General features: G+C 48.8%; 41 protein-coding genes and 1 tRNA gene (2 of these 42 only partly in view). 27 read left to right on the top strand and 15 right to left on the bottom strand.

Annotated elements, in window-relative coordinates; all coding sequences use genetic code 11:
• Positions 1 to 68 carry the beginning of a hypothetical protein gene (locus ACJJIJ_RS14210; RefSeq protein WP_444903101.1) on the bottom strand. 115 nt of this gene lie to the left of the window's left edge, so only the first 68 of its 183 coding nucleotides appear in the window; the start codon lies at positions 66 to 68; its stop codon lies off the left edge, out of view.
• 83 nt (positions 69 to 151) lie between these two features.
• On the opposite strand from ACJJIJ_RS14210, the gene soxR reads away from it, so the two are divergent.
• A complete protein-coding gene (gene soxR / locus ACJJIJ_RS14205; RefSeq protein ID WP_444889479.1) occupies positions 152 to 640 on the top strand; it encodes a redox-sensitive transcriptional activator SoxR in 489 nt (162 codons plus the stop codon).
• 52 nt (positions 641 to 692) lie between these two features.
• Here the strand turns inward: soxR and ACJJIJ_RS14200 are convergent, their stop codons facing one another.
• The 9 genes from ACJJIJ_RS14200 to ACJJIJ_RS14160 all read right to left on the bottom strand — a co-directional run bounded on the left by ACJJIJ_RS14200 (position 693) and on the right by ACJJIJ_RS14160 (position 13364).
• Complete coding sequence (locus ACJJIJ_RS14200; RefSeq protein ID WP_444937685.1) at positions 693 to 1418, bottom strand: dienelactone hydrolase family protein; 726 nt, start codon at positions 1416 to 1418, stop codon at positions 693 to 695.
• A gap of 34 nt (positions 1419 to 1452) precedes the next feature.
• On the bottom strand, positions 1453 to 1866 hold the full coding sequence (locus ACJJIJ_RS14195; RefSeq protein WP_444937684.1) for a VOC family protein: 414 nt from the start codon (positions 1864 to 1866) through the stop codon (positions 1453 to 1455).
• Between the two features lie 274 nt (positions 1867 to 2140).
• Positions 2141 to 4903, bottom strand: coding sequence for a nitrate reductase (locus ACJJIJ_RS14190; protein ID WP_444937683.1), 2763 nt, complete (start codon positions 4901 to 4903; stop codon positions 2141 to 2143).
• Positions 4904 to 4915: 12 nt separating this feature from the next.
• Complete coding sequence (gene nirD, locus ACJJIJ_RS14185) at positions 4916 to 5344, bottom strand: nitrite reductase small subunit NirD (RefSeq protein ID WP_252083207.1); 429 nt, start codon at positions 5342 to 5344, stop codon at positions 4916 to 4918.
• 78 nt (positions 5345 to 5422) lie between these two features.
• Positions 5423 to 7960 (bottom strand): nitrite reductase large subunit NirB, encoded by a 2538-nt coding sequence (gene nirB / locus ACJJIJ_RS14180; protein ID WP_444937682.1) that lies wholly within the window; start codon positions 7958 to 7960, stop codon positions 5423 to 5425.
• Between the two features lie 332 nt (positions 7961 to 8292).
• A complete protein-coding gene (locus tag ACJJIJ_RS14175) occupies positions 8293 to 10071 on the bottom strand; it encodes a bifunctional protein-serine/threonine kinase/phosphatase (protein ID WP_444937681.1) in 1779 nt (592 codons plus the stop codon).
• Positions 10061 to 11524, bottom strand: a complete 1464-nt coding sequence (locus tag ACJJIJ_RS14170) for a NarK family nitrate/nitrite MFS transporter (RefSeq protein WP_252083204.1) — start codon at positions 11522 to 11524, stop codon at positions 10061 to 10063. Before ACJJIJ_RS14170 ends, ACJJIJ_RS14175 begins: the two co-directional genes overlap by 11 nt.
• Positions 11525 to 11704: 180 nt before the next feature.
• Positions 11705 to 12769, bottom strand: coding sequence for a CmpA/NrtA family ABC transporter substrate-binding protein (locus ACJJIJ_RS14165; RefSeq protein WP_444937680.1), 1065 nt, complete (start codon positions 12767 to 12769; stop codon positions 11705 to 11707).
• A gap of 7 nt (positions 12770 to 12776) precedes the next feature.
• Positions 12777 to 13364 carry an ANTAR domain-containing response regulator gene (locus ACJJIJ_RS14160; protein ID WP_252083202.1) on the bottom strand — a complete coding sequence of 196 codons (588 nt, stop codon included), beginning with the start codon at positions 13362 to 13364 and terminating at the stop codon, positions 12777 to 12779.
• A 706-nt stretch (positions 13365 to 14070) separates the two neighbouring features.
• Here ACJJIJ_RS14160 and ACJJIJ_RS14155 point away from each other — a divergent pair.
• The 4 genes from ACJJIJ_RS14155 (at position 14071) to ACJJIJ_RS14140 (ending at position 19252) form a co-directional block, all read left to right on the top strand.
• The gene (locus ACJJIJ_RS14155) at positions 14071 to 15621 is read left to right on the top strand and encodes a Re/Si-specific NAD(P)(+) transhydrogenase subunit alpha (RefSeq protein WP_435583623.1); all 1551 of its coding nucleotides are present in this window, start codon (positions 14071 to 14073) and stop codon (positions 15619 to 15621) included.
• A gap of 15 nt (positions 15622 to 15636) precedes the next feature.
• Entirely contained in the window at positions 15637 to 17028 is a 1392-nt protein-coding gene (pntB, locus tag ACJJIJ_RS14150) for a Re/Si-specific NAD(P)(+) transhydrogenase subunit beta (protein WP_252083200.1), read from the top strand.
• A gap of 210 nt (positions 17029 to 17238) precedes the next feature.
• Positions 17239 to 18870 (top strand): S41 family peptidase, encoded by a 1632-nt coding sequence (locus ACJJIJ_RS14145; RefSeq protein WP_252083199.1) that lies wholly within the window; start codon positions 17239 to 17241, stop codon positions 18868 to 18870.
• A 1-nt stretch (position 18871) separates the two neighbouring features.
• Positions 18872 to 19252, top strand: a complete 381-nt coding sequence (locus ACJJIJ_RS14140; RefSeq protein WP_252083198.1) for a hypothetical protein — start codon at positions 18872 to 18874, stop codon at positions 19250 to 19252.
• 44 nt (positions 19253 to 19296) lie between these two features.
• On the opposite strand, the gene yhbY is transcribed toward ACJJIJ_RS14140, so the two are convergent.
• Positions 19297 to 19599, bottom strand: coding sequence for a ribosome assembly RNA-binding protein YhbY (gene yhbY / locus ACJJIJ_RS14135; protein WP_252083197.1), 303 nt, complete (start codon positions 19597 to 19599; stop codon positions 19297 to 19299).
• Positions 19600 to 19742: 143 nt separating this feature from the next.
• Here yhbY and rlmE point away from each other — a divergent pair, with 143 nt between their 5' ends.
• The 18 genes from rlmE (at position 19743) to ACJJIJ_RS14045 (ending at position 43445) form a co-directional block, all read left to right on the top strand.
• A complete protein-coding gene (gene rlmE, locus ACJJIJ_RS14130; RefSeq protein ID WP_252083196.1) occupies positions 19743 to 20366 on the top strand; it encodes a 23S rRNA (uridine(2552)-2'-O)-methyltransferase RlmE in 624 nt (207 codons plus the stop codon).
• 175 nt (positions 20367 to 20541) lie between these two features.
• The gene (ftsH, locus tag ACJJIJ_RS14125; protein WP_252083195.1) at positions 20542 to 22470 is read left to right on the top strand and encodes an ATP-dependent zinc metalloprotease FtsH; all 1929 of its coding nucleotides are present in this window, start codon (positions 20542 to 20544) and stop codon (positions 22468 to 22470) included.
• Between the two features lie 64 nt (positions 22471 to 22534).
• Positions 22535 to 23413 carry a dihydropteroate synthase gene (folP, locus tag ACJJIJ_RS14120; RefSeq protein WP_444937679.1) on the top strand — a complete coding sequence of 293 codons (879 nt, stop codon included), beginning with the start codon at positions 22535 to 22537 and terminating at the stop codon, positions 23411 to 23413.
• 93 nt (positions 23414 to 23506) lie between these two features.
• Positions 23507 to 24859: a phosphoglucosamine mutase gene (gene glmM / locus ACJJIJ_RS14115; protein ID WP_444937678.1), complete on the top strand. Its 1353-nt coding sequence runs from the start codon at positions 23507 to 23509 to the stop codon at positions 24857 to 24859.
• Positions 24860 to 24985: 126 nt separating this feature from the next.
• On the top strand, positions 24986 to 25720 hold the full coding sequence (gene tpiA / locus ACJJIJ_RS14110) for a triose-phosphate isomerase (RefSeq protein WP_444937677.1): 735 nt from the start codon (positions 24986 to 24988) through the stop codon (positions 25718 to 25720).
• A gap of 68 nt (positions 25721 to 25788) precedes the next feature.
• On the top strand, positions 25789 to 26226 hold the full coding sequence (gene secG, locus ACJJIJ_RS14105) for a preprotein translocase subunit SecG (RefSeq protein ID WP_444937676.1): 438 nt from the start codon (positions 25789 to 25791) through the stop codon (positions 26224 to 26226).
• Positions 26227 to 26237: 11 nt separating this feature from the next.
• Positions 26238 to 26323 (top strand) — tRNA-Leu (locus ACJJIJ_RS14100).
• Between the two features lie 217 nt (positions 26324 to 26540).
• Positions 26541 to 26690, top strand: coding sequence for an Arm DNA-binding domain-containing protein (locus ACJJIJ_RS14095; RefSeq protein ID WP_444939583.1), 150 nt, complete (start codon positions 26541 to 26543; stop codon positions 26688 to 26690).
• 709 nt (positions 26691 to 27399) lie between these two features.
• Positions 27400 to 28005 (top strand): DUF1819 family protein, encoded by a 606-nt coding sequence (locus ACJJIJ_RS14090; protein ID WP_444937675.1) that lies wholly within the window; start codon positions 27400 to 27402, stop codon positions 28003 to 28005.
• A gap of 34 nt (positions 28006 to 28039) precedes the next feature.
• On the top strand, positions 28040 to 28621 hold the full coding sequence (locus ACJJIJ_RS14085; RefSeq protein ID WP_444937674.1) for a DUF1788 domain-containing protein: 582 nt from the start codon (positions 28040 to 28042) through the stop codon (positions 28619 to 28621).
• 23 nt (positions 28622 to 28644) lie between these two features.
• Positions 28645 to 32346 (top strand): BREX system P-loop protein BrxC, encoded by a 3702-nt coding sequence (gene brxC / locus ACJJIJ_RS14080; protein WP_444937673.1) that lies wholly within the window; start codon positions 28645 to 28647, stop codon positions 32344 to 32346.
• Positions 32347 to 32466: 120 nt separating this feature from the next.
• Positions 32467 to 33111, top strand: coding sequence for a hypothetical protein (locus ACJJIJ_RS14075; RefSeq protein ID WP_444937672.1), 645 nt, complete (start codon positions 32467 to 32469; stop codon positions 33109 to 33111).
• Positions 33108 to 33824 (top strand): hypothetical protein, encoded by a 717-nt coding sequence (locus ACJJIJ_RS14070; RefSeq protein WP_444937671.1) that lies wholly within the window; start codon positions 33108 to 33110, stop codon positions 33822 to 33824. Before ACJJIJ_RS14075 ends, ACJJIJ_RS14070 begins: the two co-directional genes overlap by 4 nt.
• Positions 33825 to 33877: 53 nt before the next feature.
• Positions 33878 to 36550, top strand: a complete 2673-nt coding sequence (pglX, locus tag ACJJIJ_RS14065) for a BREX-1 system adenine-specific DNA-methyltransferase PglX (RefSeq protein WP_444937670.1) — start codon at positions 33878 to 33880, stop codon at positions 36548 to 36550.
• A 159-nt stretch (positions 36551 to 36709) separates the two neighbouring features.
• Positions 36710 to 37468 carry a hypothetical protein gene (locus tag ACJJIJ_RS14060; RefSeq protein ID WP_444937669.1) on the top strand — a complete coding sequence of 253 codons (759 nt, stop codon included), beginning with the start codon at positions 36710 to 36712 and terminating at the stop codon, positions 37466 to 37468.
• Positions 37465 to 40089 carry a BREX-1 system phosphatase PglZ type A gene (gene pglZ / locus ACJJIJ_RS14055; protein ID WP_444937668.1) on the top strand — a complete coding sequence of 875 codons (2625 nt, stop codon included), beginning with the start codon at positions 37465 to 37467 and terminating at the stop codon, positions 40087 to 40089. The genes ACJJIJ_RS14060 and pglZ overlap by 4 nt, the downstream gene beginning before the upstream one ends.
• Positions 40090 to 40140: 51 nt before the next feature.
• A complete protein-coding gene (gene brxL, locus ACJJIJ_RS14050) occupies positions 40141 to 42180 on the top strand; it encodes a protease Lon-related BREX system protein BrxL (protein WP_444937667.1) in 2040 nt (679 codons plus the stop codon).
• Positions 42181 to 42899: 719 nt separating this feature from the next.
• Positions 42900 to 43445, top strand: a complete 546-nt coding sequence (locus ACJJIJ_RS14045; protein ID WP_444937666.1) for a hypothetical protein — start codon at positions 42900 to 42902, stop codon at positions 43443 to 43445.
• Between the two features lie 666 nt (positions 43446 to 44111).
• On the opposite strand, the gene ACJJIJ_RS14040 is transcribed toward ACJJIJ_RS14045, so the two are convergent.
• Positions 44112 to 45467 carry a hypothetical protein gene (locus ACJJIJ_RS14040; protein ID WP_444937665.1) on the bottom strand — a complete coding sequence of 452 codons (1356 nt, stop codon included), beginning with the start codon at positions 45465 to 45467 and terminating at the stop codon, positions 44112 to 44114.
• Between the two features lie 903 nt (positions 45468 to 46370).
• On the opposite strand from ACJJIJ_RS14040, the gene cueO reads away from it, so the two are divergent.
• Positions 46371 to 47942 (top strand): multicopper oxidase CueO, encoded by a 1572-nt coding sequence (gene cueO / locus ACJJIJ_RS14035; protein WP_444937664.1) that lies wholly within the window; start codon positions 46371 to 46373, stop codon positions 47940 to 47942.
• 31 nt (positions 47943 to 47973) lie between these two features.
• On the opposite strand, the gene ACJJIJ_RS14030 is transcribed toward cueO, so the two are convergent.
• Together ACJJIJ_RS14030 and ACJJIJ_RS14025 are read right to left on the bottom strand one after the other, a co-directional pair.
• Positions 47974 to 49035 (bottom strand): FAD-dependent oxidoreductase, encoded by a 1062-nt coding sequence (locus ACJJIJ_RS14030; RefSeq protein ID WP_444937663.1) that lies wholly within the window; start codon positions 49033 to 49035, stop codon positions 47974 to 47976.
• A gap of 336 nt (positions 49036 to 49371) precedes the next feature.
• Positions 49372 to 49833 carry a helix-turn-helix domain-containing protein gene (locus ACJJIJ_RS14025; RefSeq protein WP_444910403.1) on the bottom strand — a complete coding sequence of 154 codons (462 nt, stop codon included), beginning with the start codon at positions 49831 to 49833 and terminating at the stop codon, positions 49372 to 49374.
• A 1235-nt stretch (positions 49834 to 51068) separates the two neighbouring features.
• Here ACJJIJ_RS14025 and ACJJIJ_RS14020 point away from each other — a divergent pair.
• Complete coding sequence (locus ACJJIJ_RS14020) at positions 51069 to 53459, top strand: chitinase (RefSeq protein ID WP_444937662.1); 2391 nt, start codon at positions 51069 to 51071, stop codon at positions 53457 to 53459.
• 159 nt (positions 53460 to 53618) lie between these two features.
• Here the strand turns inward: ACJJIJ_RS14020 and ACJJIJ_RS14015 are convergent, their stop codons facing one another.
• The gene (locus tag ACJJIJ_RS14015) at positions 53619 to 54014 is read right to left on the bottom strand and encodes a nuclear transport factor 2 family protein (protein WP_444887098.1); all 396 of its coding nucleotides are present in this window, start codon (positions 54012 to 54014) and stop codon (positions 53619 to 53621) included.
• Positions 54015 to 54940: 926 nt separating this feature from the next.
• Between ACJJIJ_RS14015 and ACJJIJ_RS14010 the strand changes: the two genes are divergently transcribed.
• Both ACJJIJ_RS14010 and ACJJIJ_RS14005 read left to right on the top strand, forming a co-directional pair.
• Entirely contained in the window at positions 54941 to 56326 is a 1386-nt protein-coding gene (locus tag ACJJIJ_RS14010; RefSeq protein ID WP_444937661.1) for an MFS transporter, read from the top strand.
• Between the two features lie 523 nt (positions 56327 to 56849).
• Positions 56850 to 57671 carry the 5' portion of an NnrS family protein gene (locus ACJJIJ_RS14005; protein WP_444937660.1) on the top strand. It continues 339 nt past the right edge of the window, so the window shows 822 of its 1161 coding nt (coding positions 1-822); the start codon lies at positions 56850 to 56852; the stop codon falls past the right edge of the window.

Genomic DNA, 57671 nt, shown 5'->3' with positions numbered 1-57671 from the left:
AGGGAAGTGGCAGTTGTAGCCGGTATTTCTGTGACTGGGTAGGTTTGTTTGCTGTTACGGTTCATCATGATTCTCCCTGGGCTTGCAATGGAATGCTGCGCAGTGTAAAACCTCAAGTAATATTGAGGTCAATAGTTGTCGGAGACATCTGATGTCTGATACCAGTGAAAAGAAAGAGTCGGTTTGTGGAAACAAGAAATGCCGCCGTGAGATGACCGTAGGTGAGGTTGCAGAGCGTAGTGATGTAGCGGTGAGTGCGCTGCATTTTTATGAAAGTAAAGGGCTGATCAGCAGCTGGCGCACCAGCGGCAATCAGCGGCGTTACTCGCGTGACGTATTGCGACGTGTGGCCATTATCAAGGTGGCACAGAGCACTGGTATTCCCCTCGCCGAAATTCGCGAGGCCCTGTCTAATCTTCCTGATGGGCGTACACCCACCGCGAAGGATTGGGCCAAGCTTTCCGCCGGTTGGCGTGAGGAACTGGACCAACGCATTCGCCAGCTGACCCAGCTGCGCGACCGTTTGGAAGGCTGTATCGGCTGCGGCTGTCTTTCCATGGAGAGCTGCCCGCTCCGCAATCCAGGGGACCAAGCTGCAGAGCAGGGGGCTGGGGCGCGCTATCTGGATATTGGCAAGTAGCGGAGTATTTTGACGGGGTGAACTATTCGGCCCCTGAGATATTTGATTGAAACTACTGGAAAATTTTCCGATAAAAATCCAGAGTGCCCAGACATGCGTCCTGCGCGGCTTCCTGGTTATAGGCCAGCGGCAGGCCAAATTTCTGCCCGCGCTCAGTTGCGGCAGGATTGGTGAAGCCGTGTAATACGCCGGGGTAGCTCACCAGGGTAAATTTGGCCTCGGCCTCCTGCATCTCCGCCACAAAAGCGCCGACCTGTTGCGGTGGGATCATGCTATCGGCACCACCGGTGTAAACCAATAATTCCGCTTGGACTCCCCCTTTTTTAGTATGAACCTCGCTGGCCAGGGCTCCGTGGTAGCTGACCACGCCGCGAAGTTCCACACCGAGGCGTGCCATGGTCAAGGCTACGCCACCACCAAAGCAATAGCCCTGAGCAGCGACTTGAGTTTCCTCGACAACTTTATGCTGTTGAAGCAGGGTGAGGGCGGTGCGGAAACATGCCTCGAGGGATACAGGATTCTCAAGTGCCTCATCGCGATACTGCAGGGCTTCAGCGGGATCATCGGTTTGCTTGCCACTACCAAACATATCCACCGCAAATGCACAGTAACCCTGCCCGGCGAGCCTTTCCGCCTGCTCGCGTACAAAGGCATTGTGACCCCACCATTCGTGAACCAGCATAACGCCGGGACGTTTTTTTTGAGTTGTGTCGTCCCAGGCGATATAGCCGCTATAGGACTTGCCATCTACCGCATATTCGATCACTTCGGTTTTCATCGTTGCATGTCTCTCTGGCGAATGATGGATACTGTTATTTCAATAATTTGGGGGGGCCTTTGAGTTCCACTAAATTTTGCTCGGGATCATAAATATAAATTGATGGGCCCATGCCTTCGGCACCGTAGCGCTGTTGTGGCGCGGAGGGTTCAATATTCTTCCCCTTCAAATAAGCAATGATTTTATCGGCTTCGAAAGGGTCTATACGCAAACAGAAATGATGTAAATTACGCCCCTCTATGCCTGGGGCTGTACCACCCTCGCGACCGATGCCTTGATCAACTGGAACCAGATCGATCAATGAGTGCCCTGCGCGCAACTGATAGAGACCCAATTCCTTATTCTCTCGCTCCATGGTGCAGCCGAGGACTCCTTCATAAAAATCGCGCATTGCAGCCAGGGATTTAACCCTCAGCACTACATGGTCAATATGTTGAATTTTGAACACTGGAATTCCCTATAATTGTGGCGGGCGCTAATCTGGCGAATAAAAAGTAATACAAATAACCGCCACCGCTGCTAAAAGCCAATAATGGCTGCGGTTGAAACCTTTGATCCAAATATCTGCGCCAGTGTATTAACGGCTCTAAGTGTAGGGGGTGTGAGGCTTTATGGGCCAGGTGGGGCGTGTATTGCGACTAGTGCTATGCCTTTGCGCGGAGTGCTGTTGAGAAAAACGCAATCCGCGCATTTGGATATGAATTTATCGAACAATATTGGTCTTAAGCGCTATAAGCCTTATCAAATTTCTCCCGCAGGTCTTTTGCCGATCTGACAATCTCTGTTTCCAGCACCGCCGCAACTGCCTGGTTCTGTGCATTTTGCTGCAGCTTCGTGCGCAGCAGCTGGGAAATCTCTGGCTTGCAGGAACCACAGCGGGTCCCGCAACCCAAGGCGTCACCCAGCGCATCAATGGAATTGACCCCCTGGTTGATTGCTTTTTCAATCTGTGGACGTGAAACCTGCATACAGGTGCATACTATGCGCTCACCTGGTGGAATTGCCTGGAGAAACTGGGCAGGGTTTTCAAGTAATTCCAGTTGTAGGTAGCGTTCCAGGCTGCGTCGATCAGGAAGTGTCTGCCAATCATTACTGGAAAAAATAAGCAGCTCTATTTGTTCGCTATAAGCGAGCCAACGCTGGCTATTTAAGGTCTCTATTTGCTGCCAGCGTATATCTGGATTTTTTTGTAGTAATTGGGCACCCAGTTGGCGACCATCCAAAGGGGCGCTGAGCGCCAACTCAAAGCGATATCCATTTTGACAGGGCACTCGATACCAGTGCAGTAGATTTTCTTCCACATGGGTTTGTAGCCAGCGCCAAAGGTTTTGTGCCAGTGGTTCCGGGCAAATAAGGGTGACAAAGCTCTTACAGGCGAGGGCTTGCAGCTGAACCGGTACCTGCTTAAATTCGGGCTGACCGGAAATTGGGTCTACTTCTGCTGCGGCAAGGGCGCTGACTTTAGACTCTTGGGCCAAGGTCTGGCTCCAATGAATAGGAGCGAATAGCTCACCGGGTTTTTGGCCACTGTTTAATACCGCACGTCCGCACATTCTACCCTGGGCACTGTGTAACTCTACCAACACGCCCTCGTCTATACCGTATTTACGCGCGTCTCTGGGGTTTATCTGAATTTCGGCAATCTCACTGTGATCCAGTAATTTCCGCGCGCGGCCAGTACGGGTCATGGTGTGCCATTGGTCACGTATGCGGCCGCTGTTTAGCCATAGGGGATAACTAGGGCTTATTTGTTGCTGGGGCGTACGCGGCTTGACAGCAATAAAATTGGCTCGACCAGTTTCAGTGAAAAATTTTCCATTGCCAAATAATCGTGCACTACCCTGGGGATTTTCCCGATTTACCGGCCACTGTACTGGTTCAAGCGCATCGTATTCATTTTGCTCAATATTATTAAAGAGTGAGATATCAAAGGCGCGACTGCCGTTATTTTCGAAACCTGACAATTGTGCATGTTCTCGAAAGATATCTGCGGGATGGGTAAAGTTAAACTGCTCGCGGAACCCTAGGCGGCTGGCCAAATCACAGATAGCCTGCCAGTCGTGACGCGCCTCTCCAGTGGGATCGATAAAAGTGCGCTGCCGGGAAATACGCCGCTCTGCATTGGTAACTGTGCCATTTTTTTCTCCCCAGCCGGTGGCCGGCAGTAGTACATCGGCACAGCGGGCGGTATCGGTATCGGCGATGCAATCGGAAACAATCACCAGTGGACATTTACGTAGTGCCTCAGTCACCCTCTCTGCTTCAGGCATACTCACCGCGGGATTAGTGGCCATAATCCAGATTGCTTTGATCTGTCCGGTCTCCACTGCATGGAACATATCCACCGCTTTTAGTCCGGGGGCCAGTGCCATATTGGGAGCATCCCAGAAGCGCCGCACCCGATCGATATCACTCTCTTTAAACTCCATATGGGCGGCGAGCATATTGGCCAGGCCGCCTACTTCACGCCCCCCCATCGCGTTGGGTTGGCCGGTAATAGAGAAAGGACCAGCTCCAATCTGGCCAATGCGACCTGTTGCCAGGTGGCAGTTAATGATTGCGTTGTTTTTGTCTGTGCCGCTACTGGATTGATTAACCCCTTGGGAGTAAAAGCTAAGTGTTTTTTCCGTTTCGGCAAACAAACGGAAGAAAGCCAATAGCTTTTCTGCAGGTACACCACAACTCAGTGCAGTTTGCTGTAGGGACCAATGCTGGGCCGCTTCCAGAGCCAGCTCAAAGCCTTGGGTATGATGCTGAATATAGTGGTGATTGAGGCGGTTGTGCTGGGCGAGGAAATTAAGCAGACCATTAAATAGTGCTGCGTCGCTGCCGGGATTTATCGCCAAGTGCAGATCGGCCATCTCGCTGGTAGCGCTAGCCCGCGGATCAACGACTACTATTTTGGCCTTGCCTGCCTGCATACGCTGGAACAGTATCGGGTGGGTCCAAGCGGCGTTAGAGCCTATTAAAACAATAAGGTCTGCCTCTTCCAGATCCTCATAACAACAGGGCACGGCATCTGCACCCAGGGCGCGCTTGTATCCTGCTACGGCTGAGGACATGCAAAGGCGAGAATTGGTATCAATATTGGCGCTGCCAATAAACCCCTTCATTAATTTATTAGCAACATAATAGTCTTCAGTAAGGAGTTGCCCAGAAAGGTAAAAAGCTACTGAATTCGGGCCGTGCTCGTGAATATTGCGGGCGAATTCATTGGCCACATAAGACATAGCGGTATCCCAGTCACAGGTTTCGCCATGCAAATGTGGGCGTAAGAGTCTTCCATGCTCACCGAGTGTCTCCCCAAGGGCTGAGCCCTTAACACACAAACGGCCAAAATTAGAGGGGTGTTGTTTATCACCTGTGACGGAAATTACAGAAGTACTTTGCCGCTTTTCCTTGTTAATAGTTACTCCACAGCCCACCCCACAATAGGGGCAGGTAGTGCAGGAACGCTGGGTGCTTAGGTATTCCTTTACTGCCATTATTATTCTTGCTTATTTATCACAACCGATATAAACGGTATTTCCATTAAATGCTAAAGGGTAAGTGGCAAGCTGGATATTACCGTCCTCCATACAAACGCCATCTTCAAGGCGAAAGTGATGTTTATAAAGTGGTGAGGCAATAGTTAATTCACCATCCAGTTCTGCGATTATTCCCCGTGAAATAATGCCAGCTTGTGCGATCGGGTCCCAGTTGTCAACGGCGTAAAGTTGTCGCTCTTGCCCCGGTAAAAAAAATAGGGCGATACCTTTCCTCTCAGGTTTTGCTAGATAGTCTGTTTTTTCTGAGGAGGTATCGCCCCAAAGGGCACACACCCCGGAGTTGCTGACTAAATCTGATCTTTGGCAGATCGGCAGCCAATGGGGGTGGGTTATGGCATTGGATGTATGTGAGCTTTGTCTGGCGCTGGCTTGGTGCATAACAATTTCCTTGCGGGATTAAGAGAAAAATCAGCAATTATAATTAAATTTTCATAAATTAAATGTATAGGATTGTCTCTATGCGGATTCAGCAGTTTCTATTATTTCTTCAATAGTTGCCGGACGGGGCTGGCCGCGTTCCTTGACGAAAATAATTTTTTCATCACTCTCATTGCTGTTAACAAACTGACGAAATCGTTTAAGTTTTTCCGGATCGTTGATTGCGGACTTCCATTCACACTGATAACTATCGACAACGCGTTCCATCTGGATTTCCAGCTCGGTACAGATTCCCAATTTGTCATCGATAATGACTTCACGTAGATAGTCGAGTCCGCCATCAAGGCTTTCCAGCCATACCGAGGTGCGCTGCAATTTATCGGCAGTACGCACATAGAACATTAGGAAACGATCGATATAGCGAATCAGGGTTTCATCATCCAGGTCGGTAGCGAATAGATCGGCGTGGCGCGGGCGCATGCCGCCATTGCCGGCAACAAACAAGTTCCAGCCTTTTTCTGTGGCGATAACGCCCACATCCTTGCTCTGCGCCTCGGCGCACTCGCGTGTACAGCCCGATACAGCCATCTTTATTTTGTGTGGGGAGCGAAGCCCCTTGTAACGGTTTTCTACACGCAGGGCCATGGAAACACTGTCCTGCACACCAAAGCGGCACCAAGTACTACCTACACAGGACTTTACCGTGCGCAGAGATTTGCCATAGGCATGGCCGGTTTCAAATCCCGCATCAATGAGTTCCCGCCAAATTTCCGGCAGTTGTTCCAGGCGTGCGCCAAACAAATCGATACGCTGGCCACCGGTAATTTTGGTGTAGAGGTTATAGCGTTTGGCAACATCGCCAATCACGATGAGTTTCTCTGGGGTGATTTCTCCACCGGGAATACGCGGTACTACAGAGTAGCTACCATTTTTCTGCATATTCGCCATAAACGTATCATTGGTATCCTGCAGGCCAACGTGGGCTTGCTCCAGGATATGTTCATTCCATAGGGAGGCGAAAATAGAGGCGGCGGTGGGTTTACACACTTCGCAGCCCTTGCCGCTACCATGCTTTTGAAGGAGATCATCGAAGGTTTTAATTTCCTCCACCTGAATAATGTGGAACAACTCTTGGCGACTATAGGGGAAGTGTGTACAGAGATGATTTTTGACCTCCATTCCCAGAGCGGCTAATTCACTATCGACGATATCCTTCAGCAATGCGGCACAACCACCACAACCCGTGGAGGCCTTGGTGGCATCCTTCACTTCAGCCAAGGTATGACAGCCGCCATGTACAACATCCAGAATTTGCCCTTTACTCACGTTATAACAGGAGCACACGGTAGCATTAGTGGGGAGAGCGGAAGCACCAAGGAGTGATTCCGCTCCGTCAGTTGAGGGAAGAATCAGTTGTTCCGGGTGCTCTGGCAGGTCGATATCATTGAGATGATATTGCAGAAGAGTATCGTAATCCCCAGTATCACCAACCAGTACAGCGCCGAGCAGTTTCTGGCCTGTAGCATCGGTTATCATACGCTTGTACACGCCGCTCTGCTCATCGACAAAAGTAATTGCTGCAGCGCCTTCGCTGCGGCCGTGAGCATCGCCAATAGAGCCAACCTGCACACCGAGAAGTTTTAATTTAGTGCTCATATCGGCACCATTAAAAAACGTCTCCATACCAATGAGCTGTGCGACGGTGGTGCGAGCCATACTGTAGCCTGGAGCCACCAGGCCAAAAATTTGCCCCTCATAGAGAGCGCACTCACCGATGGCAAAAATGTTGGGGTCTGATGTACGACAGCGGTTGTCGATGACAATACCTCCTCGCTCACCGACTTGCAGCCCTGAGGATTTTGCCAGCTCATCTTGAGGGCGAATTCCTGCAGAGAAGACGATCATATCGGTAATCAGTTCGTCCCCCCCTTTAAATTGCATACGCAAGCGGCCGTCAGCGTCTGTAATAAGTTCGGTAGCTCGGCTGGTATGTACAGTAACGCCAAGGGCCTCGATTTTTTTTCGCAGTAAATTGGAGCCGCCCTCATCAAGCTGAGTGGACATCAGTCCTGGAGCAAATTCCACCACATGGGCGTCAAGCCCCAGGGTTTTCAAGGCGTTTGCCGCTTCCAAACCGAGCAGGCCACCACCGACAACGACGCCACTTTGCGCGTTAGACGCAGCTGCGCGAATCGCATTCAAATCTTCGATGGTGCGGTAGACAAAGCAGCGCTCGTGTTGATGCCCTGGGATGGGGGGCACAAAAGGATAGGAGCCAGTAGCGAGGACCAACTGATCATATCTATGTAAGCTTCCAGTCTGGGTGGTAACAGTTTGCTTTTCGCGATCGATGGAAGCTATGGGATTGTTGAGCTCTAGCTCAAAACCCCATTGTCGATATTGCTCAATATGACCCATAGCCAAATCTTCCGCACTGCACCCAGCGAAGTATTCGGATAGATGTACTCGATCATAAGCAGGTCTGTTTTCCGCACAAAAGACTGTGACGATAAAACCGGTGCTTTCATTTTTTTCTGCCAGCTGCTCAAGAAAGTGGTGCCCGACCATGCCGTTACCAATCACAACCAGCTTTTGCTTTTTTGTCTTTTCCGTCATTGATATTCCTGCCATCTAGAAGCGATTCTCTTGGCAGGAGGGGCGGATGATATGACAAGGGCGCCTCCTCTTCTGCCGAAGAGTACAGGCGCCGTTGCCTCGAATTGGGGGATAATTTTGTTGGTCATTAAATACATTCAATCTTCATGCCAGTATTTATCCCAGGGATGGCGCCTATCCGCTCCTATTGTCCACAATTTTTGCGGTATGTTGGTGCAGAAAACCTTTTTTCTGCTCTGAATTGGTGCTTAGTTAAATTTTGTGGAATATTAAACGGAAAATGTCATCTTAAGTTACTGAGAGGCAAATGAGGGATTAACCAAGAGGGGGCTTTAGAAAACATACAGAAGGTGGGAAAGCAGTAGGATCAGCGCTATGAGCTGCCAGAATAAAATTGGATTTTTTTCCAGTAGAGGATGGTTCTGGGCAGGTTTGAAGGTTGGATTGGGATGCTGCAGGTCCTGGATAAATTCGGATAGGCTATCGTATCTTTGTTTAGGATTGGGGGCACAGGCTTTTTGCAAGGCACTATCTATCCAGTGGGGGATATCCTTGCGGTGCACATATGCATTTGTATAACGCAATTGTTGATAACTTTTGAGGTGATAGTGCAGATTGCCGAGGCGCTCAGGGTAGGGATATTTTCCTGTGAGTAATTCATAGGCAATTACTCCGAGAGAAAAAATATCCGAACGATGGCTGGCGCTATCGCCATAAAAGAATTCAGGAGCCGCATAATTCTTACTGCCTGGAGTATCAATTTCTGTGAAATGTAATTGCTCTCTAAGGCCTGGCCCATCGACCCCTCCGAGGTCAATGATCACTAGGCGACCATTGTTGCGGATCATAATATTCTCCGGCTTCAGATCGCCGTGCACAATCTCTAATCGCTGCAGGCTGCGCAGGGCACTTACCAGCTGAGAAAGTAATTCCCTTACCTGGGATACTTCTGGCTGAGGGTTAAGTTGCATCCACTGTCGCAACGTCTGCCCCTCAATATATTCGAGAACATGATACAGGCAAGCGCGTTCGACTCTTGGAGCGTATAGCTTGATAACCCCTGGATGATTTATTCGCCTGCCGGTCCATTCTTCGGCGATAAAACGCTCGATATAGTTTGGATCATCACAGTAATTTACCGATGGAGTTTTCAGTGCGCGAAGCTCTCCGGTCATATGATCTTGGGCCAGGTATAGGTGGCTACGTTTACTGGCATAAAGCTCCTGCAAAATAAGAAAATCATCGAGTTTTTGTCCTGGGTTCAGATCGGGAGCGAAGGGAAGCGTTCGGCTGTGCATTGCCAATTCGTCGCATTGAGGAAGGTCCAGATTATTAACCCTGGCGACGATTGCACTCAGGTTATCTTTGGAGCCTGATTTTAGGGCCGCATCAATGAGTTGTTGTGGTGTAGTTTTGTCAAACTCAGAAAGTCTTTTCTGGATAGACGTCTCTGGCAAAAAATCGTGAATGCCATCGCTACTCAGTAAATAAATATCACCGGTTTGCAGTGCTTCACAGCGATAGTCCACTTCAATATGGACATCCATCCCCAGGGCTCTACTGAGAAAAGTGCGCCCAGGAGACAGCTGGTGGCTGTGATCACGCGTGAGGCACTCAAGCTTGCCAGCGCGCAGGCGGTAGATACGTGTATCGCCGATATGCACCAAGTGGGCGCTGGTACCTTTAAAAATCAGGGCTGAGAAAGTGGTTAGCCAACCCCGCTGGATTTCCACACTGCCTCCGCTTTGCCGGTATAGCCAGCTGTTGAGGGAGTGGAGTACTCGTGCAACAGCATGGCGAGTAGACCAGGTTTCCGGGGTGCTGTAATAGTCCGAGAAAAAACCGTTGATGGCTGCAAGAGCAGCTTCGCCGCCGGCCTCGGCGCTGGCGACGCCATCCGCTACTGCGGCGAGTGCGCCATAGCGCTTTAACTCTAGCCTCTCGGGTAGCCGTACGGCACAAGCATCATCATTGTGTTGGCGATGACCGGAACAGGTAGCACTGAAAATTTGCAGAGCATGCAACTCTTTACTCTGCAAATTTTTAGAAGCTCCATGGGCGTTTTGTATCCCTACCGGAGTTTTTGTGTGCTGTTCTTTATCAGGCGACATCGATCATCGACACGCTGCCATCTGGGTGTACCTCAGCCATTTGACCCTCGGGTTCCTCCAATAATAACAGTGCTGTAAAGCCCAGAAGAGCGGTGATGCCGATAACCATAAAAAATGTTTGGTAGGAAACCAGGCTTAACACGGTGAGATAAAAAACTGCTCCGACATTGCCGTAGGCCCCAGTCATACCTGCGATCTGCCCGGTAAGACGGCGCTTGATTAGAGGGACTACAGCAAATACAGCCCCTTCACCGGCTTGCACAAAGAAAGAGCAGGCCATGGCAGCGGCTACCGCCAAGTAGAGTGGCCATTCGGCATCAATCAGGCTCATGGTGAAGTAACCCAGTGCCAGGCCTGCAGTTAGTATCAGCAAGGTGGGTTTGCGTCCCCAGCGATCACTGATTAAGCCGCCTGCTGGACGAGACATCAAGTTCATGAAGGCATAAGCTGAGGCAAGTAATCCCGCTTTTACAGGGTCTAGGGTAAAAGTCTCAGAGAAAAACAGTGGCAACATGGATACTACTGCGAGTTCTGAACCAAATGTAGCAAAGTAAAGAAGGTTGAGTACGGCTACCTGCTTAAATTTATAACGATGTACGGGAGCCGGTGGATTAGTGAAAATCTCCCGGTTGATGCTATATGTCTTGCGTGCATCCAGTAGGTAAAGTAAGCCGAGCCCACAATAAATCAAGGTGGCAGCGAGACTGGAAATCAAGTTTACACCGCTTGAAAGTTTCCAGGTCAACAACGCCAGTGCGGCATACATTGGTACCTTCATAATCAGTAACAGTACAAAGTCTCCTGAACTAGTGACCTCCATAGCCCCTATTTTTTTTGGTTTGAAATAAGTGGAGCCCTTGGGGGTATCGGTAACTGAGAAGTAGTAAATCACACTATATACCAGTGCAATAACTCCGGTGATTCCAATCGCATAGCGCCAGCCATTGTCGCCACCAAAAAATAGAGCGATGGTCGGTAAGCTCATAGCGGCAGCGGCAGAGCCAAAATTACCCCAACCGCCGTAAATTCCCTCAGCAGTGCCCAGTTGACGGGCGGGGAACCACTCGGAAACCATGCGGATACCAACGACAAAACCAGCGCCAATAAAACCGAGCAGAAAGCGACCTATTGCCGCCTGCATAAAGTTATCCGCTAGGGCAAAAATAAAGCAGGGTACACTGCCGATAGCAAGCAACAGGGAGTAGGTAAGCCTGGGGCCGTATTTATCGGTGAGCATCCCGATTACTACTCGTGCTGGAATGGTTAGGGCTACATTTAAGATCAGTAGCGTTTTTACCTGATCAGGAGTCAATGACAGGCTTTTCGATATTGCCATCAATAATGGGGCATGGTTAAACCAGGCAAAAAACGTAATAAAGAAGGCCACCCAGGTTAGGTGAAGAATCTTTATCCTTCCTCGAAATGAAAAAAGATTGAGGGATTCACTAGACATGCGCATTTCCTTTATTTGCATACTTCACAGGCATAAAAAAAGCCCACCACCGCACCCCTTTGGTCGCAGTCAATGGACTCCATTGCCCGATATTTTTGTTGAAAGAGCGATTGACTGTGCGAATGCGCCTAGCGGCAAGCCATTGCACCATCGATATATTCTCATTCAATTAATGTGCCATTATTTCTTGGAATTGAGGAAATCCACAGTTTGATGGTATAGCTCTGGCCTGAAGTTTTGACTGTTTATCGTTGCTATCTCACTAAACCCCCTGCACATCTCTATTAACTGCCGGGCTTTTGTCTCACAGGGACGACCGTTGTCATTATCGATATGGGCAAACAGGTGCCAGCCTGGGTTGGCTATGATATTGGTGTTGCGGCGGTAGAGAATCTGATCATTCAGGGAGCGCTGCAACAGTGACTCTGGTAAATTCAGATAGTGTTTCTGTGATAATAATCCGGCGGCTTCGCAGCGATTTTCTCTTGCTATTAACCAGGAGCAGGCTTTCAGTAATGCTGCACGCAAAGCCAGGTGGCTGACCGGGTTGGCCTTATGCCAGCTTTGGGTCACAGCTAATACTTTTTCCGGCATTGCCGGCAATAGTGTATTGCAGGCCGTAACAACCACTCCAGTACCCTTTTGGGCTGCAAGGCTATTCCATGGTTCGCCAACACAGTAACCATCAATAATGCCACTGAGAAGGCTTTCCAGCATTTGTTCGGGGGGTAATATAATAAGCTGTATATCCCGATCCGGATTCACACCTGCGGCCTGTAACCAATGGCGCAACTGTAGTGTGTGACTGGAGAATGGGTAAACCGTAGCCAGTCTTATCGGTGAGATGCCAGTGTTTTTCTGCAGGTACTGTTTTAGTGCTACACCAATATCAGTTTTCGTTTCTTCTGTTGTGTAGTGCTGCAGGCGTTGATAGAGATCCTCTGATAGGGTAATGGCGTTGCCATTACAACTGAGAATCAAACCACTGATAAGTCGCTCTTTGCAGTCAGGTAGAGTTTCTGGGAGCGTTAATGGCATAGGGGCCAGCATGGCTGCTGCATCGGCCCTACGCCCGATCAATTTATCGCGCAGAGTTGCCCAGGAAGTCTCCCGCTTTAACTCCACCTCAAGGCCAAATTGACTAAAGTAACCTTTCTCCTTGGCAATGATTAGGGGGGCGCTGTCGGTGAGTCTGAGATACAGCAGCTTGATAGATTTCTTTTCCGGGTACAGTAAGGAAGACATTAGGGATTCAATGCTCGCTCTGAAAATATTGAATAAGCTGTTCGGCTATCGCGTGCATGGTGGCATTACTACTCATGGCAAGTTTACGCAAAATCTTATGCGCATCCTCCTCGTTGAGTTTTTTCTTGGCCATTAGTAATCCTTTGGCTCTTTCAATGGTTTTTCTATCACTGAGTTGCTGTTGGGTTTTCTCAAGTGATTGTCGCAGCAGCTGAAAGCTCTTGAATTGAGCCATGGCAATTTCTATTGCCGGGGCAACTCTTTCGGTAGTGATCCCCTCGGCCATATATGCGCTGACTCCAGACTCAACTGCGCGACTGATAAAGTCCGCACTGTTGTGGCTGGAGAACATAGCTACTGGTGTCGGTGCCTCACGATTAACGATGGCAAGGCTCTCTAGGATGTCTCTATCAGGGGATTCAATGTCGATCAACACCACATCGGGGCGATATTTCTCTACTTGGAATAGAAGCCCTTCGGCACTGCTGATTTGCGCAACAATAGTGTATCCGGCAGATTTTAAACACTCACAGACAAGGTGAGCGCGTTCTTGATTATCATCAACCAACATGATGGCAGGGCTAATATTCGTCACGACTTGAAGTGGCACTCGTTTGTGGCTAGATAGACGGCTTGCCAAAGTACAATCAAAACTTGTGCCAAAATCGTGAGAGAGGGGCAAATAAAATAAATTCTTCTAATTCCATGAAGTACAGTATGAGATATCCGCTGTTTCTTATTACGCCATTTTGGAACTATTGATCTTTTAGTACAAGAGGAGTTTTTGAGAGGAAATCTGGCCTGGTCACTTTGAAATGAAGATGCTAAAGAAGTTTTTTGAAACCATTTCCAGGTGGGTATATGAAAAGAATTTACATCATTATCAATTTCTGCTGGGTGAAAGATCCTATTGCCAGGTTTTTTTTGTGATGATTAGCCTAATGAGAAAGAACTTTTAGGAAATTAACAAACCCAATTTTTTGGCCAGTGTGAAACCAAAGAGTATTTGTATTATTTAAGTTGGTCCGATTCCTTTGTTGCTTCTCACGGGTGAAAGAAAGTTCCTTTTCACAGTTTATTCTTTTTTTGTCGCTGTGACCTTATGATGTGCTTGAATTAATGTTGCAGCTGTAACTTATTAATAGCCTTATAAATTTCACCAATTGTGGCTATTAGATAGCTTCTCTTTCAATCCCAGTTTGCTGAGTTTACACTCGGCCTGACTATAAAATGGGCAAACTAGTCCTTTTTGAGGTGGATGTAGTTGTAAATTCATAATATTAAATATGAGGGGCACGGCGGTGATAATAGCCATACCTAGAGAGACCGTAGAGGGGGAGGCGCGTGTTGCGGCAACTCCGGAGAGCGTAAAGCGATTAATTGACTTGGGTTTTTCTGTTGTTGTACAAGCCGGGGCTGGTGAAAAGGCTAGCTTTGCCGATGATTTATATCGACAAGCTGGTGCTGAGATCCGTGGGGATATAGTGGCTTGCCTAAAGGGGGCGGAAGTTGTTCTTAAAGTGCAACCGCCAACGGATGAAGAGTTGGCTTTAATCCCTAAGGGGGCAACATTGATTGCCTTCTTAAAGCCAGCACAAAACGCCGAGCTCCTACAAAAGCTTGCCGATAATGATATTAACGCACTTGCCGTAGAGTCCATCCCCAGGATTTCCCGGGCCCAGAAAATGGATGCGCTCAGCTCCATGGCTAATATTGCCGGCTATCGTGCCGTCATCGAAGCCGCACATAATTTTGGTCGTTTTTTTACCGGGCAAATCACCGCGGCGGGGAAAATCCCTCCAGCCAAAGTTCTCGTTATTGGTGCCGGTGTTGCCGGACTCTCGGCAATAGGTACCGCTAAAGGTATGGGAGCCATCGTTCGGGCATTTGATACCCGAGCCGAGGTGCGCGAACAAGTAGAATCCATGGGGGCCGAGTTTCTCACAGTAGAGGTGGAAGAGGAGGGCTCGGGTTCTGGCGGATATGCCAAGGAGATGTCGAAGGAATTTATTGAAGCGGAAATGGCGTTGTTTCGCGAACAGGCCAAGGATGTGGATATTGTTATTACGACGGCATTGATACCCGGTAAACCAGCACCAAAACTATGGCTTGCCGATATGGTTGACAGCATGGCGCCTGGCTCTGTGGTGGTGGATCTGGCGGCAGAAATGGGGGGGAACTGTGATTACACTGTCCCTCATCAGAAAACTGTACATAGCGATGTGACAATCATTGGCTACACCAATTTACCCAGCCGTGCAGCGGCACAGTCTTCCCGGTTGTACTCCACCAATCTCGCCCATTTACTCAGTGAACTCACTCCGGAAAAAGATGGTGAAATAAACCTTAATTTTGAGGATGAGGTTATTCGTGGGGCAACTGTGGTTAAGTCAGGGGAGATCACCTGGCCGCCTCCCGCTCCCAAGATCTCTGCGCAGCCCCAGAAGCCAACAAAAGCCGCAGAGGAAACCAAGGTTTCTTTTGAAGAAAAAGTTGAAAAGCGCAAATCTCCCCTATCCATTTTTGTTTTCTGGGCAATCGCTGGAATATTACTTCTTTGGCTTGGCCGGGTAGCTCCATCAGACTTCGTTTCACACTTTACCGTTTTTGTGCTGGCCATTTTTGTCGGTTGGCAGGTAATTTGGAATGTCACCCATGCCCTGCATACCCCATTGATGAGTGTTACTAATGCGATTTCTGGGATTGTTGTGGTGGGGGCATTGTTACAATTGGGAGCTACTGGTTCTGGGCTTGTAACCTTGCTGGCCTTTGTTGGTGTACTTGTAGCTAGTATCAATATATTCGGTGGTTTTTTTGTTACCTACCGGATGTTGAAGATGTTTCGTCGTTAAGAAGGGAGATAAGTGATGAACGGTATGATTGCAATGGCTTATCTTTTTTCCGCGGTAATGTTTATTTTAAGTCTGGGCGGTTTGTCCAGTCATGAAACTGCGCGCCGGGGGAATATCTACGGAATGGTTGGTATGGCGGTTGCCATAATAGCCACTATTTCCGGTATTGCCTCCGGCGCTTACTGGATGGTGATTATTGCCATGGTGGTGGGGGCTGTAATAGGCCTGTCACTCGCAAAACGCGTGGCTATGACGCAGATGCCGCAGATGGTAGCCCTTTTGCACAGCTTCGTTGGCCTTGCGGCAGTTTTAATTGGTTGGGGGGGCTTTCTCGATCCTCGAGTCAATCTCCATGGTTCTGCACATGTTGTGCATAGCACAGAAATTTATCTCGGGGTGTTTATTGGGGCTATCACCTTAACGGGGTCACTCGTTGCTTTTTGTAAGCTACAGGGCATAGTTTCCGGTAAGCCCTTGACATTGCCGGCTCGGCACTGGCTTAACCTAATTGCTATCCTGGCCTGTATCGTATTAGGTGTGCTCTTTGTGCCTGCAGAAGTGAGTGGGCCTACGGTTATCAATCTACTAGTGATGACCGCTATTGCTTTATTGTTAGGTATCCACTTAGTGGCTGCTATCGGTGGGGCTGATATGCCGGTGGTTATCTCCATGCTGAACAGTTACTCAGGATGGGCCGCAGCGGCTACTGGATTTATGCTAGGCAATGATCTGCTTATCGTAGTTGGTGCACTCGTTGGTTCTTCCGGTGCGATCCTCAGCTATATTATGTGCCGCGGTATGAATCGCTCTTTTATCAGTGTGATTCTCGGTGGTTTTGGTTCTGACGGTGGGGAAGTCTCCGATGAGGAAGTCGAAGGTGAGGTGATTGCCATTGACCAGCAGGAACTAGTCGATGACCTCAAGACCGCCGATAGCATCATTATCGTGCCTGGGTTCGGAATGGCTGTTGCCCATGCGCAACAAGCCGTCAGCGACTTGACCGATCGCCTGCGCGGTATGGGTAAAACAGTGCGTTTTGGTATCCATCCTGTTGCAGGGCGACTGCCGGGCCATATGAATGTCTTACTGGCCGAAGCCAATGTGCCTTACGACATAGTGTTAGAGATGGATGAAATTAATCCCGACTTCTCCAGCACCGACTTGGTACTGGTGATCGGAGCCAACGACACTGTTAACCCCGATGCCGTAGAAAAACCCGGCTCTCCAATTGCTGGAATGCCTGTAGTGGAAGTTTGGAAAGCGCGCAAAGTGGTGGTGCTTAAACGTTCTATGGCCTCTGGTTATGCGGGTGTGGCAAATCCCCTGTTCTATAAAGAGAATACTCGTATGTTGTTTGGCGATGCCAAAGACAGTCTGCAGGGTGTAATTGGGAGGGTTTGCGACTAAAAAAATAGCGCCTGATGTTTAATCATTAGGTGGCCATTACCCAATGGGGCTGAGACACTGATACCAGATTGGTATTGGATGTTTCAGCTCCATTTGTTTTTTCAGAGTGAAATTATTCTTAAATTACTTTGACTATCGCTGGCTTTCATTAATAGTGATAACCTCCCCTACTTTAATAGTATTAGACAAAAATATTAAAGGAGCTGGGGGATGGGGACCCGTTTTCGTAAACTTGCCTTGCAAGGAATGATGGCGTTTGGAACGCTTGCTCTGATTGCTTGTGGTAGTGGCGGCGGCAGCGGAGATGATACGCCTGAAAGAACGAGTGCTATGGGTACTGCTGGTAATGTAGAGCTTCCTACCCCGGCTGGAGCATCTTGGGTAGAGAATAACTTTTTGCCATCCTCGACTTTTGTAGCTAGATGCGTCTCACCAAGAACTGGTACCGACCCAGCAACTGGCTACGAATATATCGATCAGCTGGGAACACGCGTCGACGAAAACAACTGGCTTCGTTCTATGAGTAATGAAGTCTACCTTTGGTACGATGAAATTACAGATAAGGATCCGGCAAGCTTTGATGACTCTTTGGCTTACTTTGATCAGCTGAAAACTTTTAAGAAGACGCCCTCCGGCCGAGATAAGGATCGTTTTCACTACACGATTCCGACCAGCGAATGGCTATCGCAAACCGAGTCCGGAGTCTATGTTGGCTATGGACTTCAGTGGGCACTTCTATCGAGTGAGCCACCACGAAAGGCAGTAGTCGCCTACCTAGATGAAGAAGGCAATGAAAGTTTGCCAGGTATTATTACTCGGGGTGCTGAGGTGATTAGTGTGGATGGAGTCGACTTGGCCAATGGTGAAGATATAGATACGCTAAATAATGGCCTGTGGCCTGAGAGTGAAGGTGAATCCCACACTTTTGAATTTAGGCAAGTGGGCTCTTCCACGATTGAAAAGGTTACTCTAGTTGCCTCAGCAGTGAAGTCTGATCCAGTTCAGTTTGTAAAGACCGAGGTGACGGGCTCCGGTCGCAGAGTGGGCTATATACTTTTCAATGATCATATTGCAACAGCTGAGGCGGAATTAATTAATGCAGTTACCCAGTTAGATACTGCTTCTGTTGAAGATTTAGTGTTGGATTTACGCTATAACGGCGGTGGGTATTTAGATATTGCCTCAGAGCTAGCCTATATGATTGCTGGTACAGTAACAATTGGCCAGCCCTTTGAGCGGACCAAGTTTAATAATAAGCATCCAGAGACAAACCCAATCACAGGGAAACCAATTGACTCGACCCCGTTTCATACCTCTGCGCTTGGGCTTATAGATGAGGGTTTGAAAGGAGCCCCTTTGCCTACATTGAACCTTCCACGTGTATTTGTTTTGACCAGTGAGAATACTTGCTCGGCCAGTGAAGCTATTATTAATGGCTTGCGCGGAGTAGATATAGAGGTTATTCAGATTGGTGAAACGACTTGTGGCAAGCCCTATGGTTTTTATCCGTTGGATAATTGTGGTACTACTTATTTCACAATTCAGTTTTCTGGCGTGAATGCTAAAGGCTTTGGCGATTATTCAGATGGGTTTGTCCCTAATGGTACCGATAATACAGCTGCTGATTTGCCGGGTTGTCATATCGGCGATGACTTTTATCATCTTTTAGGTGATGCCAATGAGGCTCGTTTTGCGGCAGCCCTCAACTATATTGAAACAGGGGAGTGTGGTGATATAGCCGTTAGTGCATTTTCTGAGTCTGGTATCAATTCACGCATTCCAATATCAAATGTTCAAGTGCCAAAAGAAGCTTCTCGTAGCAATCGGATAATGGTGAGATAAAATGAAAATTGCAGCCCTGATAGGTTACTGCTGTCTTGCCGTTATATGCTTGGGATGCGCCTCTCAGTCAAATATTCAGAATGTCCAACCGGCGCTTTTGAAAAAGGTTAGCCCAGAAGTTACTGCGGAGATACAAGTGCTGGTTTCAGAAGCCTTGGGTGGGGTTAAAGTTACTCTGGGCTCTGAAGTGTTTGTAGAAAAAAGTCTTCTGGTTGTTGAACGTAATCGGCAGCATATGGCATTAATTGGTCGAGATATGGCGAAGCCCATCAAATTCCAGTTACTTACGGATGGGCGGAAGTGTTGGCTTGCTCGACTTTCTAGCGATGAGATGTGGGAACTGTCTGTACCCTGTGAGCTTGCTGTTGATGAAGATACTTGATGGAGATTATCAAGAAACGGCAGAGGCCGCTTCTTGATAAAACATCAGCGCAGCAAGTTAGACTTGCGTACATCCGGCTTCTTCGCAGCTCGATAGATTAAAGCGATTTTACCAATCTCCTGGATCAGTTCAGCAGAGGATTTCTGGCAGAGCTCCCCTACAATCTGATGTCGGACTTCACGGTCAGCGATCATCAGCTTTACCTTGATCAGCTCGTGATCTTCCAGTGCACGTTCCAGTTCTTCCATCACGCCCTCGCTGAGCCCATTGCCCGCTACAGTCACGACAGGTTTGAGATTGTGACCGAGAGAGCGCAGTGCTTTTTTGCGGTCGGCGGTTAAAGGCATACAATACTCCATTACCACTTTGTGGATATCGATATGGGAGTGACCAAAAGCCTCGATCCTCGTCAGCAGTTGTTTGGCTGACCCGATCGCGGCTTATGACCGCTCTTACTAATAAGCTGTAGTGATTGTAGGCATTGTACCCGATGGGCCGATCTAAGAGCAGCCACCGCTGGCTGCGTGAACATTTTAATGACCATTACGTCAAACAGTCCCAGAAAGAGGGCTATCGCTCCCGTGCCAGCTACAAGCTGCAGGAGTTACAGGATAAGGACCGCCTGTTCAAGCCAGGCATGACGGTTGTCGACCTGGGCGCTGCACCGGGAGGGTGGTCTCAGGTGGCGATGGAGCTAGTGGGGCACAAAGGCCGGGTTTTGGCGTCTGATATATTGCCGATGGACCCCCTGGCCGGTGTGGACTTTGTGCAAGGTGACTTTACTGAGGAGTCAGTGCTCAACGAGCTGCTGCAACATCTTGGCGATGAGATGGCAGACCTTGTGATTTCCGATATGGCCCCCAATATGAGTGGGATACGCGATGTTGATCAGCCCGCCTCCATGTATTTGGTAGAGTTGGCAGTAGATATGGCCCGGCAGGTATTAAAACCTGGGGGTGCTTTTGTTGCCAAAGTCTTCCAGGGGGAGGGGTTTGATGAGCTGATCCGCGACTTGCGCGCGAGCTACAACAGTGTTGTGACTCGTAAGCCTGGCGCCTCCAGGCCTCGCTCTCGCGAGGTCTATTTGGTGGCCAGGGGCTTTAAGGGCAATTAGGCGCGAAGGCGTATTTCTAGTCTGCCTGCTCGATATGGTATAAGCATTATTCCTATTGGGCGGCAGGGCTGTTGTCTCCTACACCTATACTGATTTGATGGGTATAGATAGGATCGGCACAGCAAAATGAACGGATTTTGAGTGCGAAAGCGAGAGGGCTATCCCTTTGAATGATATGGCAAAGAACCTTGTACTGTGGTTGATCATCGCGGCGGTGCTGCTGATGGTATTTCAGAATTTTAAGCCGCAGACACGGGATGAGGCTCTCAGTTATTCCGACTTTGTTCAGGATGTGCAATCGGGACAGGTGAAAAGCGTCGTTGTGGATGGTCTGGTGATAACTGGCGAAAAAGCCGACGGCAGTCGCTTCAAGACTATCCAGCCACAGATTATTGACGATGAACTCACTAATGAGTTGGTGCGCAGTAATACCCAGTTCGTTGGCCGTGAACCTGAATCTCCCAGTATCTGGCAGCAACTCTTGGTAGCGAGTTTCCCTATCCTAATTATTATTGCCGTCTTTATGTTCTTCATGCGCCAGATGCAGGGCGGTGCTGGTGGCCGTTCCGGGCCTATGGCTTTTGGTAAAAGTAAAGCTCGCCTATTAGGCGAAGATCAGATCAAGACCACCTTCGCTGATGTTGCGGGTGTGGATGAAGCAAAGGAAGAAGTACAGGAGCTGGTAGAGTTTCTACGGGACCCCACCAAGTTCCAGCGCCTGGGCGGTAATATCCCCCGTGGTGTACTGATGTGTGGTCCTCCCGGAACCGGTAAGACCCTGCTGGCTAAGGCCATTGCCGGTGAGGCAAAAGTGCCCTTCTTCTCTATTTCCGGTTCTGACTTCGTAGAAATGTTTGTCGGCGTGGGTGCTTCCCGCGTCCGTGACATGTTCGATCAGGCCAAGAAGCAAGCTCCCTGCATTATCTTTATTGATGAAATCGACGCCGTAGGCCGCCACCGTGGCGCCGGTGTTGGCGGTGGTCATGACGAGCGTGAACAGACACTCAACCAGCTACTGGTAGAGATGGATGGCTTTGAAGGCAATGAAGGGGTGATCGTGATCGCCGCCACTAACCGCCCGGACGTACTCGACCATGCTCTGTTGCGCCCCGGTCGATTCGACCGTCAGGTATTTGTCGGCCTACCGGATATCCGCGGCCGCGAGCAGATTCTGACTGTGCATATGCGCAAGGTACCACTGGATGACAAGGTCAATGCTCAGACTATTGCGCGGGGTACGCCCGGTTTCTCCGGTGCCGATTTAGCCAACTTGGTGAATGAAGCTGCACTTTTTGCTGCTCGCGCTAATAAGCGTACGGTGACCATGGAGGAGTTTGAGCGTGCCCGTGACAAAATCATGATGGGTGCCGAGCGCAAGTCCATGGTGATGAATGAGAAAGAGAAAGTGAATACTGCTTATCATGAAGCGGGTCATGCGATTATTGGTCGCCTGGTCCCAGAACATGATCCAGTACACAAAGTCACCATTATCCCTCGCGGCCGTGCACTGGGTGTTACCCAGTTCTTGCCTGAGGAGGATAAGTACAGCCTCTCCAAACGTGCGATTGAATCCCAGTTGTGTTCACTGTTTGGTGGTCGTATTGCCGAAGAGATGACCCTGGGTATAGATGGTGTGACAACCGGCGCGTCCAACGATATCGAGCGCGCTACCGACCTGGCACGTAGTATGGTGACCAAATGGGGACTCTCTGAGAAACTTGGTCCCTTGCACTATGGAGAAGATGAAAGCGGCCAGCCGGGGCAGGGTAACCCGGTTTCCGGCAAGACCTCTAATGATATTGATGAAGAAGTTCGCCGTATCATTGATAGCTGCTATGAACGTGCCAGCCAGTTGCTAGAGGAAAATCGAGATATCCTTGAAGCCATGAAAGATGCCCTGATGGAGTATGAAACCCTAGATGCAGAACAAGTGGACGACCTGATGGCTCGTCGCAAAGTGCGTCCACCTAAAGACTGGGAAGATAACAATTTTGGTTCCGGCGGCAACAGCTCAACCGATGAAGTAGATAAAACGGATACATCTGAGGCCTCTACTGAGGCAGACAAGAGTAATCCAGTTGGTGGCCCGTTAAACGAGCACTGATTCTCAGCGAAACATTCAAATGGCATAAGCGGAATGTAGGTCGGGATGGCATCAGCCCAACCCGATGAGACATTCCGTTTTTTTATCTCTGTATATGAAAATCACCTGTGGAAAACACACACTAAACCTCTCCTCACCTGTGGTGATGGGGATTCTCAATACCACCCCAGATTCTTTTTCCGATGGCGGCAGTTACTATCAGGCTGGCATGCTAGACCTGTCTCTTGTGTTGTGTCGGGCCGAGCAAATGCTAGACGAGGGGGCCGCAATTATTGATGTGGGTGGGGAGTCCACTCGGCCTGGAGCCGCTCCTATTTCTGAGCAGGAGGAGCTCGACAGGGTGCTCCCCGTGGTAGATGCGATTTGTACGAGGCTGGATGTCGTCGTCTCGGTAGATACCAGTACACCGACAGTGATGCGCGAAGCCGCTAAAGTGGGAGCCGGGCTTATCAATGATGTTCGTGCGCTTGAGCGAGAAGGTGCACTTGCGGCTGCCGCGCAAACAGATTTACCTGTATGTCTTATGCATATGCAAGGACAGCCGAATAGCATGCAAACTTCCCCCAATTATAGAGATGTAGTAACGGAAGTCGCCCATTACCTTGCGGACCGTATTGAGGCCTGTTGTGCTGTGGGAATTAACCGAGAGCGCCTCCTATTGGACCCAGGCTTTGGCTTTGGCAAGACCGACGCTCATAACCTGGCCTTATTAGGTGCCTTGTCGCAATTGGGGCCAGCGGATGTCCCTATACTGGCTGGCTTGTCGCGTAAGTCGATGATCGGGCGCCTGTTGCAGCGAGAGGTGGAGGATCGGCTTCCAGGTAGCCTTGCACTTGCTATGCTGGCAGCCCAGCGAGGGGCAAAGATTTTACGGGTGCACGATGTTGCAGAGACGGTTGATGTTCTGCGATTACAGCAAATTGTCGAGGGGCTTAAAACCTAATTCCTTAAAACAATAGCTTCCCAATATTGTGGAGGCATTTTTAAAATTTTTACAAATTAAATGCGGCGTAGTTAGCTGCAGTAGAGAACAGAAATGGAAAGAAAGTACTTTGGCACTGACGGAATTCGTGGACATGTGGGAAAGGGGCCAATAACCCCGGACTTTATGCTGAGGTTAGGGTACGCCACCGGTAAGGTACTGGGAAAGATGTCCGCGGGTAAGAGGTCCAGTCGCCCCTATATTTTAATTGGCAAGGATACTCGAGTGTCCGGCTATATGTTTGAAGCTGCCCTGGAGGCGGGTTTAATCTACTCTGGAGTTGATGTGGGCCTATTGGGGCCCATGCCTACCCCTGCTATTGCCTACCTCACTCGCACTTTCCATGCTCGAGCGGGAATCGTAATCAGCGCCTCGCATAACCCTTTTCACGATAACGGCATCAAGTTCTTCTGTGCCGAAGGCTACAAATTGCCCGACGAAGTAGAGCGCGAGATCGAAGCGGCACTCGAGCTTCCCATGGAGGCGGCGGAAAATCTAGGCAAGGCATATCGAGTAGATGATGCGGCCTCGCGTTATATCGAATTCAGCAAAGCGTCCACACCTTGGAACTTTTCTCTGGATGGTCTCAAAATCGTTCTTGATTGCGCAAACGGGGCCACTTATCACATAGCACCAAAGGTCTTTCGAGAGCTGGGGGCAGAAGTGACTGCCTTAAGTGCTAGCCCGGATGGACTAAATATCAATCTGGAGTGTGGCTCTACCAAACCCAAGCAGTTACAGAGCGCAGTAGTGGAGCAAGGTGCAGATCTCGGGATCGCTTTCGATGGTGATGGCGACAGGGTTTTGTTTGTTGATCGCAATGGTGATCTTGTCGATGGGGATCAGCTGCTCTTTATTATTGGTCTTTACCAGCAGGAGCATCTTGGTGGCTGTAAGGGCATTGTCGGTACCCTGATGAGTAATTACGGCTTTGAGTTGGCCCTGCGGGAGCGCAATATCCCGTTTGAGCGCGCTAAAGTTGGCGACCGCTATGTGCTCGAAAAAATGAAGGCCAATGGCTGGATGCTGGGTGGTGAATCTTCTGGCCATATCATCTGTGCCGATGCCTCAACAACCGGAGACGGCATTGTTGCTGCTCTACAGGTGCTTCGGGCCCTTTCTGAATTTGACCTACCTCTGCACCAGCTCAAGGCGAGTATGCAGATGCTTCCCCAGCACATGATTAATGTGCGACTTGGGCATCGCGATGGTATACTCGACCATCCGGAAGTTATGGCAGCGGTCAGTGATGCGGAGCTTCAACTCGCTGACAATGGTCGTGTTCTGCTGCGTCCTTCTGGTACTGAGCCCCTTATCCGGGTAATGGTGGAGGGCCGTGATAGCACTCAGGTAGAGCAACTGGCACAGCAGATCTCCGCTGTAGTACAAAGGGTTGGGGGCGGCTGAGCCCTTCATTAGGGGGCTCCTGAGGCGTTCTATAGGGCGCCATCAGTGAGATAGGTAAACTCGTATATTTTTGGTTGTATGTTGGCGGCAATGTCGCTAAGATTTGCGCCCCTTAAAGGAGCACACATGCGAATACCGCTGGTAGCAGCTAACTGGAAAATGAACGGCAATAAAGCTTTTGCCGAACGTTTTTTTTCTGACTTCGACTTGCAGGCTATTGCCGCTCACGTTGTTGTTTGCCCGCCATTTCCTTATATTCCCCTGGTATCCCAGGTAGCAGAAGATAGGGAGCGCTTTAGTGTTGGTGCGCAAAACCTCAGTCAGGAATCCAGTGGCGCATATACCGGTGAAATATCCGCTGAAATGCTGCTCGACTGGAATGCTCGCTATGTCATTATTGGGCACTCCGAGCGTCGCAGTCTCTATGGGGAGACAAGCGAGCTGGTAGCCAAGAAGTTTGTGGTTGCCCAGCAGGCTGGTTTGATCCCGATCCTTTGTGTCGGGGAAACCCTGCAAGAGCGCGAGCAGGAGCGTACCCTCGAGGTGATCGCAAACCAGCTTAAAGCTGTTAGCGACATCATCGAAAGTGATACCTGGAAGCATTCAGTTGTGGCTTATGAGCCTGTTTGGGCAATAGGCACAGGTAAAACTGCAACGCCTGAAGAAGCGCAGGACGTTCACCAATTTATTCGGGGTGAGCTCGGTAATGTAGGTGAGCATGTACAGATTTTATATGGCGGTAGTGTAAAATCCGCTAATGCCAGCGCCTTGTTTGCGCAGGCTGATATTGACGGCGCCCTTGTGGGTGGCGCTTCGCTTGATGCGAAAGAGTTCGCCGCAATTTGTCGCGCTGCTGAATAATATTCAGCGAGCGGATTAGGGAATACTAAAAACGGGTTAGCACAACCCCGGCAGAGAGTTTCCAGAAAATGGAAGAAATTGTTTTAGGTATACACGTTCTGGTTGCATTGGGTATTATCGGCCTGATTTTATTGCAGCAAGGTAAGGGTGCCGAGGCCGGTGCCTCCTTTGGTGCAGGTGCATCTCAGACAGTTTTTGGTAGTCAAGGTGGCGGAAATTTCTTTTCCCGCTTGACAGCAATTCTTGCTACTGTATTCTTCGTCACCAGTTTGGGGCTGGCCTTTCTGGCTCGCCAAAACGCAGATGCCGATGTCGATGCAAATCTGCCGCAAATACCCGCTGCAGTTGAGCAAGTTGGACCGGCCAACGAGTTGCCAGAAATCGAAAGTGATATCCCGCAACTTGAATCAGATCTGGAAGCCGGTGATGTTCCTCAGGCTCCGACTGAAAACAGCGATTCGCAAGAGCCAGCTGTAAATCAGGAAACTGATTCAGAGGAACAGTAGTAAAGATTTTTGCCCAGGTGGTGGAATTGGTAGACACGCTATCTTGAGGGGGTAGTGAGCTATGCTCGTGCGGGTTCAAGTCCCGCCCTGGGCACCACATCAAGATCCGAACAAGTTCGGAATCATCCAAAAAGCCCGGTAAATCCGGGCTTTTTGCTATCTGAGGGTACGCAGCCCTCCGCTCTCGTTCCTTGTCATCCGGTGCTATCTGGTTCAATTTAGCAACAGGTAGCGCTACCAATGGCCCTTACAAGTACACAAATCAAACAGCCCAAACCAAGTAACAAGGATCAGTGACTTAGGGATGGACAGGGCTGTGCCTGTTGATCAAACCTACTGGCTCCAAGTATTGGCGGCTTAAATATCGATTCCAAGGAAAACAAAAGACGTTGGCCTTGGGCGTTTATCCCTCTGTAAGTATTAAGCAGGCGATGCAAAAAGTAGCGGAAAAAAATGACTGTTAGTAAAGGGGTATGCCCGTCGTGTATGGATTTGGTTACGAGATAAGCCCCTATATTTAGCTTACTGGTCGCCGCTGATCTACTGGACTTGGCAGCTCAGAATACTCCCTATTCATTATTTTTACCTGTATCCTGTTTGATGGTATTTGATGGTATTTGATGGTAGATAGCTGCGAAGCGGGTGGCTTGCTGTTGTCTGGTCGTGTTGCTGGGGTTGAGTATGTGGGAGTTAAACCCTGATATTGCTTTGATTTTTTGTTTTTTCGGAAACTATATAAGTGCCTAAAGACCAACTTTGGTAAGGAACTGCTGAGGTACGCTTATTGTTGTGAATAAGGTACTGATGACCATCTATACATCACTTAATCCTGGTTCTGAATTACAACTAAAACTGCCTCCCCGAGCGCATTGTAGCGGCGACCATGCAGTGGGAATTATTGGTTTTTGTCGGCTTTAAATTGTGCTGGTGTAGTTGAAATAATCCTGACTCCTCACATGGTTTCAAACCTCCCACAGGCCCTCATGGTGAAACCCTAAAATCATTAGAAATACTGGCTGGATGGCGTGAACTTGGTCATGCTCTCGGATAAACTCGTAAGAAATTCCTGTCTACATGTCTGCTCTGGCGTGTGGGAGGCAACGGGCAAATTCTGCTGACTAAGTACTTTTGCCCGGTACACTGGCCGGTTGTATCTAAAGCCTGATATTCGATATGTATAACTTTCATTACGATAGTGATCTCATTGCTGGTTCTCTGCAAGTGCGCGAGTGCCGGGTGGTCGCAGAATTACTACTGCAGGGCGTCGATGCGGAAAGGTGGCAGCTCGAGATCCAGGTGAATAACCGACTACAGAAGCGCAGTCCGGCAACGGCCAAGCGCCAATCCCGCGCATTGCGCCAGCGGTTGGAGCGTCTTGATCGACCATTCTGGCGAGTGTTGCGAGACGGTGACGAGCAGCTGGCCACCCAGGTCGCATTTGTTGCAGCCCTAGCGCGGAATCTGTTATTAGTGGAGTTTGTTGAAGCTGTCGTTAGCGATGCATTCGCCGTTAAAGCTGAGAAGTTAGAACCCTATTTGTGGGGCAGCTTTCTTGAGGAAAGGGTAGAGCGCGATAGTAAGATCGGGAACTGGACCGAGTCATCCAAAAAGAAAATGGGGCAGGTGGTACTTCGAATGTTGGCAGAGGTGGGGTTTGTGAAAAGTACCCGCAATCCTCAGTTGCAGCATATTTTGGTGCGGCCTGAGGTAAACGGACTCCTGGATGGCAGTCGTTGCCAGCGTATTAAAAAGTGTCTCAATATTTCCAGTGCTCTCTGACATAGATCAAAAATAATGAAGTAAAGGTCGCGATATGATTCAGCCGCTAGAAGAACGGCTAAACCAGATTCCAGACAAAATCCTCTCTCATGAGTTTCTCCAGGGGAAAGGTCTCGGAAATGAAATTGGATTTTGGATTTTTGATTACGCGCCGGAAGAGGAACTGAAAGTCCGAGAGTACCTTGGTTTTCTTACCAGTTTTCTAGAAAAGAAACAGCCTCATTTGAAGGCAGCCACTATTAACCTGCTGCAGATTATGCGGGACTACCTATCCAAGCGTCGCTTTCTCGACAAAGCCTTTCAGATGCAGTTAGCAAAAGGTGATCAGGCGCTGTTAAAAGCCCTGGCGGGCCCTATGCACATGGATAATTTTGGCCCCTTTCTAATGGATCAGATTGTGGGGGCCGAGCAGGATGTGATACTGATTCATGGTGTCGGCTCAGTCTGGCCTGTTTTGCGGGCGCACAATTTGCTCAACAAGCTCCACGCCCTGCTCGGACACAAGCCAGTAGTGTTGTTCTATCCGGGTGAATATAGCGGCCAGAGCCTTACCCTTTTTAACCAGATTTCCAGCAATAACTACTACCGGGCATTCCCGCTCGTTCCTCGCACATAATCGGTGGTACAAGGATTCTTGTGATGATCATTAAAGACCTGTTTTCCAAATCCCTGGATAGATCCATCAATGGCGTAGTTAAGGCTGATCAAGCCGACGATGCCACGATTTGGCAGGAGCTGGATGAGTACGTCGTCACCAATGAGCTGGAACGTCACTTCCGCGCTTTTTTTGAAAGCTATAGCACAGACCTGTACGACCCATCTATCGCAAACCGAGTGGGAGTATGGATCTCCGGCTTTTTCGGCTCTGGTAAATCGCATTTCTTGAAAACCTTGTCTTACCTGCTGGCCAATATTGAAGCTCAGGGTGCCAACGGCAATAGGCGTCAGGCGGTGGAATTTTTTGATGAGCAAAAGCTGCGCGATGCCATGATCCGCGCAGACTTGGATAAGGCCGTTACCCACCCTGCAGATGTCATCCTGTTCAATATCGACAGCAAGGCCAGTTCCAATGACGCCGGCAATCCGATTCTGAATGTATTTCTGCGCGTATTTAATGAGCATCAGGGGTTCAGCGGCGACCACCCGCATATCGCGCATATGGAACGCCACCTGGCGCAGAAGGGCGCCTACCAACGCTTTAAAGATGCATTTGCAGATAGCACAGGCTCGACTTGGGAAAGAGAGCGCGACGGCTACCAGTTTTATCAAGACGATATAGAAAAGGCTATTGCAACTGCCTTGAACCTCTCCCCCGAGGCCGCCAATAAGTGGTTTGAAGCATCGGAAGAGACATTCTCTGTTTCTGTGGAAAACTTCTGCCGCTGGGTCAAAGAGTACCTGGACGGAAAGGGGCCAGAACAGCGCATAGTCTTTATGGTGGATGAGGTAGGCCAGTTTATCGGTTCCAATACCAGGCTGATGCTCACCTTGCAGACCATTACCGAGAACCTGGGCACCATCTGTGGTGGTCGAGCCTGGATCATTGTGACCTCCCAGGCGGATATGGAGGCGGTAATCGGTGAACTCACCGCCAGTAAGGCAAACGACTTCTCCAAGATTGCAGGCCGTTTCAAAACCCGCCTATCCCTGTCCAGCTCAAATACGGACGAGGTGATTCAAAAGCGACTGTTGCGTAAGACTCCCAAAGCGGAAAGTGAACTGCGCAATGCTTGGGAAAAGAGCGGCGATATTTTACGTAACCAAATCACCTTCGATCGCACTGGCCCCACTCTGCGCAATTTCGATGGTGCCGAAAGTTTTGTCGTTAACTATCCGTTCGCCCCCTATCATTTCCAGCTGGTCCAAAAGGTCTTTGAAGAAATTCGCAAGGTGGGCGCTACGGGTGCGCACCTCGCCTACGGCGAGCGCTCTATGCTCGACGCATTTCAAATGGCCGCACAGAGTATCTCTGACCAGGGGGTTGGTGCACTGATACCTATGCACAGTTTTTATCGCGCTGTAGAGGGCTTTCTCGATACCGCCGTAAAACGAACTATTGATCAAGCCAACCAGAACGCCTCTCTAGATGTATTTGATGTGCAGATACTGCGCACTTTGTTCATGATCCGCTATGTAGAGTTAGTCAAAGGCACTTTGGATAACCTGGTCACGCTATCCATTGAAAAGATCGATGAAGACAAGCTTGCACTGCGCAAACGCATTGAAGAAACGCTTCAACGGCTGGAAAAAGAAAGCCTAATTACTCGTAACGGTGATGAGTTCCTGTTCCTCACCAATGAAGAGCGAGATATTACCCGTAAGATCAAAGCGGTTGAAATTGCGAGTAGCGATGAAAATAAAGCGCTCTCCGAGCTGATTTTCAAGGACCTGTTTAAAGACAAAAATAAATACCGCTATCCATTAAATAAAACCGATTACAGTATTGGCCGCTACTTGGACGGCCACACCCTGGATGGCCGCTACGAAGCTGATCTGCGACTTGAAATCGTCTCTCCGCAGGACCTCGATTACGCTCAATACAACGAGGCAGGCTGCATCAACAAATCTACCGAAGGCAGTGGGTTGGCCCTGTGGAAACTAGCCGATGACAAGCGGTTCTTTACCGAACTGCGCACCTGGCTGAAAACCGATAAATTCATTCGCCTGAATGACGATGGCAGCAATGCCGATATTACTCGTATCCTTGCCGATCGGGGCCGCGAAAATCAGGACCGTCGCAAGCGCTTGCGCATAGCATTAGAGGATCTACTTTTGCGCGCAGAGAGCTATGCTCTGGGCCAGCGTCTCAAACTGCCCACTAATAGCCTTGCTAGCCGTTATGATGAAGCCTGCAAGTACTTGCTGGAAAATACTTATAACAAGCTTTCGCAGCTTAAAGTCCTGCAAAAGGAGCCTTTACGGGAATTAAAGGCGGTATTGACCATCGATGACCTGGGTCAAATGAAGCTCGCCCTGGATGGTGAAGAGGGCAATCCCCAGGCGGTCAAGGAAGTGGAGCAGTTTATTGCTCTGCGCGCCGAGAGAGATCGGCTGCTTGTCAGCGATATTATCCAGCGTTTTTCCTCTCGGCCCTACGGTTGGCCCGATGGTGAAATTCTTCTTATTCTTGGGCGTCTCGCTGTTGCAGGGCGTATCTCCTTCCATGCCGGTGGTCCATCGCTGCCGGTTAAGGAGATCTTCGAAGATCTTAACAACAGCCGTCGCCGCCGTGAGATATCGGTACAGAAAAAGCGGCAGACCGATAATACCGTGCTTAAAAAGGCGCGCGACTTAACCCGGGATTTGTTCAACGCCCTCGGCCCAGACGCAGAAAAAGAGCTGTTTGATTTTTACCGCACGCACTTCAATGAGTGGCTCGCTCATCTGAAGAGCTACAAAAGCAAGACCGATGTCGGTCATTTTCCAGGCGCCGCGCAGATAGAAGATTGCCTGCTTACCCTCGAGCGATTGCTGGCCAACCGGGAGAGCTTTGACTTTTTCAAAGCACTGGTAGACAAGAAAAATGATTACTTGGACTTGGAGGAAGACTACCGGGATATCCATGACTTCTTTACCAAGCAGTTACACACCTGGCAGCAGCTCCAAAATGCCCTGCAGCACTTCGGTAAAAACCGTGTAGAGCTGGAAAAGAATACTGCTGCGGCCAAAGCACTGGCCGAACTGGAGCATATTAATAAGGCCAAATCTCCCTACGGCCAACTGAACAAAGTTGCCGAGTTGGTAGAGACGTTGGATCAGGTCAATAAAGCGCTGTTACAAGAGCGCCGTGGACACGCCTGTGAACGTGTTGAGCTTAAAGTCCAGCAGCTTCTGGCTGAAATCGCGAAAAGCGGTATTGGAACCCCGGAACTCAGTAACTCGCTGCTGCATCCCTTGCAACAGGTCAAAAAGGATATAGAGGCCGAGACCGGTATTGCCCAGATCTATATGTTGCAACAGCAAACCGCTGAAGAGCGTTTGGAGGACAGTCTTTACGAGCTAGAGCGGCAGCTGGCGGCTAAAGCGCGCCTCGAACAAGACACGATTGCCAAGGAAGCTGCTAAAGAAGGTGCTAAGGAAGCGGCTAAGAAAAGTGCCCCGGCCGCCGGCGGCAAGATAAAAGAGCCGGCTTCCCAGTCCGGTGGCGTTCAGCCTGTTCCGGCATCTGCTGCAGCAGCCGGGCTTAAACCGGCCGTCGTGATTAATGCGAGTAGTGTACTGGGCAAAGTCCACAGCGGTGCCTATCTGGAGTCCCGGGAGGATATCGATCGATTCCTCACCGCCCTGAGAGAGGAACTGGAAACCGCGATTGAGGGCAAAAAGCGCATCCGATTGCGCTAAGAAGCCAAATAATGACGCTCGGCACTGCAAATTCCCCCCCCATAGCGCTTGCTTTCTTAAAAGTATAAGATCAATCTTGTCCCAAGTCCCGGGACTTGGGACAAGCGAGAGTGGGGAGATATGAAAAGTCAAGATATTGGTTTGCTGCTCAAACTGGTCTCTTTGCAGAAGCGCGAGGCGCAGCGAGGCAGTGACCGAGCGAGGAAGGCCTGGCCTGACGACTGGCAAGGCTGGGAGCCAGAAGATCCGCCGGCTGGTGGCGATGTACTTGCACCGCTGGGTGCTCTGTCGGCTTTTGACTATTCGGCACGGGGCCTGGCGGCGGAGACCGGTATTAGCAAAAGCCAGGTCAGCCTGTCCCTGAATCGCTGTATCGAGGTTGGCCTGGCCATTAAAGATCGCAAGCTCGGCGTGCCCAGAGCGAATACCAAAGCACTGTACGAATTTATCCTGTACGGCCTTCGCTATGTCTTCCCGGCAAGGCCCGGGCGAATCACTCGCGGTATTGCCACGGCCTTTGCCGCTCCGGTTTTGCAGGAAAAGCTGATGAGTGCGGGCGAATTTCAGCCGGTTTGGGCGGATGCCCAAGGCAATACCAAAGGTATGGAAGTCGCTCCCTTATTTAAAAGCGCTCCCCAAGCGGTAAAGAGAGACCCGGAGATGTATGCCTTACTGGCGTTGGTAGATGCCATACGCATAGGCCAGCCCCGTGAGCGCAATCTAGCCGCCAAACTATTAAAGCAGCATCTGGAGCTTCCCGAATGAGCGCGTTTAATCGGCATATCGACATGTTGAAATTGGTCGCGCGGGCGCTGGGTCCTGAGCTGCGCCGGCAAATGACGTTCGTGGGCGGCTGCACAACCGGGCTGCTGCTCACCGATGCTTACACGCAGGAACAAGTGCGCCATACCGATGACGTGGACCTTATCGTCCACGTGATGGGCTACGTGGGTTTTCATCACTTACAAGAGCAATTGCGGGGGCAGGGATTTAAGCAGTACAGCGCTGCCTCTGACGAAGACTTCCCGGTATGCGCAATGCGGCTGGGTGATCTGCGCGTTGATTTTATGCCCGACGATGAAACAATCCTCGGCTTTGGCAATCGCTGGTACCGCGATGCCGTGGAAACCGCCACCACTTACGCCCTCAGCGATGAGCTGGACATTAACCTTATCAATCCCGTTTATTTTATCGCCACCAAACTGGAGGCCTATAAAGGGCGGGGCAACAGTGACCCCATGTCCAGTCGAGATATTGAGGATATCCTCAATCTCATTGACGGCCGTGAGGAGCTTCAGGCAGAGGTAGAGGCTGCGGAAAAAGGCGTCAGGCACTACATCGTCACAGAAGTGGCCAAGCTGCTAGAGCATAGCGATCTCCCCTATGCCATTCAGAGCCAGGCCGAGGGCTCCACCGAGCGTGAGGAGCTCCTGTTCCAACGCCTGGAACAGCTCGCCGTTCTCTCAGCAACCCACTGAATATAAATAGTAAAGCGCTCGCTGTGCTTGAGTGCCCAGGAATTGATATTGCAATGAATACCAATAATATCGCCCGCTACGCGCCCAAAGCCCGTATTGATTTTATCGATGCCGTCACTCGCCAGGCGGCCCGTTATGGCATCACCGCTGAGTGTATTGAGCCGATGGTGCAAAAGGGGGACCTTGTACTGATTGGCGAGCGCCCGTTTCCGAAAAGTATTGCCCGTGCCCGCAATGCCCTTCAGCAGCAGGTGGAAGCGCAAGGCTTCCACGCCATCATGGATCAGGCCGCCTACAGTTGGTTTAACCGTCTCTGTGCTATCCGTTTTATGGAGCTCAAAGGCTATCTCGATCATGGCCGCCGCGTACTCTCACACCCCAGCGACCCGCAAGGTTTCCAGATTTTGGATGACTGTCTGGATGTTGAATTGCCAGGGCTGGATAGGGAAACCGTAGTCGAGCTGAAATTGGATGGCAGCAAAGATGAGGCGCTGTACCGTGAGCTGTTACTGGCCCAGTGTCACGCCCTGCACAGCGCCATGCCATTTTTGTTCGAGGCGCTCGACGATGCCACCGAACTGCTGCTGCCGCAAAACCTCACTAAAACCGATTCACTCATTCGCGATTTAATCGCCGGGATTCCGGAACAGGACTGGCAGGATATCGAGATTATCGGCTGGTTGTACCAGTTCTATATCTCCGATAAGAAAGATCAGGTGATCGGCAAGGTGGTTAAGTCAGAAGATATTCCGGCGGCCACCCAGCTATTCACACCCAACTGGATTGTGAAGTACATGGTGCAGAACTCTCTCGGGGCGCAGTGGCTGGCGACCTATCCCGAGTCACCCCTCAAGGCGCAGATGGCGTACTACATCGAACCCGCCGAGCAGACCGATGAAGTCAACGCGCAGCTCGCCGCCATGACACCGGATAGCCTCAACCCCGAAGCGCTGACCCTGATCGACCCGGCCAGTGGCTCCGGGCATATTCTGGTGGAGGCCTATGAGTTGTTTAAGGCCATCTATTTAGAGCGCGGTTATCGGCAGCGGGATCTACCGCAGCTGATTCTTGAGAAAAACCTGTTCGGCCTCGATATCGACGAGCGCGCCGCGCAGCTGACGGGTTTTGCACTGATGATGAAGGGCCGCGCCGATGACAGGCGGCTGTTTGAGCGCGGTATAAAGCTCAATGTGATGGCACTGCAAGACAGCGCAAGCTTCGATGTAAAGGGGCTGGCGCAAAACCCCGAAGTGCAAATGGCGCTCGCGGACTGTGGGCTGGAGGTTGGCGATCTTATCGAGCTAAAGCGCCTGTTTGAGCACGCGACAACGTTTGGGTCGTTGATTCAGGTACCCGAGGAGCTGGCTGTAAAGCTGCCGGCGCTAAAGCAGCTGAGCGAAGCGGCCAGCCAGGACCTGTTTGTGGCGGAGGCGCTCAAGCGCTTGGGGCCGCTTGTGAAGCAGGCCGAGTTGCTGGCGGCGCAGTACGATGCGGTGGTGGCGAATCCGCCGTATATGGGAAGTAAGTTCTTCTGTGCGAAACTGAAGAATTTGGTGAATACATCCTTCAAAGCAGGAAAGGCCGACCTCTATGCCGCATTCACACTTCGAAATATACGGTTGTCGAAGGAATTCGGTCATATCGGAATGATCACCATTCCAAACTGGATGTTCCTCTCTTCATTTGAGTCATTACGGGATGTGGTTTTCCGCGACGCACCTATTTCAAGCCTCGTTCATAACGGAAGGGGGGTTTGGGGGTCAGACTTTGGGAGTTGCTCATTCGTTCTACAGGTGTCTTCTCCTCATGGAGTTCGTGGTCGTTTCCTCCGTCTTTTCGAGAAGCAAGGTAGTGTTTCCAGCAATCAGGAGCTAGAACGACGCTTTTATCACAACCCACGTTTCACTGTTGCGAACGCTCAATTCAAGAAAATCCCCGGTAGTCCTGCGGCCTATTGGGCTAGTAAGGCTGTTATCGATTGCTTCGAAGGTGCAGGATTGTTGTCGATGTCAGCAAAAGTCTGCGAAGGAATGAATACCGCGAATAATGACCTATTCGTTCGGCAATGGCAGGAAATCTCAATGTCGGCAATTGGCTTCGGTGGTGAGTGTGAGAATTCTGACTCATCAAGAACCAAGAAGTGGTTTCCCTATGAGAAGGGCGGTGATTTTCGAAAGTGGTTTGGCAATCTCTCTCATATCGTTAACTGGGAAAATAGCGGCCACACTATCAAGTCGGTAAAGACTGCGGGCGGTACTACGCGCGCCAATATTCGCAACGAAGATTGTTTCTTTCGGCCGGCGGTTACGTGGACCTATATCAGCTCCTCTTTTTTCGGAGTCAGAGAGCGGGGACCCGGCGCCATCTTTGATGGCAAAGGACCGTCTCTCTTCTCTACGGATGCTGAGCGATCACATCAGCTGGCTATGCTGTGTAGCAAGCCCGCAACTGTATTCATGCGATTTTTGAACCCAACCCTCAATTTTTCGGTGGGCTCGGTTTCTAACCTGCCGATACCAAAGGAATGGCCTTCGCAGACGAATGACATTGCTGAGAGATGTCGTCAGATGGCTCAGTCGGATTGGGACGCCTATGAACGCTCCTGGGATTTCCAATCCCTCCCCCTTCTAACGGCCTCTTCCGATACCACGCCAACTCTGGAATCCAGCTACACCGCCTGGATCACCCAAAACCGCGCCACCATCGCCGAAATGCAGTGCTTATAGGAGGAGAATAATCGCCTCTTTATCGACGCCTACGGCCTGGCCGACGAGCTCACCCCTGACGTCCCTATCGAGCAGATTACCCTTACGGTAAATCCCGCCTATCGCTACGGCGGCAAGCTGACGGCCGAGGAACAGTGGACCCGCTTCCGCCAAGACACTATGCAGGAACTGGTCTCCTACGCCATCGGCTGCATAATGGGGCGCTATTCATTAGATCGGCCCGGCCTGATTTATGCCCATAGCGGTAACGAGGGCTTCGATGCGCTTTTAGCAGAGGGTTACTACACCCGCTTTCCCGCCGACGAAGACGGCATTATCCCGCTGACGGAGATCGAGTGGTTTGCAGACGACGCCTGCAATCGCGTGATCGAATTTATCGGCAAAGCGTGGGATGCGGCACAGCTGGAGCAAAACCTGGTCTTTTTGGCCGACAACCTCTCGCCCAAAAAGAACGAGTCCAGCCGCGATACCCTGCGCCGCTATATCAGCGCTAAATTTTTCAAAGATCACCTGCAAACCTATAAAAAGCGCCCCATTTATTGGTTGTTCAGCTCTGGCAAGCAAAAGGCCTTTGAATGCCTGGTCTATCTACATCGCTATAACGAAGGCACACTGGCGCGTATGCGTACGGAATATGTGATTCCTTTAACCGCAAAAATGAGTACCTACGAGCAAAAACTGGAGCAGGATAAGGCGGCCAGCAGCTCAGCGGCGGAAACCAAGCGCCTGGAAAAAGAAATCGCCAAGCTGCACAAACAACAGGCGGAGCTAGCCCAGTTCGACGAGAAGCTGCGCCACTTCGCGGATCAGCGAATTCCACTGGATTTGGATGATGGGGTAAAAGTGAACTACAGCAAGTTCGGCGATTTATTGGCAGAGGTTAAAGCGATTACCGGGAAAAAACCGGAGGCTGCATGAATATACAGCAGTTACAGCAAGGCTTAGAGCAGGCTTTTTTCCAGGAAAACCACCGCATCGTATTTTGGTACGATCCTGAGCAAAGTTTTGCTGAGGTGCTAGCCGATATCTCTCTAGCAGAGGTAACAACACTCAATATGTCGGCCGAGTCTTCACTCGCGGTTAAATTGCGCCTGGAGCTTGAGGATAGTGCCGGGAAATATCTGCTGTATTTCCCTTATACAGAGCCCGCCGGACAAGACGATTGGTTGCTGGATATTAAGCTCTATGCCCGGTGTTTCCATGCCGATCGAATCTCCATCCTCTTTAACGATCTGGGGCTGCATCGGCAATCCCTGCGTCCACACCTGGCCAAGCGCGAAAAGTTTCTTAGCAGCAAAGAGCGTCTGGCGGGGCTAAAACGGTTTGTATCGCCGGATATGGATGAAGCGGCACTGGATCTTGCCATGATTGCGGTGGTGATTGCTGCCGAGAGTGCCGATATCGCCTCTATTCTGTTTACCTTGGGCGCTGAGCTCACCGATAAACAGCCCGGCTTGGAAGAAAATCCCGCTTCGATGGACGCGCTGGAGAAGTACGCCCTGGTGCCGTCACTGGTAGAGGCTTTGCAGGCGGAAGTGGGATACCCGGCCACCCCAGAAGAACTGAAGGGTGAGGAGCCGTTCAAACTTGGCCAGTGTCTGCTGCGGTTACTGGCCACCGGTTTCTGCGAAAGTATCTCAGAGGTGCCTGACTGGGCGCGCTCTTTAGTGATTTCCAGTGCCGACGCCCGCGCCACTGCGCGCACTTTGCTGTCCCGCTGGAGAGACAGTTCCCGCTACTACGCGGCTTACGATGTTATTGCGGATTGGGTTGCGACCGCGCTCAATATAGAACAGCGTATCCAGAATCTACCCATGGATACGCTGGTCAATGTAGCTACTTTCCGACAAGCCGAGTTGAGAATCATTGCCGACCTGGCTGAGCATATTCCAGAGGCGCAGCCTGCGGATTTGAAGCACTTCCAGCGGGTGATCTTGGAGCGGCTCGATGGCTACTGGGCTTCGCGCCATAAAGATGACCCCTTGCGGCGCAAGTTCCGCAGGGTATACACAGCCTTGACTGCGGCTATTGAGCTGTTTGAGTTGCGCTACGAGCATCACAGCGGTTTCCATTTCTCTTCAGCAGAGGCGCTCTATAAGGCCTATGAATCTGAGCTATACCGCTTCGACAGCGCCTACCGCCACTACTGGACGGCCTCTCACAATGCGCAGGTGGAGCTTCTCAAACCGTTGGATACCGAAATAGAGCAGTGTTATGCCAACTGGTTTATGGGCCAATTGGCGCGGAACTGGGGAGAGTTGATAGAAGCTGAGGATAGGTTGGCACACTGGCAGATTTCAGGCGTGCCCAATCAACACAACTTTTATCAGCACTGGGTGCGCAGCCAGTTTGATAAAGCACCCAAGCGCCGTTTGGTGGTTATCATCAGCGATGCCTTTAGGTACGAGGCCGCTGTGGAGTTGCGGGAGCGCATCAATAAAAAACGCTATAGCGAAGCGACGCTAGCCAGCCAGTTGGGCGTATTGCCGAGCTATACCACGCTGGGAATGGCCTCCCTGTTGCCCCATCAAACTTTGGAATACCGCGAGGACAGCGGTGACGATGTCTTTGTGGATGGCAAATCCAGCAAGGGCACCGAGGCCCGCAACAAGATTCTCAGCGCTTACAGCGGTATGGCGGTGCAGGCGGAGACGGTACAACGGTGGACCCGAGACGAAGGCCGCGAGGCATTAAAGAACCAACAGCTGGTCTATGTATACCACAATGTGGTCGATGCCCGAGGTGATAGCGCCTCTACCGAGTCGGAGACTTTCAATGCGGTGGAGCACGCCATTGAGGAGCTGACAGAACTTACTCGCAAGATCATGATGGCGCTCAATACGAGTACGGTACTCATTACAGCGGACCATGGTTTTTTATTTCAACACAGTCAATTGGAAGCCGCTGATCGGACATCCTTGGTTGATAAGCCGAATAACACACTAAAGAGCAAGAAACGCTACGTTATTGGCCACAATATGCCGACCACCGGCGCGGCCTGGTGTGGCTCCAGTCGAAATACAGCGGGTACCCAGTCGGATACCCATTTCTGGATACCAAAGGGCGTAAACCGTTTTCACTTTGTCGGTGGTGCCCGCTTTGTACACGGCGGTGCTATGCCCCAGGAAATTGTGGTGCCAGTACTCACGGTGCAGCAATTGCGCGGCGATAAAGCAGAGCGCCGCACCAAACGCAAAGTATCTGTGATCTCGCCCAAACCCAGCTTGAAAATGGTGAACAACATTCAATCGTTTGACCTGATGCAGACAGAGCAGGTCAGTGAGCAGGTGTTGCCAGTAACCATCGCCGTGGGTATTTATGAGGGTGAGGTTTTGGTATCTAGTGAAGAGACCGTGACATTTGACAGCACTTCCACTGAGGTTTCACATCTTATAAAGAAAGTTCGCCTATCTCTCTCAGGTACTGACTTTGAGCGCAAAAAGGAGTATTTCCTGCTGCTGCGAGATAAGGATTTAGGCACAGAGATTGCGCGCTACCGGGTAGTGATTGACCTTGCGATCACCGATGATTTTTTCTGAGCTGCCGTATCAACGGGCTGCTTGCAAAGCGATTAATAAATAGAAGACGCAATGAACAGTGAAGTTAACAGGGATCTTGACCAGCTTTTGAATGAACACTTTGCCGGCCGTGTGGTACGCAAAGATTTAACCAAGCTGATCAAAGAGGGTGCCAACGTTCCCGTATACGTGCTGGAATATCTACTGGGTATGTACTGCGCCTCGGATGACCCGGATGTGATTGAAAAGGGTCTAAATAACGTCAAAACCGTATTGGCTGAAAATTATGTACGCCCGGATGAAGCCGAGAAGGTGAAATCCCTGGTACGTGAGCGCGGAAGTTACAAAGTTATTGACCGTGTCAGTGTGCGCTTGAACGAGCGCAAAGATGTCTATGAGGCGACCTTTAGTAATCTGGGGATCAAGGATGCGGAGATTTCTGCCGGTATCGTTAAGGATAACGAAAAACTCCTCGTTGGTGGAATCTGGGTGATTGCTACCCTGAGCTACTACCACGAGGAGGGGCAAAAAGGTTCACCATTTGGAGTAACGGTGCTCAAACCCATCCAGATGCCGCATATGCATATGGATGAGTTGTACGTGGGCCGGCAGGCTCTGAGTGTGCAGGATTGGCGAGAAACATTAATTCGCTCTATCGGCATGGAGCCCTCTAACCTGGATGATTCGGTGCAGTGGCACCTGCTAGCGCGGATGATCCCGTTTGTAGAGAACAACTACAACGTGTGTGAACTCGGGCCCCGGGGTACCGGTAAGAGCCATATTTATAAAGAGTGCTCGCCAAACAGTATTTTGGTGTCCGGGGGGCAAACAACCGTTGCCAATTTGTTTTACAACATGAGCTCGCGCCGCATTGGCTTGGTGGGTTTATGGGACTTAGTCGCATTCGACGAAGTAGCCGGCATTAATTTCAAAGATAAAGATGGTGTCCAGATTATGAAAGACTACATGGCCTCGGGTTCATTTGCCCGTGGTCGTGAACAGATGGAGGCCTCTGCTTCCATGGTCTTCGTGGGCAATATCAACCAGTCTGTCGAGTCCCTGGTCAAAACGAGCCATCTATTGGCGCCCTTTCCAGAGCCGATGATCGACTCCGCCTTCTTCGATCGCTTTCATGCCTATATTCCAGGTTGGGAAATTCCCAAAATGCGCCCGGAGTTTTTCACCAACCGCAACGGTTTAATTGTCGATTACCTGGCGGAGTTCTTTCGCGAAATGCGTAAACGCAGCTTTGCCGACGCTATCGATAAGTACTTCAAACTCGGCAGTAACCTAAACCAGCGGGACACTATTGCTGTGCGCAAAACCGTCTCGGGCCTGCTTAAGCTGTTATATCCTCATGGCCAGTTCGATAAAGAAGCCGTTCGCCAGTGCCTGGAGTACGCCTTGCAGGTGCGTCGGCGAGTGAAAGAGCAGCTAAAGAAAATCGGTGGAATGGAGTTCTATGATGTGCACTTTAGCTATATCGATGCTGAATCCCTGGAAGAGCACTTTGTCTCCGTAAAAGAGCAGGGCGGCGGCGCTTTGATTGCCGAGGGTCCTGGGAAACCGGGCTTTATCCATACCATTGGCATTAGTAATAAGGGTGTTCCGGGACTCTATCGCTTGGAGTTACAGGTTACCAAGGGCACTGGCAAGCTGGCGACCTCCGGGCTGTGGAACTCCAATACGGCGAAAGAGCAGGTTAAAATCGCCTTCAACTACTTCAAGGCCAATGCCTCCCGGATCTCCGCCTCGGCTAAGGTACTGGAGTACGACTTTCATCTACATGTCGTTGAACTCCAGAATAACGGCCCACTGGCTTCCCTGGCGTTGCCGAGCTTGGTGGCATTCGCATCCGGCATTATGGGTAAACCCGCTCAGGCCCAATTAGTTGTGCTAGGGGATATGAGTTTGGGGGGGAGCGTTACTCCTGCCGAAAGTATCGCGGAGAGTCTGCAAGTCGCTTTTGATGGAGGTGGTAAGCGTGTTGCACTACCGATTACCAGCGCCGCAGATATCCCCACAATTCCCGCAGAACTGTTTACCAAGTTCCAAACTAACTTCTATGCAGATCCGGTCGATGCAGTTTTTAAAGCGCTGGGGGTAGATTGAGGCTTAATGCTAGTGAGTAAGGATGCCCATTAATTCCAGAGGCGAATCTAACCTGATGATTTTGCTTTTTATGAAACTGTATTTCAGTCAAGCCAAAATTTGAGTGTAAATCACAGTGGATATAAATATCGAACTGACAAATTGGGGTGGGTGGGCTGTCTGATACAGATCTTAAGGCTTGCCTTTATAGAGGAGTCAGTAGATTGAAGTAATGAGTTTTGGATAAAAAGTATAATTTCTTGGGTTGTATAAATCTGCCTCCCCCCCCCCCAAAAAAAAAAACTCCTAAAATCCCATTAAATAATTTGATTAGATATCTTAAGTGTCTCCTGCGATGCTCAAAAAACCCTATACTTTATCGCAAGAGTAAACAAAATATATGAGAGATCTAGCAAGCACTCTCGTAATAGACAGAGAACTTGTCAATATTATCGGCATCTTGAAAATTTTTTTTGAGATTCATATATGAAGTCTATATGCCAGATCAGCCATTACTCAATTTGCTTGTTGGTAAATGGTACCCTGGTGCATTCTCAGAAGCATGTTAGCCGCTATCACAGCTCGACGTATATTTTCCACCTCTTAAAATGACTGCGGTGCAGGGATTCTTGTGGCTAGGGAATCTTAACAGTTTTTCTGAGTGAGGTTGGTGATTTCTTGTTAGTTAACAACAGAGTATTTATACTGCCTGCTCGTATATATTTTTTTAAGGATGAAAAATGAAGTTTTTGAAGTATATGCTACCCGCACTGGCTTTACTATTCGTGAGTCAATCGTTTGCTGAAATGGTTTTTATTAGCGGAGTTAAGCATAGTGTCACAGATTACTCTCATAGTTCAGATACTCAGCGAGTTGCCGACATTGATATCCTAGGTGATGAGGGGCAGGAAATTACCTTTGATATTACCGCAATTGTTTCAGGTTTAGGTCGGCTTAACCCTGATGTTATTTGTCGTTATACATACGGAAGGGATAATTGCTACACTAGAAATCATCCCAGGATTTTCGATTTTGTTTATGATGTTAGGATCACCGCAAACTGTGTTGCTAAAGATGGTAGTAAAACTGCAATCGGAGCTGACAGGGATAATAAAAATGTTTTCACCAATGTACCTATTTCAGATTTTCGTAGTGAGGTGGTCTTAACTATAGATAACGCCTCAATTTCGGGCGAGAAGTGTGAAACCTTAACCATCGATATCCAGGGTGACTTGGATGTAATTAACGATGTAGATTTAAAAGTCTTTACTTACGAAAAGTTTTAGTTAGTAGAGTGGCGGTGCCGGTAAAAATTATCGGCACCATTTTAACCAGTCTAAAAATTCATATAGCAGTTTGTCCAGAAGTGTTAGTTTACCATTCGTTTCCTATCTAAATGTTTTCCAGAATAAATAATCAGAACTCCGTGAAGAACTAGCATTACTATTAATAGTGAGCGGATACATCAAAAGATGAAGAGACTTAGCTCTGGTTGGTTAACATCGATTGGTTCCAAGTGATAACTGGAATTCTCTTATCCTGCAGGTAGATTGTCTTGTAACCTCTTAAAAAGTTCATTCGGTTACCCTCTGCTTTGGCTCGCTCTAGGCCTGCTATTCAGGCTATCCATTACCAATTTTACATATTATCTAAATCAAGGACTTTTAAGGCGCTTCTTTAAGGAGGAAGTAGAAATTGGCAAGGTGCTAAAATCCTTACTGATTATGAAGTATTTCGCATGAATGCTTTATCAGTGAAGGGGCGATTTTCTTTGGTCCACTGGAATTTCTGGTAGGTAAACGTGTTTTGCTTATGATGATAATCTGGAAATATTTGATTCTAAAAGTTCACTTAAATAATAATCTTATATTTTTAGTTGATACATAATACTGCTTTTATTGATGAGTTATTTAACGTATTTCGCAGTATTAGAGGTTGAGTTTATCTATAAGTTATTGCCATATCACACTACTATTATTTTGGCCAGTCTGAATAACCATGATGTAATTATTTTGGCTGGTTTGCACGATATCCTGTCTGTTTTCATTGCCGATTTGTTTGCTTTTAATATAATTTGAAGTTCCTTTTTGGATAATAGAGAGGTTATTTCGGTCACCAACTTGACTAGCAGATATGCTCAGATCTTCCCCTATCTGGATAATATTTGCAAAATTTTCAGAGCCTGTCTGGTGTGTGATAATACTAAGGTATTCTCCAGCTTGTTCAATTTCACTAATATTTTTAGCACCAAGCTGTTCGCTAGAGATATTGATGAAGAGACCACTCTGATTCACTGTGAATATATTGTCTGAGCCAAATTGGTTAGATTGTAGTGTGCTTAGCTCTGTAATGAGTTGGTTAGCGGTGATCTGATTACCCGATTTGGATTGCTGGATCTCCATTGTACTTTGATTGGAATCCTGCTTTAGGAGGGCATCGTTATCTTTCCCCCCCTGGTACAGCTCAATGGTATTGTATGTCCCAGACTGCATAACTGAGGCCTGGTTGGCTTCGCCCCTTTGTAACATCGTAATATTGCTAAAAAAGCTTTTTTCCTGGCTAATCAGCGCGAGGTTAAATTTATCATACTGCTGGACTTCTAATCTGCTTTCGGTAGACAAAGATTGAGATATCTCAATGAAATTCTTACTGCCATCCTGGAGCAGGTCAATATTGCTATTGTTAACATCAACCAAATAAATAGAGGCAAAGTTTTCTTTGTTATATTGAAGGGACGATATGGTGTTGGAGAAACTGGTTTCATTTTCCTTTATAGCAATTTGATGTTTATTCCCATATTGAGTAGCTTCTATATTGCTGGAAGTGCTGGATTCTTGATTGGAAATAAATATATTGTCATCCCCTTCTTGAATGTTTGTGACTCTATTGTTTTCTCCTGCATTTTGAGTGGCATTAGATGAGTTTTGGTTGCCTATCTGTAATATGGATATTTTGTTATCGAGGCTATTATTCTGGCTGGCAGATACTATGTTGGCGTTACCAAGCTGTTGGGTTGTAATAGACGATGAGATGCTGCCAATCTGGTAAATAGTGGCTTGGTTTCTCTGGCCAGTTTGGGTGGTTTGAATACTGCTATCAATAGTTTCAGGTTTTTGTTCAATAATGGTCTTATTGTTATGACCTGACTGAATTTCCTCGATAGAGTTGTTGATTTCCAGTGATAATTGATTGCTGTTAAGGCTGTTTATCGAGGCTAATTGGTTCCGTGGAATAGAGTTGTCTACCGCAAGAGTCGTGGCGCTGAGAAAAATAAGCACCCCAGGAATAAAATTGATATACGGGGGCATTAGTGTCTCCTTTACTACTTAAATATAAGGAAATCGTCAGTACCGGAGGTCGGCTTTTGGAAACCTATGACCTTACTTAACAGGTTGTAAAAAGCCAAAAAAGATAGAGGCTTTGTGTTGAAGGGCTAATTGCACTCAACCATTTATTGAGTAATCAGATATTGTGAGGCCAGATTATTCACTTTGAGTCCCCTTCGTGCATGTGGGTAAAACTTCTCATAAAGTATCAGAGTAGGCCAGATTTCACGCCATAAGAGATAAGTACTAATTATATGAGAAGAAAGTATGGTGTTGGCATCCGTTTTCACGAAGGTCCTTCATTGACATCGATTTTTTAATTTGGGTAATTGGTAGATTGAGAAACTGTGATAAATGACAGGTTGGCGGCCAAACCATTTTTATTGTTTTCTTGTGTGCCATTTTTGGGAGTGCCACCTGCATCAAAGTGAAAGCTCTGATCATTTATTTAAGATTGCACAGGAATTTTCCCTGCCAGTATCGATAATTTAAGAGATTCGCATACGAGAAAAATTTCTCATATTTTATGTTTTTCTACATCAATATAGAGCCGTTTTTATCTAAGGGGCTAGATATCTTTGCTTGTGGGAAACTACAGGATATCCAGTAAATTGGATTCCGTATAATCCTTTTAGTTATGTGGTTTCTTTACCCGCTAGAGATGAAAATATATTGCCTACATCAATAGTTTTTTCGTAGTGTTAATTTTGGATTTTGCATTTGCTTCTTTAGTATCTGGCGCTTCGATTTCATTTTCCATTTCACTGGTTGTTTTTTAAGGTCTATGCTGCCTTAAGGCTTGATGCGGTTACTGTAAACAAACTGTTCAAGCAGCACTATAAAAGATCTAACTGCTAATGCCGGGGTTACAAGGAGGTGTTATTCGTGTCTCGTTTATCGCGTCGGGACTTCTGTTTAGGTACCTTGGCGGCTTCTCTATTGACTGGAGCCCATACGAAGGCCCAATCTACTGGCCCCGCAGACTCTTCTACAAGGCCCTTGCTGCCAATTCCCCCTGAATTGAGAGCTGACTCATCGGGCAAAATTGATCTAGTGGCTAAGCCAGCCAAGCAGACTTTCCTGAAAGGAGTAACAACGCCAACCTATGGATTTAATGGGCCCTTTTTGGGGCCGGCTTTGCGCTTACGCAAAGGTGAAACGGTGATTGCTAATGTACATAACCTGCTGACTCAAAATGTAACGGCACACTGGCATGGCCTGATTGTGCCGGGTCATGCCGATGGTGGTCCCTATATGCCCATCAAGCCAGGTCAGACTTGGACTGCAAAATTGCCTATTATCCAGCAGGCGGCGACACTTTGGTTCCATCCCCACCTCTATCCCACTACTGCCGAGCTCGTACTCAAGGGATTGGCAGGGCTTATTATTATCGATGATGAGAATAGTGATGCGCTGCCTCTACCTAAGCGTTGGGGCGTGGATGATATTCCTGTGATTATCCAGGATCGACGCTTCAATAAAGATGGCAGTTTCTTTCATCGCTTTAATGAAATTACTGTTGCCGCCGGTTATTGTGGTGACCACCTACTCACTAATGGCGTGATCAATCCGGTGGTTAATCCCCCAAGAGGATGGGTGCGCTTCAGGATTCTGGACGGATCAAACGCTCGTAACTACCGACTCTCCACTAGTGATCAGCGGCCCATCTATGTGATTGCCACAGACGGTGGATTTTTACCGGAACCCGTAGAGGTTAAAGAATTACCCATAGCTGCCGGGGAGCGTTACGAGGTAATGGTGGACGCTCGCAATGGCCAGCCCTTTGATTTTATAACTCTACCAGTGTCCCAGCAGGTGATGCGGTTGCCCCCATTCGATGGGCCTGTAGTGTTTCTCAGTGTGGTGCCCACTAATGAGGAGGGGCGGGGCTCTTTGCCTGAGCGGCTGGTATCAATGCCTGAAATACCGGTTAAGCTGCCGCCGATCAGCCAGAAGTTGGTAATGCAGATGAACCGCTGGCAGATCGCGGACAAGCTTATTGATGCGACAGGACTGGAAAAAATGGTAGCCTCGGGAAAAACGGACCCTGCTGTGGTAGCCAGGGTGCTCAAACTCATCACTGAGGCGCCGGCGTTGCCTTTGAAAGCACAATTGACCGCTAATGCGGTTAATGGTGTTTCATTTTCATTCACTGAACCTGGGTTCAAGGCCCCCATTAATACAGACTTGCACTGGCGAATTTCTGAGGGTAAAGACACTATGCTACACCCGGTCCATATTCACGGTTGCCAGTTTCGGCTGGTTAAATTTAACGATGCTACGCCGCCGGCCTATATGCGTGGCTGGAAGGATACGGTGCCTATATCCAATGCCGGTAGTGCAGAAATCTATGTACGTTTTCCTCTGGAGGCGATGCCGGATATGCCCTACATGGTGCATTGCCATGTTCTGGAGCACGAGGACTCTGGCATGATGACAGAGTTTAGTGTGGCCTAGTAAAGAGGGCCGCGCGGGATTATTGCTCTCCTTAAAACTCAACCACAAACCTACTGAGCCTTCTTTGAACAAATGGTAGATGATTGGCCGCGGCTAATAAGGCAGAAAATTCGAGCCTGGTGAGAAATGATTGTGACGTGACAATTTTTCTTCCTCGCTCTGTGATATCTATAACCTTCTTATCTTCCCGATGGCGTAGCGCCGAATAACCATCTAGCTGGCCTTCTGCAATACATTTAGCTAGCTCGGCTGCATCGGCGATACCCAAATTCATACCTCGTCCGCCAACTGGGGAGTGACAATGTGCAGCATCACCGGCTAGATGTATTCTGCCCTTGGAGTAGCTCTGTGCCTGACGGATAGATATCTTGAAGACCCCTTCCCGCCTCACCTTGTGAATTCTTAGCGGCAGCGGAAAGACTTCCAAAACCTTCTCGCAGTTACCAACAAAGCGATAGCGATTTTTACCGATGGGGACTGACACTGCCACTATTCCCGGCTTGGTCTGCGTGAGGGTGAACATTTGTGGATGAGGCCAATCATCCAGTTCCACATCGGCGATTGACCAGTCTTCGTTTAAATCAAATCCGGGATAGGGGATATTGGCACCTTGTCGAACTGCGCTGCGAACACCATCTGCGCCGATAATCAGATCGAAGCTACTCTCCTCTCCACTGGATAATTGAGCTATAACGGATTGCGCTTCCTCATGAAGCTCATTGAGTGCGAGTTTATACTCGACTTCCACACCCATGGAGGCCAGAGACTCCGCTAAGATTGTTTCGGTGCGGTCTTGGGGTAACCCCAATATGGTAGGAAAATAAGAGGTACTTGAATGCAGCGGCAAGGTCAAAGCAAGGTGGTTATCTTGATAGATACAAGCATTTTGAATGGGCACCCCCTCTTCAATCAGCCTTTTAGATACACCTGAGTGTGATAGTAGCTCTAAACTTTTAGAGGTAATACCAACGGCCCTACTCAGAGTAGAGGCACTATCACGTTTATCTATAATCCTGGCAAATATATTCCGGCGTGCTAATTCCACGGCAAGAGTAAGACCAGTTGGTCCCGCACCGACAATCAGTACCTTCATAATAGCAAGCTGTTGTTTTCCTTATCACAACGATAGTACAGCTCTCAAGGGAAGTATCTGGTTGGTAAAGTACAAAATGGGTGGCTGTGAATTGATACCTTCATGACTTTTTTAAATGTACCGGTCATTAATCGTTTTATTTGTAGATTGCTTTTCTTGTTTTCAGAACTGGCGGCATCCTCAATAAGATCTTGGGCTGCCAGTATTGATTTCTTTGGAAGGTGCATTTATAGGTATCACAATATGTAGTGATTCATTTAGCTCTCTATCAAATCTTTAACCGTTTACAAGCTTCTCAACAGGTTAGTGGGGTGGCATCTTTAAGAGAACAACAGATTATTGGCTGTGACTTAGCTTGTTCTGAGTCGTTTCGGTAGAGTCATCAATAGGCTCTTGCTGTAATTTCATTGCTCTTTTCACAAGGTTTTGGAAGTTTGAACACTCCAGCTGATTGTCCTCTGGGCAATTTGCCACATGCCTCAAACCATCGCGCATGGCTTCCAAGCGGCGGATATTCTTATCCACTGCATCGGCCTTTTCGAGCAATTGCTCCCGATCGATATTGGGTTTTCCGTTGTATGTAAACATACTAGCGATCTCATCGAGAGAGAAGCCCGCATAGCGTGCCAGAGCTATTAGAGAGAGCTGCTCTAGCACACTGATATGGAAGACTCTGGCAATACCTCGTCTACTGATAGATTGGATCAGACCCTTCTCCTCATAATATCTAAGGGTAGAGGAGGGAAGCCCACTGCGCTTCGCGACTTCGCGAATATCTATATCCTGTTGACCACTCATCTGTATTGACCTCAAGCAGACTTGAAGTTGTATCCTAGTTTTCACTGACCCCGCTGGCAACCCTTCATTACTTAGTGGGTAGAGCCTGGAAGAGAAATAGAAGTTGTGATAGATCTGATGCCTTATTGGCTCGTGTCTTTATCTTTATATCGATTAGACTCCAAATAAGTTTCTTAATGCTGCTTTATTTTAATGATTGCTAATCTCAGAGTCATCAGAGGTTGCTCTAATTACGGGGGGTATTGATGCTAAGCCTGGGATTATGACTTATTGCCTTGAGTGCGATTTGCACCAATATCTTGCTCTTTGATCTATTAGTTTTTTTCTCTGTGTTTTTTTAATGTTTTTTTCTATTTTGTCATATGGTGGGAAACAGTTGCTAGGTAATCCTGGTTGTCCTTTAAGGGTAATTCGAATGAGGCTCAAGCTGGGCTGTAGGTTGAAGGTATCAGTTCGATAGCCGATTCAGTTGTAAAGGTGGAGTTGAGGCTGAATGGGAATTGAGAGTTTTACCAGAGATTTTCTATTGAGGCTCTAGCCCACTCATAGGGAAAGGGAGGGCTGTAAAGCTGGATTGTTGGAAGTACGGGAGGAATTGCTCTGGAGAATAATATTGGCCCATTTGTTTTTTTACATTTGCCGACAGCCTGAAATATATAAATATGGAAGAAATATGCAAAAAATTATCTGTGGAATGATATTGATGTGCTTTTTGTGTATTGATTTGTCTGTTTTATTAAAAATTAAATTTCTATTTAAGATGGGCTGGGTTGGCTCTAGGCTGAGGTGTTTCTCATATGCTTTGGAATAGCTTTCCTATTTGCTTCCGCTTCCTAGTACTTTATGCGTGTTTTGAGGTAGCTGTTTTGTAAAGAATTGTTTTTTATGCTGGGAACCATTCTGAGAAGGTTCTATCGAATTTGCAGTGTATGTATGGGGTTTTGGCTATAAAGCGCAGAAAAATTTTAAGTATTTGTTGAAGGTATCACATGGCTCAGTTTATCTGTGCCGAAATGAGAGTCTAATTGGATAGGAATATTATTCCTCTCAATGCCTGGGGCTAAAGTCAGATGGTTTATAAATTCTGACCACATAATTAGAAATTGAAAACCCACTATAGAGTTTAACGATAAAATCTTAGCCCGCACTTCTTGTAATAACACTAGCGTGCTGCACTACCTCCTTGCATACATCCATTTTTGAATAGAACCCTAAAAATGAATAGTGGAGACTCTATGAGCCACCTTTTTATTCGTACAGCGATTGCTTCGGCATTGATCATTGGTGCCCAGGCTGTGGCAGCCGATCAGCCCGCAGAAGACTATGTGGAAGGCCAGCATTACCGGGGAGGTAGCCAAGTTTGCTATGGCGGCGATCTTTTTAAAGCGCAGTGGTGGGCTACTGCAGAACAGCGTCCAGCTGAGGCCCTGACTGCGCAGAACACCTGGGATTCCCCCTGGATCGTGCAAGAAACAGGAGTCTGCGACGCCTCTGATGATAGTAGTGACAGTGATCATTCCGATAATCACAATGACAACGACAATTCTGATTCCGGAAATTCTGCTGGTTCAGGTAATTCCGGCAGTGATGGCTCCAGTGACGCAGCCGCTTACCAATCCGGCCAAAGCTACCGCAAGGGCAGTGAAGTTTGCTATGCCGGCGATATTTTTGTTGCGCAATGGTGGGCAAATGGCAGTGACTTACCCTCTGATGCACTGACAGCGGAAAATAGCTGGGATTCACCATGGGTTCGCAAAGAGGCCGATGGATGTAGCGTTAACGATGATAACAATGGAAGTGAAAACGGCGGGGACTCTGGCGGTAATAACGGCGGTAATAGTGGAGGAGATACCGGTAACAACGGCGATACCGGCAATACTCCGATCTCTCTCAACCTGTCTACTTCACAAACACAAGTGACTGGTGGAGGTACGGTGCAGCTCAGCGCTAGTGCTTCCGGCGGTGATAGCACGCTCAGTTATAGTTGGGCACAGCTCTCACCGAGCGCTCCTGAAGCGGATATTGCCTCAGCGACAAGCGCCTCGACTTCTGTGACTCTACCGGCCACAACCTATGATGTGAACTTTGTTTTTAGTCTGATTGTCAGCGATGGTGAAACCAGTGAGGAGGCGCAGGTTACAGTGCAAAACCTCGCCATTGACGCTGGTAACGGTGATGACGCCAATGATAATGGCAACTCAGGTGGTGCAGTGAATGCGGTGATCTCCGCCTCTGCCAATAGTGTGGGCTGTACCGGCAGCATTACTCTGGATGGTTCTGACTCTACCGGTGGTAGCGGTATGAGCTATATCTGGAGCCAGACAGGTGGCCCTTCCATCAAGCTCTCAAACTACGTGGGTAGCTCCACTCAGGCGGTATTGTCTGAGGTTTACAGCAATGTGACCTACACCTTCCAGCTGACGGCTACCGATTCCTCTGCGGCCAGTGACGTTGCAGAGGTAAGCATCAATCAAACGGGTTGTGCCTCCGCAAGTGGTCATGTCATGGGCTTGAGTGAACTGAAGGCGGAGGAGAGTGCCCGTACCACTGATTCGCTTCTGCAAGAAGTGAAAAATACTGTTGAGACCCGAGATAACGCGATTGTGGAAGCGGTTCAACCCGGTCGCAGTGCCAACCCGACAAATGTTCAGCGTGTTGAGAGTATTATTTCTGAGGATACCTGGGACTATTTGTTCCCCCTGCGGGCCGATGCATACACTTACACCAGTTTCCTGCGCGCAGTGGCCAAGTTTCCTGCTTTTTGCGGTGACTACACCGATGGTCGCAATTCCGATGCTATTTGCCGTAAAGCGCTGGCAGTAATGTTTGCCCATTTTGGCCAGGAAACCGGTGCCCATGCGGCGGCCTGGGATGAGCCGGAATGGCGTCAGGGTCTCTACTGGATTCGTGAGATTGGTTGGACTGAGGAAACCTCCGGTGGTTATGGCGCCTGCGAATCCAGCAGCAGCTGGGCGGCGGATGTATGGCCCTGTGCCATCAATGCCGATGGCGGTTACAAGAGTTATTTTGGCCGCGGTGCCAAGCAGTTGAGCTGGAACTATAACTACGGGCCTTTCTCCCAGGCTATGTACGGTGATATTTATACACTGCTGGAAAATCCGGAGCTGGTTGCGGATACCTGGTTGAATCTGGCGAGCGCTATTTTCTTCTTCGTGTATCCACAGCCGCCCAAGCCGAGCATGTTGCATGTGGTTGATGGGACCTGGGAGCCTAATAGTGTTGACCGGGCCAATAACCTGAGTTCCGGTTTTGGTGTCACTACCAACATTGTGAACGGCGCTATCGAGTGTAGTAAGGGTTCAGAGGACGCTCGCTCTCAGAATCGCATGAAATACTACAAAAGTTTCACCGACTATTTGGGCGTGAATATTCCTGTGGATGAAGAGTTGGGATGTGCCAATATGGGTCAGTTTGAGACCGGTGGTGCAGCCTCCCTGAGTATCTATTGGGATAAGGATTGGGGCTGGTCTGCCGACAATCCCAATAATGAGAGTTTTGCCTGTCAGTTGGTGAACTATCAAACCGCCTACTCCGCACTGAATCAAGGCGATTACGCTAAATGTGTAGAGGGTAATTTTGATATGACTATCGATTACCAAAACTAACTAATAGTGGCGATAGTGGCGACTTAAAATCTGGGGCCGTAAATATGCGGCTCTTTACTGATCAGTGGGCCCGGTAGCAAGTATTGCTACCGGGCTTTGTACAGATAATTTTTATACAATCTGAAGCCAAAGCAAGTTTTTCGGCAATAAAAAATTGGGTTAAGAGTTTTCGTCCAAGACCTGCTGTACCAGTGCAGAATCCACATAGGCAGTGCCTTCAGTAATTAAGCCATTCTCAAATTTAACAATCCAACAGTAGGTATTGTTGTATCTTCTACCATTTAATGCGATGCAGGTGCTCTCCATTTCAACCACTGCATAGTCCCCGTCGATTAGTATTCGCTTGACCTCCATCATTACCTTACCTCCTTGGAGTACCTTGCCAATTCCATGGAAGGCACGCTCGACCAATTCTTTCTTGGAGGAATATTCACCAGCCATAGCATGGGTGCCCTTTACAACCCAGTGCACATTGTTCGCAACGCGCTCTAAAAATGGTTGGGGGTCGGTACGGAGAGCGTTGAATACCTCTTCGACAGTTTTCCGTTCGAGCATAGCGGTAGCTCTCCACTAGATTAAAATTAATAGTGTTTTCGATAAAGTGCTGGCAGATATGAATATAGCGCACGGGGATCGTATATGGTGTAACAGTAAATGGTGAGTACAAAAAGACAGCTAGGGTGGTTGCTATAGAATAACAGCCCTATTACTTTTGCCTGGCTCGACTGTAAGTGTAGTCTGGCCTAAATCTTTAACTATGACGGTAAATCGCTTTAAGTAAGCGGGGTTATATCGTAAGTGTGAGTCATTGTAGTTACAGTGTGTACACTGGATGTTATTCACAGTTGGCACTGAGATCTATATATTATTTTTTGTTCGTTCGTAAAAGTCCGACTTCAGGCGCAGGCGACTACTTTCCGCCTCTGCCTAGCGCTGAAGTCGGTTTACTGCATTGGATCGGCTTTAGCGGCGGATCAGTTCCAGAACAACTTAATAGAACCCTTCCCAAACCACTGTTAATGGCACTACTGCTTGTCTTTACCTAGGTGCCGGTCGATGGCGGAGTTTGAATCAGGATGGGTTTCACTATTCTCATCCTGATGAATTAAATTCATGGCGCATAGGATTAAAATCTGAATTCTACTGCCTCGTTCTCACTGTGCCGTGAGATACCCTAATTCATTTCTGAGAGTAACTTTCCGGACTCACCTTGTTACATGGGTAAGTGTTGGTGATAAAACGGGAAGGCGGTATGAGAGAGAAGTGTAGAAATCCTGGGAAGAAAGTAGGAGGCTATTGGGTGGCTACGGTTTATAAGGGGGTTTTCTCAGTAATATAGGACTTTGTTATCAGTAATTAGATTCCAGCTCCTAAAATGTCAAATTGAACCCTCTCCTTTAAAGTTTGAGATCAACTTTTTACTTCTAAAATTGTGAATAGATTGAGCCGATAAATTCAGCTATTGGCAGCCTGGAGTACCTATGGCAGCGGCAAAAGAGGCACTTTCAAAAAAGCAGATCATTGCTCTAACCGCATTAACCTTTGCGATTTTTCTAATTGCCAATGACTTTACAGCTTTCTCTGTGGCAATACCGGCTATGCAGAGACATTTCCAGGCAGATATTTCTACGATGCAGTGGGTAATTAACGGTTATGCACTGGTATTCGGTGTGTTGATTGTCACCGGAGGTCGCCTGGCTGATATGTTTGGGCGCCGCCGTCTGTTTTTTATTGGCAGCAGTATTTTTATTCTGTTTTCTCTATTGGGTGGCTTTGCGGTGAATGTCTGGATGCTATTGGGCAGCCGGGCGCTGATGGGGGTGGGTGGGGCCTTGATGTGGCCGGCAATTCTTGGGATGACCTATCAGATTATGCCGGAGGATCGCGCTGGACAGGCTGGTGGTTTGATTATGACAGTTTGCGGGTTTGCCAATTCGGTTGGGCCGCTACTCGGAGGCTTGCTTACTGATTTCCTTAGTTGGCGTTGGATATTTCTTATTAATTTCCCTATTGCGCTTATCGCTATGTTGATTAGCTGGCGAGTAATTGATGATGACAGCCCAGAAAAATCTGGTGAGCAGGTGGATTATGCAGGAATTATTTTCTTGTCGATTTCTTTATTAACACTCTTGCTGGCTCTGGATTTTGTTGTGGATATGGGCTTGAGTAGCTCCTTGGTTTTGGGTTTGCTTATCGTTTCTGTTATTACATTTTGTTCTTTTTCCTGGGTAGAGGCTCATGCGAGGGTAAGCCCACTCATCCCTGCGGATGTGGCAACAAATGGGCGATTTTTTACTGTGGGCATTACCACGCTGTTACTCTCCGTGATTTTTGTCTCGATGTTGCTTTATGTGCCACAATTTTTAATAAAAGAATTAAAACTCTCCGCTGTCTGGTCTGGTGCCGGCTTGCTGCCGGTTATGATTACTTATGGAATTATTTCCTATGTTGCTGGCAGGCTATATGCCATGCTTGGGGCCAAAGTGATTTTGTCAGCGGCAGCTATCTTTCTTGGTGGAGGGATGTTTTTGTTATCGAACCTCTTGGAGCACACCCGTTATTTTCATTTAGTACCTGGCTTAATTTCTCTAGGAATTGGGCTGGGTCTATTTTTTCCCACCATTACCACTGCTGCTGTTACTGCAGTGGGCCCTGATCGAGCTAGCCTTGCTGCAGCCCTGATTTTTATGTTTCAGATTATTGGTGGGGCGATAGGACTGGCAATGAATACCACCATAGTATCCTTGGCCCCGAGCTTAGCCACAGGTATTGATCGTGCGTTTGTGGTCAATGCTTACTTGGCTTTATTGGCGCTGCTGGTATGTGTTTTGTTTGTACGAGGAAAGCCTGCAGACAACAAAATGTAAAATATAAATCCTAGTTGTTTAATTGTTGATATTTCGGTGTTTATAAATTTTATCGATAGCCAGTGAGGATTCTTTGCATAAAGTTATTGGCTTACTAACTTAAAGTTGAACTTTAAGTTAGTGGTTTTTTGCTGGGGTTGCTTTTTTGTCAATCATTATTTGATTTTTTTATGGGGAAAATGCCCGCTTTTTGTATAGGGTTATAAATTTTAAAAACTATGCCCCTTGCCTATTAACTAATAGGGTTGATTGGGGGAAAATAAGCGGAGTGCTCAATTCTTAGAATGGACTCTCAGGTGTTAATTCACATTGTGGTGAATCATCAGGCTGGCATTACATTGGGCATTGAGTAGAAACGGGACTTATTGGTGCTGCCCCCTTTCTTGGCTCCTGCGTTTAAATTGCTGATTTCGAAACAGTGATAATGGCGTTGTGCAGTGCGTGTTAACTGTGAATGGAGGCTTGTGAAGGCAAATACCTGCCCCGGGAGAATTAACCTCCCTTTGTTTAAGGAGAAAAGATTGTGATACCCATTGTCGACCGCGCGAGCGCGGAATCCATCGCCCCTTTCTGGCGCATGCCTTTTCGACCTTTCTTTTGGGGTGGTGCCCTGTGGAGCATGATTGCATTACTGATCTGGCAGGCCTCTCTGTCCGGTTGGCAGCTGCCCGCCCTACGTGTGGGGGTTGCCTGGCATTCCCATGAAATGTTGTTTGGCTTTGCCGCGGCAGTAGTGGTGGGCTTTTTGGGTACCGCCATGCAAACCTGGACCGGAATTCCCTCACCAAAGGGGACTCAGCTAATAAGCCTGGTGGGTTTATGGTTGCTGGCACGCCTGGGATATCTCTTTGCGGCAGTGCCTCTGTGGATGCCGGTCGTGGCCGAGGTGTCTTTCTTCCTGCTGGCTGCATTCTTGTTAGGGGCGCGTGTACTGCGCACCAAACAATGGCGCAACTTATTTGTACTGCCGGCTATGTTGGCCTTTGCTGGACTGGCGGCCAGCCACTGGTTGTTACCCGCTGCGCAGAGCCGGGTGGCGTTGATGGCTCTGCTCTTGGTGACGGCGATTATTTTGGTGATTGGTGGCAGGGTTATTCCTTTCTTTACTGCGCGACGTTTCCATTTGAGCCCGCGTGAGAAGTTACCCATTGTGGAATGGGGCACGCATATTGCGGTCGTACTCCTACTGCTTAGTGTGGCCTTGGATCTGCCCAAGATAGTTTGGGCATTGCTGGCCATTACCCTGGGTGTTTTGCAGCTGGTAAGAGTGTTGCGCTGGCATCCCACCAAGATCTGGGCGGAGCCCATGGTTTGGTCCCTACACCTCAGTTATTGGTTGGTGATT

Source organism: Microbulbifer mixtoriginis (SeqCode), from assembly GCF_052467945.1.
This window is presented reverse-complemented; position numbering and strand designations above follow the sequence as displayed.

Excerpts from the sequence above, each read along its gene's own strand:
- ACJJIJ_RS14070 (WP_444937671.1), top strand. The coding sequence starts at position 33,108 with ATGAGCGCGTTTAATCGGCATATCGACATGTTGAAATTGGTCGCGCGG.
- glmM (WP_444937678.1), top strand. The coding sequence starts at position 23,507 with ATGGAAAGAAAGTACTTTGGCACTGACGGAATTCGTGGACATGTGGGA.
- ACJJIJ_RS14165 (WP_444937680.1), bottom strand. The coding sequence starts at position 12,769 with ATGTCTTCCTTACTGTACCCGGAAAAGAAATCTATCAAGCTGCTGTAT.
- ACJJIJ_RS14025 (WP_444910403.1), bottom strand. The coding sequence starts at position 49,833 with ATGAGTGGTCAACAGGATATAGATATTCGCGAAGTCGCGAAGCGCAGT.
- rlmE (WP_252083196.1), top strand. The coding sequence starts at position 19,743 with ATGGGCCGATCTAAGAGCAGCCACCGCTGGCTGCGTGAACATTTTAAT.
- ACJJIJ_RS14060 (WP_444937669.1), top strand. The coding sequence starts at position 36,710 with ATGCAGGAACTGGTCTCCTACGCCATCGGCTGCATAATGGGGCGCTAT.
- ACJJIJ_RS14140 (WP_252083198.1), top strand. The coding sequence starts at position 18,872 with ATGAAAATTGCAGCCCTGATAGGTTACTGCTGTCTTGCCGTTATATGC.
- nirD (WP_252083207.1), bottom strand. The coding sequence starts at position 5,344 with ATGCACCAAGCCAGCGCCAGACAAAGCTCACATACATCCAATGCCATA.
- brxC (WP_444937673.1), top strand. The coding sequence starts at position 28,645 with ATGATCATTAAAGACCTGTTTTCCAAATCCCTGGATAGATCCATCAAT.
- ACJJIJ_RS14045 (WP_444937666.1), top strand. The coding sequence starts at position 42,900 with ATGAAGTTTTTGAAGTATATGCTACCCGCACTGGCTTTACTATTCGTG.
- pglX (WP_444937670.1), top strand. The coding sequence starts at position 33,878 with ATGAATACCAATAATATCGCCCGCTACGCGCCCAAAGCCCGTATTGAT.
- ACJJIJ_RS14190 (WP_444937683.1), bottom strand. The coding sequence starts at position 4,903 with ATGGCAGTAAAGGAATACCTAAGCACCCAGCGTTCCTGCACTACCTGC.
- folP (WP_444937679.1), top strand. The coding sequence starts at position 22,535 with ATGAGACATTCCGTTTTTTTATCTCTGTATATGAAAATCACCTGTGGA.
- pglZ (WP_444937668.1), top strand. The coding sequence starts at position 37,465 with ATGAATATACAGCAGTTACAGCAAGGCTTAGAGCAGGCTTTTTTCCAG.
- ACJJIJ_RS14145 (WP_252083199.1), top strand. The coding sequence starts at position 17,239 with ATGGGGACCCGTTTTCGTAAACTTGCCTTGCAAGGAATGATGGCGTTT.
- soxR (WP_444889479.1), top strand. The coding sequence starts at position 152 with ATGTCTGATACCAGTGAAAAGAAAGAGTCGGTTTGTGGAAACAAGAAA.
- ACJJIJ_RS14030 (WP_444937663.1), bottom strand. The coding sequence starts at position 49,035 with ATGAAGGTACTGATTGTCGGTGCGGGACCAACTGGTCTTACTCTTGCC.
- ACJJIJ_RS14090 (WP_444937675.1), top strand. The coding sequence starts at position 27,400 with ATGTATAACTTTCATTACGATAGTGATCTCATTGCTGGTTCTCTGCAA.
- pntB (WP_252083200.1), top strand. The coding sequence starts at position 15,637 with ATGAACGGTATGATTGCAATGGCTTATCTTTTTTCCGCGGTAATGTTT.
- ACJJIJ_RS14200 (WP_444937685.1), bottom strand. The coding sequence starts at position 1,418 with ATGAAAACCGAAGTGATCGAATATGCGGTAGATGGCAAGTCCTATAGC.
- ACJJIJ_RS14015 (WP_444887098.1), bottom strand. The coding sequence starts at position 54,014 with ATGCTCGAACGGAAAACTGTCGAAGAGGTATTCAACGCTCTCCGTACC.
- brxL (WP_444937667.1), top strand. The coding sequence starts at position 40,141 with ATGAACAGTGAAGTTAACAGGGATCTTGACCAGCTTTTGAATGAACAC.
- ACJJIJ_RS14170 (WP_252083204.1), bottom strand. The coding sequence starts at position 11,524 with ATGTCTAGTGAATCCCTCAATCTTTTTTCATTTCGAGGAAGGATAAAG.
- ACJJIJ_RS14075 (WP_444937672.1), top strand. The coding sequence starts at position 32,467 with ATGAAAAGTCAAGATATTGGTTTGCTGCTCAAACTGGTCTCTTTGCAG.
- nirB (WP_444937682.1), bottom strand. The coding sequence starts at position 7,960 with ATGACGGAAAAGACAAAAAAGCAAAAGCTGGTTGTGATTGGTAACGGC.
- tpiA (WP_444937677.1), top strand. The coding sequence starts at position 24,986 with ATGCGAATACCGCTGGTAGCAGCTAACTGGAAAATGAACGGCAATAAA.
- ACJJIJ_RS14175 (WP_444937681.1), bottom strand. The coding sequence starts at position 10,071 with ATGTCGCCTGATAAAGAACAGCACACAAAAACTCCGGTAGGGATACAA.
- yhbY (WP_252083197.1), bottom strand. The coding sequence starts at position 19,599 with ATGCCTTTAACCGCCGACCGCAAAAAAGCACTGCGCTCTCTCGGTCAC.
- ACJJIJ_RS14010 (WP_444937661.1), top strand. The coding sequence starts at position 54,941 with ATGGCAGCGGCAAAAGAGGCACTTTCAAAAAAGCAGATCATTGCTCTA.
- ACJJIJ_RS14020 (WP_444937662.1), top strand. The coding sequence starts at position 51,069 with ATGAGCCACCTTTTTATTCGTACAGCGATTGCTTCGGCATTGATCATT.
- ACJJIJ_RS14085 (WP_444937674.1), top strand. The coding sequence starts at position 28,040 with ATGATTCAGCCGCTAGAAGAACGGCTAAACCAGATTCCAGACAAAATC.
- ftsH (WP_252083195.1), top strand. The coding sequence starts at position 20,542 with ATGGCAAAGAACCTTGTACTGTGGTTGATCATCGCGGCGGTGCTGCTG.
- ACJJIJ_RS14040 (WP_444937665.1), bottom strand. The coding sequence starts at position 45,467 with ATGCCCCCGTATATCAATTTTATTCCTGGGGTGCTTATTTTTCTCAGC.
- secG (WP_444937676.1), top strand. The coding sequence starts at position 25,789 with ATGGAAGAAATTGTTTTAGGTATACACGTTCTGGTTGCATTGGGTATT.